General features: G+C 60.8%; 55 protein-coding genes (2 of these 55 running past the window's edge). 33 read left to right on the plus strand and 22 right to left on the minus strand.

All coding sequences use genetic code 11. The features are described 5' to 3' along the window. Together HTT03_RS15620 and zapE are read left to right on the plus strand one after the other, a co-directional pair. Positions 1–606, plus strand: partial view of a LysR family transcriptional regulator gene (locus tag HTT03_RS15620; RefSeq protein ID WP_174860711.1) — the 3' portion only. It extends 300 nt beyond the left edge of the window; 606 of the gene's 906 nt are visible here — the last part of the coding sequence; its start codon lies beyond the left edge, outside the window; it ends in the stop codon at positions 604–606. 450 nt (positions 607–1,056) lie between these two features. Further along, a complete protein-coding gene (zapE, locus tag HTT03_RS15625) occupies positions 1,057–2,115 on the plus strand; it encodes a cell division protein ZapE (protein ID WP_174860712.1) in 1,059 nt (352 codons plus the stop codon). A gap of 17 nt (positions 2,116–2,132) precedes the next feature. Here zapE and HTT03_RS15630 read toward each other — a convergent pair whose 3' ends face one another. The 4 genes from HTT03_RS15630 to HTT03_RS15645 form a co-directional block, all read right to left on the minus strand. Continuing rightward, complete coding sequence (locus HTT03_RS15630; protein WP_174860713.1) at positions 2,133–2,318, minus strand: hypothetical protein; 186 nt, start codon at positions 2,316–2,318, stop codon at positions 2,133–2,135. Between the two features lie 91 nt (positions 2,319–2,409). After that, positions 2,410–3,684 carry a bifunctional folylpolyglutamate synthase/dihydrofolate synthase gene (locus tag HTT03_RS15635; RefSeq protein ID WP_174860714.1) on the minus strand — a complete coding sequence of 425 codons (1,275 nt, stop codon included), beginning with the start codon at positions 3,682–3,684 and terminating at the stop codon, positions 2,410–2,412. Continuing rightward, on the minus strand, positions 3,681–4,640 hold the full coding sequence (accD, locus tag HTT03_RS15640) for an acetyl-CoA carboxylase, carboxyltransferase subunit beta (RefSeq protein ID WP_174860715.1): 960 nt from the start codon (positions 4,638–4,640) through the stop codon (positions 3,681–3,683). Before accD ends, HTT03_RS15635 begins: the two co-directional genes overlap by 4 nt. A gap of 56 nt (positions 4,641–4,696) precedes the next feature. Beyond that, positions 4,697–5,596 (minus strand): CPBP family intramembrane glutamic endopeptidase, encoded by a 900-nt coding sequence (locus tag HTT03_RS15645; protein ID WP_174860716.1) that lies wholly within the window; start codon positions 5,594–5,596, stop codon positions 4,697–4,699. A gap of 214 nt (positions 5,597–5,810) precedes the next feature. Between HTT03_RS15645 and ilvD the strand changes: the two genes are divergently transcribed. From ilvD to HTT03_RS15665, 4 genes are all read left to right on the plus strand, one after another. After that, positions 5,811–7,577: a dihydroxy-acid dehydratase gene (gene ilvD / locus HTT03_RS15650; RefSeq protein WP_174860717.1), complete on the plus strand. Its 1,767-nt coding sequence runs from the start codon at positions 5,811–5,813 to the stop codon at positions 7,575–7,577. Continuing rightward, entirely contained in the window at positions 7,558–8,151 is a 594-nt protein-coding gene (locus tag HTT03_RS15655; RefSeq protein WP_174860718.1) for a hypothetical protein, read from the plus strand. Before ilvD ends, HTT03_RS15655 begins: the two co-directional genes overlap by 20 nt. Before the next feature lie 86 nt (positions 8,152–8,237). Beyond that, a complete protein-coding gene (locus HTT03_RS15660; protein ID WP_174860719.1) occupies positions 8,238–9,011 on the plus strand; it encodes a DUF6478 family protein in 774 nt (257 codons plus the stop codon). 8 nt (positions 9,012–9,019) lie between these two features. Beyond that, the gene (locus tag HTT03_RS15665) at positions 9,020–9,397 is read left to right on the plus strand and encodes a hypothetical protein (protein ID WP_174860720.1); all 378 of its coding nucleotides are present in this window, start codon (positions 9,020–9,022) and stop codon (positions 9,395–9,397) included. A 34-nt stretch (positions 9,398–9,431) separates the two neighbouring features. Here the strand turns inward: HTT03_RS15665 and HTT03_RS15670 are convergent, their stop codons facing one another. The 4 genes from HTT03_RS15670 to gpmI all read right to left on the minus strand — a co-directional run bounded on the left by HTT03_RS15670 (position 9,432) and on the right by gpmI (position 14,054). Continuing rightward, entirely contained in the window at positions 9,432–9,860 is a 429-nt protein-coding gene (locus tag HTT03_RS15670) for a GNAT family N-acetyltransferase (protein WP_246253567.1), read from the minus strand. Between the two features lie 202 nt (positions 9,861–10,062). Next, the gene (locus HTT03_RS15675; protein ID WP_174860722.1) at positions 10,063–11,400 is read right to left on the minus strand and encodes a S41 family peptidase; all 1,338 of its coding nucleotides are present in this window, start codon (positions 11,398–11,400) and stop codon (positions 10,063–10,065) included. Between the two features lie 3 nt (positions 11,401–11,403). Further along, positions 11,404–12,540 (minus strand): murein hydrolase activator EnvC family protein, encoded by a 1,137-nt coding sequence (locus HTT03_RS15680; protein ID WP_174860723.1) that lies wholly within the window; start codon positions 12,538–12,540, stop codon positions 11,404–11,406. Further along, positions 12,537–14,054 (minus strand): 2,3-bisphosphoglycerate-independent phosphoglycerate mutase, encoded by a 1,518-nt coding sequence (gene gpmI, locus HTT03_RS15685; RefSeq protein WP_174860724.1) that lies wholly within the window; start codon positions 14,052–14,054, stop codon positions 12,537–12,539. Before gpmI ends, HTT03_RS15680 begins: the two co-directional genes overlap by 4 nt. 167 nt (positions 14,055–14,221) lie before the next feature. On the opposite strand from gpmI, the gene HTT03_RS15690 reads away from it, so the two are divergent. From HTT03_RS15690 to HTT03_RS15705, 4 genes are all read left to right on the plus strand, one after another. Beyond that, positions 14,222–14,401 (plus strand): zinc-finger domain-containing protein, encoded by a 180-nt coding sequence (locus tag HTT03_RS15690; RefSeq protein ID WP_174860725.1) that lies wholly within the window; start codon positions 14,222–14,224, stop codon positions 14,399–14,401. A 125-nt stretch (positions 14,402–14,526) separates the two neighbouring features. Continuing rightward, positions 14,527–17,325, plus strand: a complete 2,799-nt coding sequence (polA, locus tag HTT03_RS15695) for a DNA polymerase I (protein ID WP_174860726.1) — start codon at positions 14,527–14,529, stop codon at positions 17,323–17,325. Next, positions 17,325–17,531, plus strand: a complete 207-nt coding sequence (locus tag HTT03_RS15700) for a YdeI/OmpD-associated family protein (RefSeq protein WP_174860727.1) — start codon at positions 17,325–17,327, stop codon at positions 17,529–17,531. The genes polA and HTT03_RS15700 overlap by 1 nt, the downstream gene beginning before the upstream one ends. Before the next feature lie 209 nt (positions 17,532–17,740). Next, positions 17,741–18,358: a glutathione S-transferase gene (locus HTT03_RS15705; protein WP_174860728.1), complete on the plus strand. Its 618-nt coding sequence runs from the start codon at positions 17,741–17,743 to the stop codon at positions 18,356–18,358. A gap of 6 nt (positions 18,359–18,364) precedes the next feature. On the opposite strand, the gene HTT03_RS15710 is transcribed toward HTT03_RS15705, so the two are convergent. Beyond that, positions 18,365–18,949 carry a DUF1285 domain-containing protein gene (locus HTT03_RS15710; RefSeq protein ID WP_174860729.1) on the minus strand — a complete coding sequence of 195 codons (585 nt, stop codon included), beginning with the start codon at positions 18,947–18,949 and terminating at the stop codon, positions 18,365–18,367. A 70-nt stretch (positions 18,950–19,019) separates the two neighbouring features. Between HTT03_RS15710 and HTT03_RS15715 the strand changes: the two genes are divergently transcribed. Genes HTT03_RS15715 through HTT03_RS15730 form a run of 4 tightly spaced genes read left to right on the plus strand, consistent with a single transcriptional unit; the run spans position 19,020 to position 25,715 of the window. Further along, positions 19,020–20,027: an AAA family ATPase gene (locus HTT03_RS15715; RefSeq protein ID WP_174860730.1), complete on the plus strand. Its 1,008-nt coding sequence runs from the start codon at positions 19,020–19,022 to the stop codon at positions 20,025–20,027. Continuing rightward, entirely contained in the window at positions 20,024–20,911 is an 888-nt protein-coding gene (locus HTT03_RS15720) for a DUF58 domain-containing protein (protein WP_174860731.1), read from the plus strand. Before HTT03_RS15715 ends, HTT03_RS15720 begins: the two co-directional genes overlap by 4 nt. Further along, the gene (locus HTT03_RS15725) at positions 20,908–23,676 is read left to right on the plus strand and encodes a DUF4159 domain-containing protein (protein ID WP_174860732.1); all 2,769 of its coding nucleotides are present in this window, start codon (positions 20,908–20,910) and stop codon (positions 23,674–23,676) included. The genes HTT03_RS15720 and HTT03_RS15725 overlap by 4 nt, the downstream gene beginning before the upstream one ends. Then, complete coding sequence (locus HTT03_RS15730) at positions 23,673–25,715, plus strand: glutamine amidotransferase (protein WP_174860733.1); 2,043 nt, start codon at positions 23,673–23,675, stop codon at positions 25,713–25,715. Before HTT03_RS15725 ends, HTT03_RS15730 begins: the two co-directional genes overlap by 4 nt. Here the strand turns inward: HTT03_RS15730 and HTT03_RS15735 are convergent. Both HTT03_RS15735 and HTT03_RS15740 read right to left on the minus strand, forming a co-directional pair. Beyond that, positions 25,712–26,593, minus strand: coding sequence for a nickel/cobalt transporter (locus tag HTT03_RS15735; RefSeq protein WP_174860734.1), 882 nt, complete (start codon positions 26,591–26,593; stop codon positions 25,712–25,714). The two genes, HTT03_RS15730 and HTT03_RS15735, sit on opposite strands and share 4 nt — an antisense overlap. Next, the gene (locus tag HTT03_RS15740; protein WP_174860735.1) at positions 26,578–27,228 is read right to left on the minus strand and encodes a DUF1007 family protein; all 651 of its coding nucleotides are present in this window, start codon (positions 27,226–27,228) and stop codon (positions 26,578–26,580) included. Before HTT03_RS15740 ends, HTT03_RS15735 begins: the two co-directional genes overlap by 16 nt. Before the next feature lie 162 nt (positions 27,229–27,390). Here HTT03_RS15740 and HTT03_RS15745 point away from each other — a divergent pair, with 162 nt between their 5' ends. Next, complete coding sequence (locus tag HTT03_RS15745; protein WP_174860736.1) at positions 27,391–29,589, plus strand: response regulator; 2,199 nt, start codon at positions 27,391–27,393, stop codon at positions 29,587–29,589. Positions 29,590–29,600: 11 nt separating this feature from the next. Here HTT03_RS15745 and yaaA read toward each other — a convergent pair whose 3' ends face one another. The 3 genes from yaaA to HTT03_RS15760 form a co-directional block, all read right to left on the minus strand. Beyond that, positions 29,601–30,380, minus strand: a complete 780-nt coding sequence (gene yaaA, locus HTT03_RS15750; RefSeq protein ID WP_174860737.1) for a peroxide stress protein YaaA — start codon at positions 30,378–30,380, stop codon at positions 29,601–29,603. A gap of 30 nt (positions 30,381–30,410) precedes the next feature. After that, on the minus strand, positions 30,411–32,456 hold the full coding sequence (gene recQ / locus HTT03_RS15755; RefSeq protein ID WP_174860738.1) for a DNA helicase RecQ: 2,046 nt from the start codon (positions 32,454–32,456) through the stop codon (positions 30,411–30,413). Between the two features lie 98 nt (positions 32,457–32,554). Continuing rightward, positions 32,555–32,842: a YggT family protein gene (locus tag HTT03_RS15760; RefSeq protein ID WP_174860739.1), complete on the minus strand. Its 288-nt coding sequence runs from the start codon at positions 32,840–32,842 to the stop codon at positions 32,555–32,557. Positions 32,843–32,975: 133 nt separating this feature from the next. Here HTT03_RS15760 and HTT03_RS15765 point away from each other — a divergent pair, with 133 nt between their 5' ends. From HTT03_RS15765 to HTT03_RS15795, 7 genes are all read left to right on the plus strand, one after another. Continuing rightward, entirely contained in the window at positions 32,976–33,554 is a 579-nt protein-coding gene (locus tag HTT03_RS15765; protein ID WP_174860740.1) for an acyl-CoA thioesterase, read from the plus strand. 104 nt (positions 33,555–33,658) lie between these two features. Continuing rightward, positions 33,659–35,032 (plus strand): MFS transporter, encoded by a 1,374-nt coding sequence (locus tag HTT03_RS15770; protein WP_174860741.1) that lies wholly within the window; start codon positions 33,659–33,661, stop codon positions 35,030–35,032. Next, a complete protein-coding gene (gene mepA / locus HTT03_RS15775) occupies positions 35,029–35,967 on the plus strand; it encodes a penicillin-insensitive murein endopeptidase (RefSeq protein WP_174860742.1) in 939 nt (312 codons plus the stop codon). Before HTT03_RS15770 ends, mepA begins: the two co-directional genes overlap by 4 nt. 29 nt (positions 35,968–35,996) lie before the next feature. Then, positions 35,997–36,854 (plus strand): esterase-like activity of phytase family protein, encoded by an 858-nt coding sequence (locus tag HTT03_RS15780; RefSeq protein WP_246253569.1) that lies wholly within the window; start codon positions 35,997–35,999, stop codon positions 36,852–36,854. A 63-nt stretch (positions 36,855–36,917) separates the two neighbouring features. Further along, the gene (locus HTT03_RS15785; RefSeq protein WP_174860744.1) at positions 36,918–37,538 is read left to right on the plus strand and encodes a queuosine precursor transporter; all 621 of its coding nucleotides are present in this window, start codon (positions 36,918–36,920) and stop codon (positions 37,536–37,538) included. A gap of 382 nt (positions 37,539–37,920) precedes the next feature. After that, positions 37,921–38,343 carry an alternative ribosome rescue aminoacyl-tRNA hydrolase ArfB gene (gene arfB / locus HTT03_RS15790; protein WP_174860745.1) on the plus strand — a complete coding sequence of 141 codons (423 nt, stop codon included), beginning with the start codon at positions 37,921–37,923 and terminating at the stop codon, positions 38,341–38,343. A 131-nt stretch (positions 38,344–38,474) separates the two neighbouring features. Continuing rightward, entirely contained in the window at positions 38,475–39,485 is a 1,011-nt protein-coding gene (locus HTT03_RS15795; RefSeq protein WP_174860746.1) for a PAS domain-containing protein, read from the plus strand. Between the two features lie 3 nt (positions 39,486–39,488). Here the strand turns inward: HTT03_RS15795 and pncB are convergent, their stop codons facing one another. After that, complete coding sequence (gene pncB, locus HTT03_RS15800; RefSeq protein WP_174860747.1) at positions 39,489–40,781, minus strand: nicotinate phosphoribosyltransferase; 1,293 nt, start codon at positions 40,779–40,781, stop codon at positions 39,489–39,491. Positions 40,782–40,851: 70 nt separating this feature from the next. Further along, a complete protein-coding gene (pncA, locus tag HTT03_RS15805; RefSeq protein WP_174860748.1) occupies positions 40,852–41,448 on the minus strand; it encodes a bifunctional nicotinamidase/pyrazinamidase in 597 nt (198 codons plus the stop codon). Between the two features lie 99 nt (positions 41,449–41,547). On the opposite strand from pncA, the gene trhO reads away from it, so the two are divergent. Next, complete coding sequence (trhO, locus tag HTT03_RS15810) at positions 41,548–42,447, plus strand: oxygen-dependent tRNA uridine(34) hydroxylase TrhO (RefSeq protein WP_174860749.1); 900 nt, start codon at positions 41,548–41,550, stop codon at positions 42,445–42,447. Here the strand turns inward: trhO and HTT03_RS15815 are convergent. Next, positions 42,407–43,654, minus strand: a complete 1,248-nt coding sequence (locus HTT03_RS15815; protein ID WP_174860750.1) for an MFS transporter — start codon at positions 43,652–43,654, stop codon at positions 42,407–42,409. The genes trhO and HTT03_RS15815 overlap by 41 nt on opposite strands. A gap of 146 nt (positions 43,655–43,800) precedes the next feature. Between HTT03_RS15815 and HTT03_RS15820 the strand changes: the two genes are divergently transcribed. The 5 genes from HTT03_RS15820 to HTT03_RS15840 all read left to right on the plus strand — a co-directional run bounded on the left by HTT03_RS15820 (position 43,801) and on the right by HTT03_RS15840 (position 49,673). After that, entirely contained in the window at positions 43,801–44,634 is an 834-nt protein-coding gene (locus HTT03_RS15820; protein WP_174860751.1) for an OmpA/MotB family protein, read from the plus strand. A 136-nt stretch (positions 44,635–44,770) separates the two neighbouring features. After that, positions 44,771–46,069 (plus strand): flagellar hook protein FlgE, encoded by a 1,299-nt coding sequence (locus HTT03_RS15825; RefSeq protein WP_174860752.1) that lies wholly within the window; start codon positions 44,771–44,773, stop codon positions 46,067–46,069. A 36-nt stretch (positions 46,070–46,105) separates the two neighbouring features. After that, a complete protein-coding gene (gene flgK, locus HTT03_RS15830; RefSeq protein ID WP_174860753.1) occupies positions 46,106–47,560 on the plus strand; it encodes a flagellar hook-associated protein FlgK in 1,455 nt (484 codons plus the stop codon). Between the two features lie 2 nt (positions 47,561–47,562). Beyond that, the gene (locus tag HTT03_RS15835) at positions 47,563–48,573 is read left to right on the plus strand and encodes a flagellin (RefSeq protein WP_174860754.1); all 1,011 of its coding nucleotides are present in this window, start codon (positions 47,563–47,565) and stop codon (positions 48,571–48,573) included. Beyond that, positions 48,570–49,673, plus strand: coding sequence for a flagellar basal body P-ring protein FlgI (locus HTT03_RS15840; RefSeq protein WP_174860755.1), 1,104 nt, complete (start codon positions 48,570–48,572; stop codon positions 49,671–49,673). Before HTT03_RS15835 ends, HTT03_RS15840 begins: the two co-directional genes overlap by 4 nt. A gap of 16 nt (positions 49,674–49,689) precedes the next feature. Here the strand turns inward: HTT03_RS15840 and HTT03_RS15845 are convergent, their stop codons facing one another. The 5 genes from HTT03_RS15845 to fliF form a co-directional block, all read right to left on the minus strand. Next, a complete protein-coding gene (locus HTT03_RS15845; RefSeq protein ID WP_174860756.1) occupies positions 49,690–50,778 on the minus strand; it encodes a hypothetical protein in 1,089 nt (362 codons plus the stop codon). Between the two features lie 268 nt (positions 50,779–51,046). After that, a complete protein-coding gene (gene fliP / locus HTT03_RS15850) occupies positions 51,047–51,724 on the minus strand; it encodes a flagellar type III secretion system pore protein FliP (protein WP_174861243.1) in 678 nt (225 codons plus the stop codon). Positions 51,725–51,783: 59 nt separating this feature from the next. Continuing rightward, positions 51,784–52,107, minus strand: coding sequence for a FliM/FliN family flagellar motor switch protein (locus HTT03_RS15855; RefSeq protein WP_174860757.1), 324 nt, complete (start codon positions 52,105–52,107; stop codon positions 51,784–51,786). Further along, a complete protein-coding gene (locus HTT03_RS15860) occupies positions 52,055–52,651 on the minus strand; it encodes a FliH/SctL family protein (protein ID WP_174860758.1) in 597 nt (198 codons plus the stop codon). Before HTT03_RS15860 ends, HTT03_RS15855 begins: the two co-directional genes overlap by 53 nt. After that, positions 52,648–54,279: a flagellar basal-body MS-ring/collar protein FliF gene (fliF, locus tag HTT03_RS15865; protein WP_174860759.1), complete on the minus strand. Its 1,632-nt coding sequence runs from the start codon at positions 54,277–54,279 to the stop codon at positions 52,648–52,650. Before fliF ends, HTT03_RS15860 begins: the two co-directional genes overlap by 4 nt. Before the next feature lie 121 nt (positions 54,280–54,400). Between fliF and HTT03_RS15870 the strand changes: the two genes are divergently transcribed. The 5 genes from HTT03_RS15870 to HTT03_RS15890 form a co-directional block, all read left to right on the plus strand. Then, entirely contained in the window at positions 54,401–54,892 is a 492-nt protein-coding gene (locus HTT03_RS15870) for a flagellar basal body-associated FliL family protein (protein ID WP_174860760.1), read from the plus strand. A gap of 10 nt (positions 54,893–54,902) precedes the next feature. Next, positions 54,903–55,355: a hypothetical protein gene (locus HTT03_RS18760; protein WP_246253571.1), complete on the plus strand. Its 453-nt coding sequence runs from the start codon at positions 54,903–54,905 to the stop codon at positions 55,353–55,355. Positions 55,356–55,561: 206 nt separating this feature from the next. After that, positions 55,562–55,963, plus strand: coding sequence for a MotE family protein (locus tag HTT03_RS15880; RefSeq protein ID WP_343035866.1), 402 nt, complete (start codon positions 55,562–55,564; stop codon positions 55,961–55,963). Positions 55,964–56,028: 65 nt separating this feature from the next. Next, positions 56,029–56,898, plus strand: coding sequence for a flagellar motor stator protein MotA (motA, locus tag HTT03_RS15885; RefSeq protein WP_174860762.1), 870 nt, complete (start codon positions 56,029–56,031; stop codon positions 56,896–56,898). After that, positions 56,898–57,063: the start of an atrophin-1 family protein gene (locus HTT03_RS15890; protein ID WP_174860763.1), read on the plus strand. It continues 2,099 nt past the right edge of the window; only the first 166 of its 2,265 coding nucleotides appear in the window; its start codon is at positions 56,898–56,900; its stop codon lies off the right edge, out of view. Before motA ends, HTT03_RS15890 begins: the two co-directional genes overlap by 1 nt.

The raw sequence follows: 57,063 nt of genomic DNA on the forward strand, positions 1-57,063 counted from the left end.
GATTTTGGCGTGAATCATCTGTCGCCCGCGCTGTCGGAGTTCCTCTCAGACTTCCCCGACATCACCGTGAACATGGTGCTCAACAACCGCTACGTAGAACTGATTTCCGAAGGCTTCGACATGGCCGTGCGCATTGGGGAGCTGGAAGACAGCACCCTGCGCGCCCGCAAGCTGACCGAGACCACCAAACGCATGATCGCCAGCCCGAAGTATTTCGAGCAATACGGGCGGCCCGAAAAGATCGACGATCTGAACAACCACAAGCTCTTGCATTACTCGAACCAATCTTCAGGCAATGTCTGGAAACTGACCGCGCCTTCGGGCGAGAAACGACAGGTGCGCACGGCGGGCTGGCTTTCGGTCAATGACGGGCAAAGCCTATTGAATGCCGCGATTTCGGGGCTGGGCATCGCCTATCTGCCGAGCTTTCTTTATGCCGATGCGATGGAGAAGGGGTTGGTTGAGGACGCTATTCCCGACCTGCCGCTGGAGACGCAGGGCATCTACGCCGTCTATCCGCCGGGACGGTTCACACAGCCTAAGGTGCGGGCGTTCATCGACTTTCTGGTGCATGAGTTTGCCGAGAAGGGGCCGACGGACTGGTAAGGCGCGAAAGCGGCACTCGGCCCAGACTCGAACCGCAGGCCAGGGCCATCGTCTGCCCGCACTGGCCGACATAGCCACCCGGCCCGGAATCAAGCCGCACGCGCCGGGGGCCATCGTCTGCCGGTATCTAAGCAATCAGGGCGATGCTACTTCAACGCGGCAGACTGCCCCCGGTCGATTTTCTTACCCAGCCCGGAACCAAGCCGCAGGCGCCGGGCCATCGCCTGCCCGCCCGTCACGCCAGAGGCGTGCCAGAATATGCTGGGCGCACCTTTGGTGCGACCGGGTAGGCGATTTGGTGAGGCTTGGCACAACGTCGCGAAGGTGCGCCAAGGTTGAGCCATAAAGTGGCAAAAGGCACCCGTGGATCGCCGACCCGCGCGCAGGCGCTAGCCCTCCCCCTCACAGACCACCTTTCCTATCCCCCACCGGCACGCTATCTCTCCCGCCATGAGCAATATGCGCGAGACCTATGCCCAGCTAGTCGCTGAGGGCAAACTCAAAGCCGACCCGGCCCAAGAGACCGTGATGGCGGAGTTTGACCGCATCCGCGCCGCGCTGGCGAACCCGCCCAAGAAAAGCCTGTTCCGCAAAGCCCCGCCGCCGCCCAAAGGACTTTACCTTTGGGGTGGTGTTGGGCGCGGCAAGTCGATGCTGATGGATATGTTCGTGGCGCATCTGCCCGATATCCCGTCGCGTCGCGTGCATTTCCATGCCTTCATGCAAGAAATTCACAACGCCATGCATGAGGTCCGCAAAACCGGCGTGGACGATGCCATCGCTCCCGTCGCCCGTGACGTGGCCGGCAGCGTCCGCCTGCTCGCCTTTGACGAAATGCAGATCACCGACATCACCGACGCGATGATCGTAGGCCGCCTGTTCGAAGCGCTCTTTGCTGCCGGGGTGGTCGTGGTCACAACGTCAAACCGCCTGCCCGACGACCTTTATAAAAACGGCATCAACCGAGAAGTCTTTGTCCCCTTCATCGACCTGATCAAAGAGCGCATGGTCGTGCATGAGCTTGTCAGCCCGACCGACTACCGGCAAGACCGGCTGGCAGGCTCGCAGGTCTATTTCACCCCCGTCAACGCCGAAAGCCGCGCCGCGATGGATGCGGTCTGGGATGATCTGGCAGGGGCCAAGGGCGAGCCGCTCACTCTGCACGTCAAAGGTCGCGAAGTTGTCATCCCCGCCTTTCATAACGGCATGGCCCGCGCGGGCTTTCACGCGCTGTGCGGCCAGCCGTTAGGGGCCGCAGATTACCTCGCGCTGGCACAGGCCGTGCGGGTGCTGCTGCTGGATGATATTCCCAGCCTTGGCCGGTCGAACTTCAATGAGGCAAAGCGCTTCGTCACGCTGATCGACGCGCTCTATGAGGCGAAGGTGCGGCTGATCTGCTCCGCGGCAGCGCCGCCCGAAATGCTCTATCTCGAAGGCGAAGGCACCTTTGAATTCGAACGCACCGCCTCGCGCCTGCGTGAAATGCAGGGCGAGGACTGGGGTCGCTGACAAAGCGCTGCGGCGTTTCAGGAATCGCTGATCTGCTGCATATGCAGGTCATTGCCCTGCAAGACCGGATGGTAGGGGCGTTCCACTTCGTAAAGCCACCACAGGCCACCCGCGATAATTGCGATACCTATGGCCATGAAGATAAATTGATATTTCCGCGTTGCGTCCTGCGGTTGACGCGCCGGGTCGATGGAATTGGACATGAATGGCACCTCGGTCGAGATCGAGTTAAATTTCTAACGACCAAGGTACACCATATCTGCATCGCAAATCAGGTGGCGCACCCAAATATGGTTAATAGACGCTTTCGCGCAACACGCTCCCGGCAAGGTAGAGCGAGCCGCAGATCAACACACGCGCTTGGGGTTCTTTGGCCACAATCGCGGCAAGCGCGGCGCTGACATTTTCTGCTTCCGAAGTTTCAAACCCCACGTCTCGCGCAGTTTTGGCCGTGGCGTCGGCAGGCAAGGTCGCCGCCTCTCCGGGGATTGATACCGCCGTCAGACTGGCGGCCTGAGCCGCCAAGGGGCGCAGGTAGCCTGCAATGTCTTTGGTGTTCAACATACCGCAAATCAAATGGGTCGGGCGTTTTGGCAGGGCAGCCAACGCAGCGGCAAGCGCCTGCCCCGCGGCGGGGTTATGCCCGCCATCCAGCCAAAGCTCCGCCTTTGATGCCTGTTGCACAAGTGGGCCATGCGACAGGCGTTGCATCCGTGCAGGCCATTGCGCCTGCGTTACGGCGGCTTCGCAGGCCTGCGCATCAACACCCAGATGCCGAAGCGCCGCCAGTGCCGCGCCTGCGTTCATGATCTGGTGACCGCCCAGCAGATTGGGGCGCGGCAAATCCAAAAGCCCCCGGTCATCTTGATAGACCATTCGCCCAGCCTCTGGCCCGACATGCCACTGCTGACCATAGGCCAATAGCGGCGCGCCGAGTTTGGCGGCGCGGTCTTCGATCACCTCAAGCGCGGCGTCTTCTTGAGGGCCGACAACGCAGGGCACCAACCGCTTGATGATACCGGCCTTTTCGCCCGCAATCTCGGCCAAAGTCTCGCCCAGATACTGCTGGTGATCGACCGAAACCGGCGTGATGACCGTCAGCGCAGGGTTGACCACATTGGTCGCATCCAAACGGCCACCGAGACCCACTTCCAACAGGGTGTAGTCCGCCTTGACCCGCGAAAAGGCGAGGATCGCGGCGCAGGTCGTGATCTCGAAATAGGTGATCTCTTCGCCACCGTTTGCCGCATGACATTCGTCCAGCACAGCGGCAAGATCAGGCTCAGAGATCAACGCCCCCGCCACCCGGATACGCTCGTGAAAGCGCGCCAGATGCGGCGAAGTATAGGCGTGAACCGTCTTGCCCGCCGCTTCCAACCCCGCGCGGATCATCGCTTGGGTCGAGCCTTTGCCATTGGTCCCGGCGATATGGATCACCGGCGGCAGGTCGTTCTGCGGGTTGCCCAAGGCCTTTAGCAGCCGCCACATGCGGTCGAGCGTCAGGTCGATGATCTTTGGGTGCAACGCCATCATCCGCTCAAGGATGATGTCCGATGAGGGCGTGCTCATTTCTGGTCGGCGGTGTCAGCGGGCAGGTCGGCCGAGGCTTGAACCGCAGCGGCGGCTTCGGCCACTTCGGACTCTTTCGGCGCGGGCAGATCGCCGCGCACAGCAGGGGTCAGCCCCATCAGCATCCGCGTGATGGTGATCAATTCATCGCGCATCTCGGTGCGTTTGGTCACACGGTCGAGCATCCCGTGGTCGAGCAGATATTCCGCTCGCTGGAAGCCCTCTGGCAGCTTTTCCCGGATCGTTTGCTCAATAACACGCGGCCCGGCAAAGCAGATCAGGGCGTTCGGCTCGGCAATCTGGACATCGCCCAGCATTGCATAAGAGGCCGTTACGCCCCCGGTGGTCGGATGGGTCAGCACAACGATATAGGGCAGCCCGGCTTCTTTCAGCATCTGGATCGCCACTGTGGTGCGGGGCATCTGCATCAAGCTAAGGATACCTTCTTGCATCCGTGCGCCCCCGGCGGCGGAGAACAGCACCAGCGGCCGCTTCATCTTCACCGCTTCCTCGGCAGCGGCGATGATCGCATTGCCGACATACATGCCCATGGAGCCGCCCATGAAGGAGAAATCCTGTGCGCAGGCCACGATGGGCGTGCGCCCCATTTCGCCGGTCACGACAAGCATCGCCTCATGCTCTCCCGTCTGCTTTTGCGCAGCCTTCAGGCGGTCAGGATAGCGTTTTTGGTCTTTGAAATGCAATGGATCAGGCGTCGGCGCAGGCACCTTAATCTCAGTAAAGATACCGCCATCGAACAACGCCTTAAACCGCTCACGCGGGCTGATGTGCATGTGGTGGCCGCAGTTGGTGCAGACGTTGAGATTGTCCGCCAGCTCGCGGTGAAACAGCATGGTGCCGCATTCGTTACACTTGGTCCACAGGTTGTCCGGCGTCTCGCGGCGCGAGAAGATCGAGTTGATACGCGGACGGACGTAGTTGGTGATCCAGTTCATTGGCAGGCCCCTGCTGTAGTTCCGTTCCAGATAATCCCCGAGCCGGGAAATTGCAATCAGCGGCGTATCGCCAGTCTTGCCGCAAGCCAAGACACCAGCATCATCGCGAAATCCACCGGCAACCATGTGCGCATCGCCGCCGGGTCGTCCATCGAGAAGGGCGCGAGGTAAAGCGCGAGCCCCGAGAGATCATCCGGCAGAGAGATAATCAAAATCGCCGAGACATTGTTCCACAGATGCACTGCGATGGCTGGCCCCAGCGAGCCGGATCGCGCGGTCAGATCGGCCATCAAGATGCCAAAGATCCCGGCCCAAAGCGCGACCATCGCCGCATTCTCCCCCGCCTCGGCGGGCAGGTAGTGGCCAAGTGCGAAGAGCGCAGAGGGCAGCACCATCCAGATCAGCGGCGAATTGAACCGTGCTGCAAGCTGTTGCTGCACATAGCCGCGAAAGACGATTTCTTCGGCGCTGACCTGCACCAAGACCGCCAGCAGCGACAGCGGCAACAGGAGCAGCCAACGTCCTAAGGGCAGGTTCGGCGTAAGTTCACCGCCCATGTCCCAAGGCGGCAAGATCAGCAGCACCGCGCCAAGGGCCAGCATGGCGATCGAGACAGCGCGAAAACTCGGCCAGAGCCGCTCCGGCGCGCCCAACAGGCTGCGCGTATTGCGGCGGTGGACAACGCGAACCGTGACTCCCACCGCCATCGCCATGGTCGCAAAGCTAAAGAGCAGCAGATACATCGCCTGCGGCGTAGCACCTTGCAGCAAGGTGCCATGAAATGCGGTCGCAGCCGACCCCATCAGCGCATAGATCGACTGGAAATAGAATTCATTCAGCGCGACATAGGCGATCACCGCGACAAAGAGACCCAGCAAGAACCGCCAGAGCGCCGAAGAAGACCGTGCCGGCGCTACAAAGGCTGCATGAGCGCTATAATCAGGCCGCCAAGTCATTATTGGGCCAGACCGTAATGGCGGAACAGGGACTTGGATAGCATATGCCGAGCTTTCACGCGTGAGGGCAGGCCAGAATGACCGGGCTAGAAGGTCAGAACCTATGCCCTAACACGCTGCAATACAACAGTTCCCCCGTGCCAAATCACGCCAAAGCCTTGCAGCACCGCCCCTCCCCCTCTATTCCATCCAAGACGTTTCAAGGAGCTCACCGATGTCCACCACCCCACGCTTCGACAAATCCCGGCTGCCCAGCCGCCACGTGACCGAAGGCCCGGCCCGTGCGCCGCACCGGTCCTACTACTATGCCATGGGCATGACCGAAGAAGAGATTCACCAGCCGCTGGTGGGCGTCGCCACCTGTTGGAACGAAGCGGCCCCCTGTAACATCGCTCTGAACCGTCAGGCGCAGGCGGTGAAGATCGGGGTCCATTCCGAACAGGGCACCCCGCGCGAATTCACCACCATCACCGTTACCGATGGCATCGCGATGGGCCATGAGGGGATGCGTTCCTCGCTCGCGTCCCGCGAAGCGATTGCCGACACGGTTGAGCTGACCATGCGCGGCCACTGTTATGACGCGATTGTGGGTCTGGCGGGCTGCGACAAATCCCTGCCGGGCATGATGATGGCGATGCTGCGGCTGAACGTGCCGTCGGTCTTCCTTTACGGTGGGTCGATCCTGCCGGGCAAAGCGCCTGCCGGAGCCGACGTGCCAGAAGATTTCGCCACCCGCGATCTGACCGTGCAGGATATGTTCGAAGCCGTGGGCCGCTTCCAGAACGGTTCCATGTCGCAGGCCGCCCTCGACGTGCTCGAACGTGTCGCCTGCCCCTCGGCGGGCGCCTGCGGCGGCCAGTTCACCGCCAATACCATGGCCTGTGTGTCGGAAGCCATCGGCCTCGCGCTGCCTAACTCCTCGGGCATGCCGGCGCCCTATGAGAGCCGCGACGCCTATGCCGAAGCCTCCGGCGCGGCGGTGATGAACCTGATCGAAAAGAACATCCGCGCCCGCGACATCTGCACCCGCGAAGCCTTTGAGAACGCAGCGCGCATCGTGGCTTGCACCGGTGGCTCGACCAACGCCGGCTTGCACCTGCCCGCCATGGCCCATGAAGCTGGGATCGAGTTCTACCTCGAAGACGTTTGCGAAATTTTCCGCGACACGCCTTACTTCGTCGATATGAAGCCGGGCGGCGCTTATGTGGCGAAAGACCTCTACGACGCGGGCGGCGTCCCGGTTGTGATGAAGGAACTGCGCAAAGCGGGCCTGCTGCACACCGACTGCCTGACCGCCACAGGCCGCTCCATCGGCGAAGAATTGGACCGCATCGACCGCGAAGCAGACGGCAAGGTGATCCACTCGGTCGCCAACCCGATCAGCAAGACCGGCGGCGTTGTGGGGCTGAAGGGCAACTTGGCCCCCGAAGGCGCCATCGTGAAAATTGCAGGCATGTCCGAAGACGACATCGTCTTCACCGGCCCGGCGCTGGTGTTCGAATGCGAGCAGGACGCCTTTGAAGCCGTGCAAAACCGCGCCTACAAGGAAGGCGATGTGTTCGTCATCCGCAACGAAGGCCCCGCGGGCGGCCCCGGCATGCGCGAAATGCTGGCGACCACAGCGGCGCTTTCCGGTCAGGGCATGGGCAAGAAGGTGGCGCTGATCACCGATGGTCGTTTCTCGGGTGCCACCCGTGGCTTCTGCGTCGGTCACGTTGGCCCCGAAGCCGCACATGGCGGACCGATTGCGCTGCTGAAAAACGGCGACATGATTACGCTCGACGCGATCAAAGGCAGCATCACCGTTGATCTGTCGGACGAGGAACTGGCCGAGCGCCGCAAGGCTTGGACTGGCCCGCGTGCCACGAACTACGAAAGCGGCGCGTTGTGGAAATACGCGAAACTCGTTGGCCCAACCTACCTTGGCGCGGTGACACATCCGGGTGCCAAGGCGGAGACCCATGATTACATGGACCTCTAAAAGCCCCTTTGCGGCGCTTGCGTTGCTGACCCTGTCCGCCTGCGAAGGCGGTCAGGGTTTCTCTTTTGCCCGCAACACCGCAAGCACGAGCACGCCCCTCCTCAGCGCCAGCTTGGCGGGCGGAGCAGTGGATGTGGTGCCGCCGCAGGGCTATTGCATTGACCGTGAAAGTCTCAAACGCCATTTCGCTTTGATGGCCCGCTGCGATGCTCTCGGCCTGCCCGATCAAGCGAGCGGTGCGCCCAAGGGGATTTTGACCCTTTCGCTGATCGAAGCTACGCCTGACCAGCCGCTCCCCACCCCGCAGGACGTAGCCAGCGCGGCAGGGCTCACGCAGGTCAGAGAGACCGACAGTGGCGACGGCCTTACGCTTTTTATAGCAGAAGGACCGGCGCCCACCGACGGCATGTCGGGCCGCCATTGGCGCGGCATGGCACAGATCGGCGGTCATATCGCCAGCGTGACCCTTTATGGCGCACCGCAAAGCCCCGCGATCTCGGACGCGGGCCGCGCCTTGGTAACGGACCTGATCCGCCGAACCCGCGCTAAGACCGGCGACCAGCCCAGCGTCTGACCGCTCGCCCGCTGGACCTGCGGCGAGCCAATTTATTTGAATGAAACCTTCCTGTTGCATAGAATGCGGGAAACAAGGGGCGCTTGATGGTCAAATTCAATAGCGGCATTCTGGAGGGCAAGCTCTATGCCCGCGCCGTGCAACGCTGGGCGCGGGCGGCGCGGCGTGCTTCACTTGCTGATCTGGCAACCTTGCGCCGCCAGCGCACCCGCGCCCGACTGTTGCGCGCCCAATTGGATCAACTAATCCACACCGCCGACGAACGCCTCGCCCTGCCTGTTGTCGGGGCCACCGGATTCCCCAAACCTCATAACGCAGACTGGGCTTGGCGACCCGAACTTTGGCGCGGCCCCTTGGCCGGGCCGGGGATTGCAGCGGTTGAGACAAAATCCATGCTGGGCAATGAAGCGACCCTGTTCCACGATTGCAGCCGCTCGGAACTGAGCCTGCGTCAGTTGCGCAACACGCGGGAGTCTGACCTGGCTCCCTATGGCTTGCAGATGGATGTGTTCAAGTTCGACGGCTCGTTTCTGTCTTTGGTCATCGACCTGCCGCAAGAGGCCGCGGCGGGGTTGAAACGGCGGCATATCATTCGCATGGACAGCATCGTGCAGATGGAACACCCGCTCGATATTTTCGCCCGGCTCAATATTCGCCACGGCCCCAACACCGAACAAGTGGTGCGAGAACTGCCGACAGGGGCGGAACAGGCCAGTATCGAGTTTGATCTCGCCTATACCAAGCTCAATGAAAAGCGCATCGAACGCGCATGGATCGATCTGATCTTTGAAGGGCCGAACATGAACCAAGTCGTTTTGCGCGACCTCACCTTCTCGCGCCGCCCCCGCGCCCAGATTTAGGACCAGCCATGAGCCGATTTGACCTGACAAAGACCGTCATGCGCCAAGGGGTCTGGCAAGGCGTGCTGACCGCCCGCTCTGGGGAAGGGGACGCGCCGCAGATCGCGGTGACCCATCTTGGCAAAGCGGTTGAAGGGGTCAGTGTAACGGCGCAGGCCGGGCCGGGCCGTTGGGAACTGCGCGTGCCGATCCCGGTTGAGGCTGTGGCCGACGGGGTGCAGACCTTGATCATCACGGATCAAGCCAGCGGCGACCAATTGGGCAATGTCACCCTGATCGCAGGCGAGGCGCTAGGCGACGACATTCGCGCCGAGATGGACCTGCTTCGGGCGGAGTTGGACATGCTCAAACGCGCGTTTCGGCGCCATTGTCGCGAGACGGGGTGAGGCCACGAGCGGTGAGACCGCGAAAGTGGCTCATTCACTCAGCCTCAAGGCGCATCAGAATTTCATCATAGAAAACCCCATCTACGCATAGGGCCGCACGATCTATGGCCCATTCGGCAAATCCGGCCCGCTGGTACAACCGACGCGCGGCGCTATTCGTCGAGACAACAGACAAACGTATGGAACGGCAATCGCGAAACCCTTCGTTGATAGCGGCATTCAGTAGGTGCGACGAAAGCCCGGTGCCCCTCGCGTTTGGCCGCACAAACATGCCCCAGATCGTGGCGATATGGCGGACCTTTTCGGATTGACCCTTCAAGATGCCAATAACCCCTTCCAAAGCCTGACTGTCGTTGAAACCGCCAAACACTGCGGCAGACACTATGCGTTCTGATACGAGCGAAAGTGGCAAGTTGGCTTCATCCTTATAAGAAGCACCAAAGGCTTCGGGATGGCGTTGCAAGCCTTCGAGCCGAATGGCCTGAAACGCGGCGGCGTCTTCTCCGGTGAGTTTTCGAATATGCATGTGGGTCATTCTACATATGCGGCGACAAGCTCCAAGCAAAGTGGGCCCCTGCCCCTTACTGATTTAAAACCCGTCCCATAAATGCAAAAAGGCCCCGCTGCCGCCAGCGAGGCCTTCATAATTCACGCAATGGGCAAACTTACTCTTCGGATCCTAGCGCCGACAGCCCTTTCAGAATGTCGATGGCATAGGCCAATTGGTAATCCTCTTCACGCAGCTCTGCCGCCTTACGGGCCTTTTCGCGGTCCTCTTCGATCTGTTTGATCTGATCTTCGCTCAGGCTGTCGTTGTTCAGGCTGCCGCGCAAATCGGCCTCGGAGCGCAGCGGACGGGCGGGCAGGTTCTCGTCCTCTTCGCTCTCCGGCTTGCGCGGGGGCTGGGCCACCACGATGTCAGGCGAGACGCCAAGCGCTTGGATCGACCGGCCAGAAGGCGTGTAGTACCGCGCAGTGGTCAGGCGCATCGCGCCGTCACCGCGTAGGGGCATGACCGTCTGCACCGAGCCTTTGCCAAAGCTCTTGGTCCCGATCACGATGGCGCGGCGATGGTCTTGCAAGGCACCGGCGACAATCTCGGACGCAGAGGCCGAACCACCGTTGATCAGCACCACAATCGGCTTGCCCATCGACAGATCGCCCGGCGTCGCGTTCACGCGGTCGCCGTCTTCCAGATCACGGCCACGGGTGCTGACGATCTCGCCTTCTTCGAGGAAGGCATCCGACACAGCAATCGCCTGATTGAGCAGCCCGCCGGGGTTGTTGCGCATGTCGAGCACGATGCCATTGATATTCTCAATGCCGCCCGCGGCTTCGATCTGCTTTTCAAGACCCTCTTTCATCTTGGGATAGGTCTGCTCATTGAAAGTGGTCAAGCGCAGCACAGCGGTCTCACCCACGGTCCGTGCCTTGACGGCGGTCAACTGGATGGTGTCGCGCACGATGGAAACGTCGAAAGGCTCCGGCTCGCCTTCGCGCACCACGGTGATCATGATCTCTGACCCCACCGGCCCGCGCATCATCTCAACCGCGTCATCGAGTTGCAGGCCCAGCAGGCTTTCGCCATCGACATGGGTGATAAAATCACCCGCCTCAATCCCGGCCTCGGCAGCAGGGGTGCCATCGATGGGAGAGACGACTTTGACGAAACCCTCTTCCTGCGTGACCTCAATCCCCAGCCCGCCAAACTCACCGCGGGTCTGTTCGCGCATCTTGGCGGCATCTTTTGGCGACAGGTAGGATGAATGGGGATCAAGCGAGGTCAACATGCCGTTGATCGCCGCTTCGATCAGGTCACCGGGATCGGATTCTTCGACATATTGGGCGCGGATGCGTTCAAAGATATCGCCGAACAGGTCAAGCTGCTCATAGACATTGCTGGTTTTCTCGGCCTCTTGCGCCAGCAGTGGGCCTGCGACTTGTGTCGTCGCTACAACACCCGCCACCGTGCCTGCCACGGCTGCCATCACGAATTTCTTCATCTGCTATCCATCCTTGTCGGTGCGGAACCAATCTGCCGGGTCCTGCGGTATGTTCTCTTGTCTGACTTCTATATAGAGCGTTTCCGTTCGGTCAGCGCCAGTATCTTCACCATTTGGTGACATGGCCGAAGTTGTGCCGTTTTCCGGCCCGCCCATCAACCCGATGGGTGTGCCTCCGGCGATCACCTGCCCGGCTTGGCCGTAAACGACGTCTAACCCCGCCAGCACAAAGAGCGTGTTTACCTGCGGCTCAAGGATCACCACATTGCCCAGATCCAGCAGCGGCCCGACATAGCGGATCGTGGCGGCAGAGGGGCTGGTGACAATGGCGCGGGGGCGCGTGGCGAGGATCATGCCGGGGCGGGTGACACCGGCGGAATCGGTCTCGCCCGCCGCGCGCAGCACTAGGCCTTGGGCGGGCAGCGGCAGTTCCCCGACCCGCCCGTCAAGATTGACCGGCGCCGGCTCCACCGCGCCGGTGGCGATTTCCGACAGCCCGCTGGCAAAGCCTTCGAGCGTTTCGGTGGAGGCGATGAGGATCGCCGTGCGCACCGGGTCTTCGGTAAAGCGCATCGGCAGATCGGTGCGGTTGGCCATGGCTTGATTGAGCGCGGTTCGCGCGGCCTGCACCTCGGTCAGCCCCTCTTGCAGACGCTGTGCTGCATCGGTTTGCAGCGCCCGCAGGGTTTTAATGTCCTCGTAGTCTTGCCGCAGCGCATCGGCGCGGGCGTTGAGCGCGGGCGTCAGTTCCGCCAGCAACATCCCGGCGCGGGCGGTCCCCATCGGCCCGTCAGGGTGCAGCAGCACGACCGGCGACGGGTCGCCGCCGATGCTTTGCAAGACGCCCAGAAACTGCGCCACCTCGCCTTCGCGGGCCTGTAGCTTACGGCTAAGCTGCGCCTCATTGATCGCGGCCTGCCGCAGCCCGGCCCGCATGGCAGCGAGCCCGCTTTCAAACGCCTGAATGGTCTCGGTCAGCGCCTTGACCCGGTCCCGCGCCCCATCGGCTTGGTCAAGCTTGGTCGAGGCTGCCTCAAGCGCCGCCGAAGCCGCGCGCGCCTCTGCCGCGGCTTCCTCAGCCTGCGCTTGCGCCATCAGGGGGAGGCAGGCAAAAAGGACTGCCGCAGCGAAATGCTTCATGTCAGCAGGCTTTTTCCGGTCATTTCCTCGGGCTGCGGCAGGTCCATAAGGTCCAGCACCGTCGGCGCCAGATCGGCCAACCGCCCGTCGCGCAGGCTGGCCCCTTCGGGCGCCCCCACTGCCACCATCGGCACAGAGTTAAGCGTATGCGCGGTATGCGCACCACCGGTTTCAGGGTCGATCATCATCTCGCAATTGCCATGATCCGCCGTGACGATCATCGCGCCGCCGGCTTTCTCCAACGCGGTCAGCACGCGCCCCAGCCCTGCATCCACTGCTTCGCAGGCCGCAATGGCTGCGTTCAGATCGCCGGTATGGCCGACCATATCTGGGTTGGCGTAATTCACCACGATCAAATCATAGCCTGCCTCAATCGCCTGCACGAATTGATCCGTCACCTCGCCGCAGGACATTTCAGGCTGCATGTCATAGGTCGCCACATTAGGCGACTTGGGCATGTTGCGGTCCTCACCCTCGGCCGGGATTTCGACTCCGCCGTTAAGGAAAAAGGTGACATGGGGATATTTCTCGGTCTCGGCCAGCCGGAACTGCCGCAGCCCATGCTGGGCCACCCAATCGCCCAGCGTGTTCTTGATGTCCGGCTTGGGGTACATCGTGGTCATATAGGCGGCGTGGTCCTTGGAATATTCCGCCATGCCCATCAGTGCCGCCCAGTCAGGGCGCGGGCCGGTGTCATAGGCGTCAAACTCCGGATCGCCCAAGGCCGCCATGATCTCCCGCGCGCGGTCGGCGCGGAAGTTGAGGCAGAAAAGCCCGTCGCCCGTGGCCGCCCCTGTGTAGCCGTCAATCACCGTGGCGGCGAAAAACTCATCCGTTTCGCCACGGTCATAGGCCGCTTGCACCGCGCTACGGGCATCAGAGGCCGTGCCACCCTCGCCTCGCAGGATCGCGGCGGTGGCCTGTGCCACACGGTCCCAGCGGTTGTCGCGGTCCATCGCGAAATAGCGCCCGGTGACGGTGACGATTTTCACCCCCTCTGGCAGCGCCTTTTCCAAGCTCTCGAAATAGCCAAGCGCCGAAGACGGCGCCACATCGCGCCCATCGGTCACCGCATGGATCACCACCGGCACCCCCGCCGCAACCAGCGCGCGGGCGGCGGCGATCATATGGCTCAGATGCCCATGCACCCCACCGTCCGAGACGACGCCCATCAGATGCGCCGTGCCACCGGTTTCCTTAAGCTTGGCGATGAACGCCCGCAGCCGCTCATTCTCGGCAAAGCTGCCTTCTTCAATCGCGAGATCAATCTGACCCAGATCCATCGCCACCACCCGACCTGCACCGATATTGGTATGGCCGACCTCGGAATTGCCCATCTGACCACGCGGCAGGCCAACGTCAGGGCCGTGGGTGATCAACTGCGCGTTGGGACACTCCTGCATGATCCGGTCGAAATTCGGCGTCTTGGCCAGCAAGGGCGCATTGCCGTCGCGGGTCTCGCTTAGCCCCCAGCCGTCAAGAATGCACAATACCACGGGTTTGGGGGCGCTCATTAGGATGTCTCTTCCGGCTGCTTTACTTTGCGGGTCTTTTACCCCTTGTGGGCTGGCACTTGAACCACTTTTCGCAGCCCCGCCCCATTCCCGCGCAGAGCCCTTGCCCCGCGCGGCGGCTTTGGTCATAACGAGGGGCAACTTTTGCCTGATCCGAGGACCCGCCCATGACCCTGCCAGCGCCCGAAACCCGCATCGTGAACACTTGGCGTGTGGCCTGTGACGGCAGCGAAGGCCCGCTTGGTCACCCCCGCGTCTGGCTGCAAATCCCCCGCGATCTGGGCTATGTGGAATGCGGCTATTGCGACTGCAAATTCGTCCATGCGGAGTTTGAAGGCAAAGTCTGAGCCTTCCCGACCGACAGTAGCGACAACCGAACCGACGGCACGAAGCTGCCCGCGCGGCGCATTGGCGTCTGGCCGTGGCGTGTGCTTCGTGGCAAAAGGAACGCCAACCGAAGCGGAGCATCCCCATGACATTTGGCAAAGGCCACCACCTGCATCTGATCGACGGCTCGGCCTTCATCTTTCGCGCCTATCACGCCCTGCCGCCGTTGACGCGCAAGTCTGACGGCATGCCGATCGGCGCGGTCGCCGGCTTCTGCAACATGCTGCACCGCTATGTGGAGGGCAATACCGGCCCCAATGCGCCGACCCATGTGGCGGTGATTTTCGACAAGGGCAGCCACACCTTTCGTAACGACATGTACGACCAGTACAAGGCCAACCGCGATGCCATGCCCGAAGACCTGCGTCCGCAAATCCCCCTGACCCGCACCGCAACGGCGGCGTTTAACATCGCTTGCAAGGAACTTGAGGGCTATGAGGCCGATGACATTATCGCCACCCTCGCCGTGCAGGCCCGCGCCGCCGGGGGCCGCTGCACCATCATTAGCTCCGATAAGGACTTGATGCAGTTGGTTGGCGACGGGGTCGAAATGCTGGACGCGATGAAGAACAAGACCATCGACCGCGATGGGGTGTTCGAGAAGTTCGGCGTCTACCCGGACCGCGTGGTCGATGTGCAGGCGCTGGCGGGCGATTCGGTCGACAACATCCCCGGTGCACCGGGCATCGGGATCAAGACAGCAGCCTTGTTGATCAATGAGTTCGGCGATCTGGACGCCCTCTTGGAGCGTGCGGAGGAGATCAAGCAACCCAAGCGCCGCCAGACGCTGATTGACCACGCCGAGCAAATCCGCCTGAGCCGCAGCCTTGTCCTGCTGGACGAAAACACGCCGATCGACTTCACCATCGACGATCTCGAAGTGCGCGACCCCGATCCTGACCAATTGCTCGGCTTCCTGTCGGAAATGGAGTTCCGCACCCTGTCGAAACGCGTGGCCGAGGTGCTGGGCCGCGAAGCCCCCGCTATTCCCGAAGCGCCCGCCCCCGCTGTCGCCGATCCGCCGCAGGTCGCGGATGTGTCCTTTGACCACAGCACATACGAGCAGGTCAGCGACGCCGAAGCGCTGCGCGTCTGGCTCGACCGGATTTATGAGCGTGGTTATGTGGCGGTAGATACTGAAACGACCGGCCTTGATGAGTTGACGGCGGAATTGGTCGGCGTTTCGCTCGCTGTGGAGGCCGGGCAGGCCAGCTACATTCCGCTGACCCATAAGGCCAGCCGCAGCGAAGACCTTTTCGGCTCGGATGACCTCGCCCCCGGCCAGATGCCTGTCGAAGAAGCGTTGCAACTGCTGACCCCGATGCTGGAGGACCCTGCGATCCTCAAGGTCGGGCAGAACATGAAATACGACAGCAAGATTTTTGCGCAGCTTGGCATCACCGTCGCCCCCATCGACGATACCATGCTGATGTCCTACGCGATGCACGCGGGTCTGCATGGTCATGGCATGGACACGCTGTCTGAGCGTTATCTCGGCCATACACCGATGCCCATAAAACCGCTTCTGGGCAGCGGCAAATCCGCCGTGACCTTTGACAAAGTGCCGATGGAAGAGGCCGTGGCCTATGCCGCCGAAGATGCGGATATCACCCTGCGGCTGTGGCAACTCTTTAAGCCGCAGTTGCACCGCGCTGAGGTGACGAAGGTTTACGAGACCTTGGAACGCCCGCTGGTGCCAGTGCTCGCACAGATGGAACGCGCGGGTATTCAGGTCGACCGCGACACGCTCAGCCGCATGTCCAACGCCTTTGCCCAGAAGATGGCGGGGCTGGAAGCGGACATTCACGCGCTGGCAGGTGAGAGCTTCAACGTGGGCTCGCCGGCGCAGCTTGGCGAAATCCTCTTTGGCAAAATGGGACTGCCGGGCGGCAAGAAGGGCAAGACCGGCAAATACTCCACCGGCGCGGATGTGCTAGAGGATCTGGCGACTGAGCACGACCTCGCCCGCCGGGTGCTAGACTGGCGGCAGCTGTCCAAGTTGAAATCGACCTATACCGACGCTTTGCAGGACCATGTGAACGCCGACACAGGCCGGGTGCACACGTGCTATTCCATCGCCGGGGCGGCGACGGGGCGGCTGGCCTCAACCGATCCAAACCTGCAGAATATCCCGATCCGCTCCGAAGAAGGCCGCCGTATCAGGGAAGCCTTTGTCGCGCCCGAAGGCAAGGTGCTGGTGGCACTGGACTACAGCCAGATTGAGCTGCGGATACTGGCGCATATCGCTCAGATCGACGCGTTGAAAGAAGCGTTCCAACGGGGCGACGACATCCACGCCATGACCGCGTCCGAGATGTTCGACGTGCCGATGGACCAGATGACCCCCGAAATCCGCCGCAATGCCAAGGCGATCAACTTCGGCGTGATCTATGGCATTTCCGGCTTCGGCCTTGCCCGCAACCTGCGCATTCCGAGAGCCGAGGCGCAGGGCTTCATCGACCGTTATTTCGAGCGTTTCCCCGGAATCCGCAGCTATATGGATGACACTAAGGCTTTCGCCAAAGAGCATGGCTATGTGCAGACGCTCTTTGGCCGCAAGATCAATACGCCCAATATCGGCGCCAAGGGGCCGCAGGCCGGTTTCGCCGCCCGCGCCGCGATCAACGCGCCGATCCAAGGCACCGCCGCCGATGTGATCCGTCGCGCGATGATCCGTATGCCCGACGCCATTGCCGACCTGCCCGCGACGATGCTGTTGCAGGTGCATGACGAACTGTTGTTCGAGGTCGAAAAAGGGGCCGAAAATGCGCTGATCGCTGCGGCCCGTGAAGTGATGGAGAACGCCAATGATCCGGTGGTGAAGCTGGATGTAAAACTGATCGTCGACGCCGGTGTGGGCGCTAATTGGGCGGAGGCGCATTGATGGCGGGCGCGGAGCTTCCCGAAGACCTTGCCCAAGCGCTGGAAGAGACCGGCGCGCAGGCGGGCTGGGACGGTTATAGTGCCGAATTGCGTGCCGATGCGCTGGCGTGGATCGACGCGGCGCGGACTACGACGGCGCGGTCAAAGCGCGTGGATGACGTGGCACGCTTTGCCGGCAAGGGGCTCCCGCCGACGCCGTTTCAGTGAGGTCTCCCCCCAGCCCGGAATCAAGCCGCAGGCGCCGGGCCATCGCCTGCCCGTCCCGGCGGGCTGGCGATTTGGTGAGGCTGGGCGCAAATCGGATGGGTCACGCCAAGGTTGATCCATAAAGTGGCACGAAGCGACCATTCGGTCGCTATCCCACGGGCAGGCACTGGCCCTTTGTACTTCGATCACTTTCTACCTAGATATGCTCCATGACCCCAATCCTCTACTCCTTCCGCCGCTGCCCCTACGCCATGCGGGCGCGCCTTGCTCTCGCCGTCGCGCAAACACCCGTCCAACTGCGCGAGATCGTGCTGCGGGACAAACCTCAAGATTTCCTCGACGCTTCCCCCACCGGTACGGTCCCCTGCCTCGTCACGCAAACCGGCCCCATTGACGAAAGCCTCGACATCATGAAATGGGCGCTGGCGCAAAACGACCCCGATGGCTGGCTTGACATGCCCCCCGAAGGCCACGACTGGATCGCCCGCGCCGACGGCCCGTTCAAAGATGCGCTGGACCGGACCAAATACGCCACACGCTACCCCGACGAAGACCCTGCCGAGCAACGCAGCAAAGCAGCCGACTTTCTGCACGACTTGGACGCGCAACTAAACGACTGGATTTTCGACCGTCCCACGCTGGCAGATTACGCGATCCTGCCCTTCGTGCGGCAATTCGCCTTTATCGACCGTGCATGGTTCGACGCGCAGGATTGGCCCAGCCTGCAGGCATGGCTCGACCGCTTTCTTGCGTCCCCACGGTTTGAAGCGATTATGACGAAATACGCCCAGTGGCAGCCCGAGGATGCGCCTGTGCGCTTTCCCTGACGGCTGTCAGCCGTCTTGCGGCAGGTCCTCTGACGGGATGATGCCAAAGAACTCCCCGCCCGACCAGACGCCAAACCAGCCATCACGATGTGCGCCCAGATCCACCAAGCGGTAGAAGCTCTTGCGGTCAATCAACGCCTCAAGGTTACGCCGCACCAGCACATAGGGCGAGGGCTCGCCCGTCTCCTCATCGCGCACCACGCGGATCGGATGCTCTGGCCCTGCCTCAGCCACATCGCCCAGATTGGTGAGAAACCGCAACGTCTGCGACTCGCCGATCCCTTCGACCTCAAAGTCAACGGCTACGAAAGGCGCGTCTTCGACCGTAATACCGACCTTCTCCACCGGAGACTTGAGAAAATAGTCATCCCCCTCGCGCCAGAGAATCGATGCGAACAATTTGACCAGTTCGATCCGCCCGATGGGTGTGCCTTGGTAAAACCACGTCCCGTCACGCTTGATCTGCATGTCCAGATCGCCGCAAAATTCGGGGTTCCACTTCTCCAGCGGCGGGGTTCCGCGCGTTTTTGCAGCCTTGGCGGCTTCGATCAGACCCTCTGTGGTGGGTGTCACGGTATTTTGTCCGCTCATTGGTTTTGCCATTCCCTTTGGTCGCGATACACTTACACCTAGAAGATATAACTCCGGGGAAAGAAATGTCATGGCCGAAGCGGATGATCTGATCGCGCATATCGAAGCGCTGACCGAAAAGCTGGCTGAAGCCAAGCAGTCGATCACCGGGCGGTTTGTCGGGCAGGCGCAGGTTGTTGACCTTGCGCTGACCGCGTTGCTCTGCGGTGGTCATGGGTTGCTGATCGGCCTGCCGGGTCTGGGCAAGACGCGGCTGGTGGAAACGCTCGGCACCGTCATGGGCCTGCACGGCAACCGTGTGCAATTTACGCCCGACCTGATGCCCGCCGACATCCTCGGTTCCGAAGTGCTCGACACCGCGCCCGACGGCAGCCGCGCCTTTCGCTTTGTCGAAGGGCCAATTTTCTGCCAGCTTTTGATGGCAGATGAGATCAACCGCGCCAGCCCACGCACACAGTCGGCGCTTTTGCAGGCGATGCAGGAAAAGACAGTGACAGTGGCCGGCCAAGACCGCGCCCTGGGTCAGCCCTTCCATGTGCTCGCAACCCAAAACCCAATTGAGCAAGAAGGCACCTACCCGCTGCCCGAAGCGCAGCTTGACCGATTCCTCGTACAGATTGACGTGGCCTATCCTGACCGCGCCACGGAACGTGATATTCTCATCGCCACCACTGGTGTGGAGGAAGGCGCGGTTCGTCCTGTCTTTACTGCCCAAAACCTGCTCGCCGCGCAGAGCTTGCTGCGGCGGATGCCAGTGGGCGACAGTGTCGTGGAACTGATCCTTGATCTGGTCCGCGCCTTCCGCCCGGATGAGCCCGAAGCCGCCCCCGCCGTGCGCGAAAGTGTCGCTTGGGGGCCGGGGCCGCGTGCGGCGCAGGCGTTGATGCTGACGGTGCGCGCACGGGCGTTGCTGGACGGACGGCTCGCCCCCTCAGCCGAAGACGTGTTGGCCATGGCCCGCCCCGTATTGAGCCACCGTATGGCGCTGAACTTTGCAGCCCGCGCGCGGGGCGAGAGCTTGCAGGCGCTGATTGACGACACCGCCACCCGACTGATCGGCCAACAGGCCGCCGCGTGACCCATTCCCCCCTGTCCCTCAGGGCCGACGCCGAAGGCGAAGCGGCCCGGTTGCCCGCGCTCTTGGCCCGCGCCGAGCATCTGGCGGGCGCCGTGCTGCCGGGTGCGCATGGGCGCCGTCGTGCGGGGTCGGGGGATGATTTCTGGCAATACCGCCCGGCGCAGATTGGAGACAGCCGCCGCATGGTCGACCACCGCCGCTCGGCGCGAGGCGATCAGGAGTTCGTGCGCGAACGCGAATGGCAGATCGCCCAGTCGGTGATGCTTTGGGTCGATCAGGGAGCGTCAATGCGCTTTGCCTCTGACAAAGGCCTGCCGGACAAGGCCGACCGCGCCCGCCTTCTCGGCCTCGCGTTGGCGATCCTTCTGCTGCGCGGGGGTGAGCGTGTGGGTCTTACAGGCACCGCCCTGCCGCCCCGGCGCGGCAATCCACAGATTTTGCGGCTGGCCGAGATGCTCTGCCGCGAAGACACCCGCGAGTATGCCCCGCCTGAACACCGTGGCATGATCCCCCATGCGCGGGCGATTTTCATCTCAGACTTCATGGGCGACCTCGCCCCGGTGCAGACCGCGCTGACCAAAGCCGCCGACCGCGGCGTGCGCGGTGTGCTTTATCATCTGCTCGACCCGGCAGAAGAAGCTTTCCCCTTCACAGGTCGCACTATTTTCGAAAGCGTCGGCGGCACCCTGCGCCATGAGACGTTAAAAGCGAACGACCTGCGCGACCGTTATCTTGACCGGCTGGCCGCGCGTAAAGACGAGCTGCAACAACTCTGCGCCCGCACTGGCTGGCGCTATGGGTTGCACCATACGGATGCTTCGGCGCAATCCGCGCTGCTCTGGCTCTATGGCGCACTGGATGCGCGGCAGGGGAGCACGGCATGAGCGTTTTCGGCGGCATCGGCTTCACCGCGCCCTGGCTGCTGCTGGCCTTGCTGGCGCTGCCAATCCTCTGGCTGATCTTGCGGGCCGTGCCGCCTGCGCCCATCCGCCGCCGCTTTCCTGGTGTCGCGCTGCTCTTGGGGCTTACGGACGACGAAAGTACGACGGACCGCACGCCGTGGTGGCTGCTTTTGCTGCGGATGTTGGCCGTGGCTGCGATTATCGTGGGCCTCGCCGGGCCGGTGCTGAACCCGCAGGCCGAGCCGGAACAAGGCAACGGACCTCTCTTGATGGTGCTTGATAGCTCTTGGGCCGGAGCCAGCGGTTGGGATCGACAATTGGCCGCCGTCGAGGCGCAACTCACCCGCGCGGGGCGGGCCGAGCGGACCGTGGGCATCCTGACGCTGACCGACCCGCAGGTGCCGACCTTTCAATCCGCTGACGCTTGGCGCAGCCGCCTTGCCGGGCTCACGCCCGCGCCGTGGCAACCATCCCCGGCAGAGATCGCCCGTGCGGCTGAAATCATGGCAGACTTGCCGACCTTCGACACGATGTGGTTCAGCGATGGTCTGGACTATGCAGGCCGCAACGACCTGCTTGAAACACTGCAAGCCAAAGGCGCGGTTGAGGTGCATCAGTCTGCCAGCAACGTCATCGGCATCGCTCCTGCGGTCTATCAAGATGGCGCGATCGACCTGACCCTGCGCCGCGCCACCCCCGGCCCTGAGCGTAAGGCCGTGGTGCAGGCCCAAGGCCGCGACCCGGCAGGCAATGCCCGCGTGCTCGCCACCGCCACTGCCACCTTCGAAGCGGGGGCGACAGAGGCTACAACGTCCCTGTCACTACCCGCCGAATTGCGCGCCCGTTTGACCTCCTTCGACATCGCGGGGCAACGTTCCGCCGGGGCGCGTACCTTGGTCGATGACGGGCTGCGCCGCCGGGAGGTCGCGCTGATCGGCGGACGCGGGGCGCAGGAGGGGCTGCAACTGCTCTCGCCGCTGCATTACATCGAACAGGCGCTCGCCCCGAACGCGGACCTGATCGACGGCACGCTGACCGATGTGCTGCCCGCCAACCCTGATGTGATCGTGCTTGCTGATGTCGCCACCCTCGCCCCCGCTGAGGCAGAGCCGCTGCAAGAATGGATCGGCGCCGGCGGTATGCTCATTCGCTTCGCCGGACCGCGCATCGCGGCGAGCGACGTGAGCCGTATGGACGAAGACCCGCTGATGCCCGTGCGCCTGCGTGCCGGGGGCCGCAGCGTCGGCGGCGCGATGTCTTGGGGAGAGCCGAAAGCCTTGGCTCCGTTCCGCAACGGCTCGCCCTTCTTTGGCCTGCCGGTGCCGGATGATGTGACCGTCTCGGCGCAAGTCGTGGCCCAACCCGACCCAACCTTGGCCGACCGTGTGATCGCATCGCTCAGCGACGGCACGCCATTGGTCACACGCAAGGCGGTCGGTCAGGGGCAGATCGTGCTTTTCCATGTCACCGCCACGGCGGAATGGTCCACCTTGCCGCTGTCGGGGCTTTTCGTGCAGATGATGGAACGGCTGGCCGTGTCGTCGGGGGCCAGCACGCCTGAGGCAGACAGCCTTGATGGCACCACATGGACACCGCTGCGGGTGATGGATGGCTATGGTACCTTGGCGGACGCGGGCAATCTGCCCGGTGTCGCGGGGCCAGACCTGATCTCGGCCCCCGCAGGCCCGGCCCTGCCAACCGGCATCTATGGGTCAGAGGATCGGCGGCTTGCGCGCAATGTGCTGACGCAAGAGACCGCTCTCACGCCGGCAAGCTGGCCCGCTGACGTGCCGCTGCGTGGCCTTGCTCTGCCCGCGGAACAGCCGCTGGCCGGGGCGTTGCTGTCTCTCGCGATCATTCTGCTGGTGGCTGACGTGTTGGCATCGCTTGCACTGTCGGGTTTGCTCTTGCGGCGGTCGAGCGGCACCTTAGCTTTGCTCATCGTCATCGGCCTCGCACCGCAGGGGGCCAAGGCGCAGGACAGCGACCGCGAAAGCTTTGCCGTACGCGCCGCGTCCGAAGTCACGCTTGCTCATGTCCTGACCGGCAACCGAGAGGTCGACGAGATCGCCCGCGCCGGACTGACCGGCCTGTCCGATACGCTCTACTTCCGCACGTCAGTTGAACCCGCATTGCCCACCGGGGTCGATCTTGAGCAGGACGAACTGGCGTTCTTTCCGATCCTTTATTGGCCGATCACTCCGGACCAACCGCAACCCTCGACAGAGGCTTACGGCAAGCTGAATGACTATTTGCGCTCTGGCGGGTTGATCCTGTTCGACACCCGCGACGCTGATATCGCGTCCTACGGTGCCTCCAGCCCCAACGGGCGCAAGCTGCAGGAACTGGCTGCCCCGCTCGACATCCCGCCGCTGGAGCCACTGCCGGGCGACCATGTGCTGACCCGGACGTTCTACCTGCTGCAAGACTATCCTGGCCGTTACAGCAGCCGCGATGTCTGGGTCGAAGCCGCGCCGCCGGATGCCGAGAAGATCGAAGGCATGCCGTTTCGTAACCTCAATGATGGTGTGACGCCTGTGGTGATTGGCGGCAACGACTGGGCTGCTGCTTGGGCCGTGCGCCGCGATGGGGGGCCGCTCTTGCCGATTGGGCGCGGGTTTGCCGGTGAGCGACAGCGCGAGTTGGCATACCGCTTTGGCGTGAACCTCGTGATGCATGTGCTGACGGGCAATTATAAATCCGATCAGGTCCATGTGCCTGCACTGCTCGATAGGTTGGGACAATGACCGCATCTGTGATCTTTGACCCGCTAATCCCGCTGCCGCTGCTGCTGGGGCTGGCCGTGTTGGCATTGCTTGGTGTTGCTTTGGCCGTGTGGCGGGGGCTGACGGGCTGGGCCTTGCGCGGCCTTGCCGCTACGGTGGTGCTGGCCGCGCTCGCCGGACCGTCTTATCAGACTGAAGACCGCGCACCGCTGAGCGATATTGTCCTGCTGGTCGAAGATCAAAGCGCCAGCCAGCGGCTCAGCGACCGCGAGGCGCAATCAGCGGAAGCGGCCGAGGCCATGGCAGCCCGCATCACCGCCCGCCCCAACACCGAGCTTCGCCGCATCACTGTGCCGGATGGGGCCGAAGATGCAGGCACGCGCCTTATGACCACGCTGGCCGATGCGCTGGCCGAAGAACCCCGCGCCCGCATCGCAGGCATTTTGGCGATCAGCGATGGCCGCGTGCATGACGCCGATCTGCCGCTTGACCTGCCCGCCCCGCTGCATCTGCTGCAAACAGGGAAAGAAAGCGACTGGGACCGCCGCCTGACCGTGCGCAATGCCCCCGCCTTTGCCATTATTGGCGAGCCGGTCACCCTGACCCTGCGCATTGACGATCTCGGCGCCGCACCCGAAGGGAACGGACTGACGCGGCTTGATATCTCGGTCGATGGCGAGGAACCGCAAAGTTTCAATGTGCCGGTTGGCCGAGACATCGACTTGCCCGTTACCCTGCCCCATGGCGGACGCAATGTGATCCGTTTCTCCCTGCCCGAAGCCGAGGGCGAATTGACGGATCGCAACAATGCCGCGCTGATCCAGATGAACGGCGTGCGCGATCGGCTCAGTGTGCTGCTGGTCTCGGGCGAGCCGCACGCGGGCGGGCGCACATGGCGCAATCTGCTGAAGTCTGACAGCTCTGTCGATCTGGTGCATTTCACCATCCTGCGCCCGCCTGACAAACAAGACGGCGTCCCGGTCAATGAACTGTCGCTTATCGCCTTTCCGACGCGTGAGTTGTTCATGGACAAGATCGACGACTTCGATCTGATCATCTTTGACCGCTACCAGCGGCGCGGTATCTTGCCTGCGCTCTACCTCGATAACGTTGCGCAATATGTGCGCAATGGTGGCGCGGTGCTTGTGGCTGCGGGGCCGGATTTTGCCAGCGCTGACAGTCTTTACCGCTCCCCGCTTGGCACCGTACTGCCAGCGACCCCCACGGCGCGGGTGCTTGAAGAGCCCTACGCGCCTCTGGTTACGGATATTGGCGAACGCCACCCGGTCACATCGGACCTGCCCGGCAAAGGCGATTGGGGCCGTTGGCTGCGCCAGATCGACGTGACCGCTGACAATGGCAATGTGGTGATGCATGGCATAGACGACCGACCACTGCTGGTGCTGGACCGCGTTGGTGAGGGCCGTGTCGCGCTGCTGGCGTCGGACCACGCTTGGCTTTGGAACAGAGGCTATGAGGGTGGTGGCCCGCAGTTGGAACTGCTGCGCCGTTTGGCCCATTGGATGATGAAAGAGCCCGAGCTTGAAGAAGAAGCGCTGACTGCTGACGCCCAAGGACGAACCATGCGGATCACCCGCCGCACGCTGGATGACAGCGTTCCGCCTTTGACCATCACCGCCCCCGATGGCAGCACCACCGAGTTGACCCTAGCCCCCGCTGGTCCGGGGCGTTTTGAGGCGGAATACACCGGCGAGGAGATCGGCCTCTACCGTCTTGAAAACGGCGAAGAGGTCACCGTGATCGGCCTTGGACCCGCAGCGCCGCGTGAGTTTGTCGAAACCATTGCGAGCGATACGGCTCTGCGCCCGGTGATTGATGGCCTGCGCGGCGGCGTGGCGCGGCTGGAGGACGGTCTGCCCCGCCTGCGCAACGTGGGTCTGGGACGGCCCGCTGCCGGACGCGGTTGGCTTGGGCTCACGCCACGCGGTGCCTATGAGACCCGCGACCTGCGCCAAACGCCGCTGTTGCCAAGCTGGCTTGTCCTGCTGCTTTCCGCGCTGTTCATCACGGCCGCTTGGCTCCGCGAAGGGCGGCGTTAAAGGGCCCGCAGTAATAGGCCGCTTGCCAGTACCAGAACGGTCATGCCTGCAGTCAGTTCAGCCAATGCCGCCGCCTGCGCCAGCCGAGGTGAGCCGGAAAGCCCGCCGAGCAGTCCGGCCCGCAATCCCGATGCTGCAAGTCCCGTTGCGATGGTGACCAAACCAGTGCCAATGGCCATGGCAAAAGCCCCCAGCACACCGACAGCGCCAATCCCCATATGCCATGTGATCACCAGCACAAAAAGCGCTCCGGTACAGGGTCTTACGGCGATCCCGGCGATTAAAAGCAGCGCGTCGCGCAGGTTTCCGGCTTGTTGTACCGCTTCTATGCTCGGCCCGTGGGCATGGCCGCAGTGACTGCAATGCGCGTCAGGAGCAGCAGGGCCGGTCCGCCGGGCATGGCGCAGCCCGCGCCAGATCAGCCAAAGACCAATCAGCGCAATCGCCCCATAGCTGACCGGCGCCATAATGCTCTCCGTCACGCCGACCAACGTCTCGCGCCCCAGCCCCAGCAGCAGAATCCCGGCATAGACCAGCGCCACGGCCGTCACCGCCTGCCCCAAGGAAGCCGCCAGCGCGATCAGCGACAGGCGCAGCATCGGCACTTGCCGCGCCAGCCCGTAGCCGCCGATGACGATCTTGCCGTGGCCTGGCCCTGCGGCATGAACAACGCCATAAGCAAAAGACGCCAGCAGCACTGTCCAGAACGCCGCCGTGTCGCCGCCGCGCGTGGCCCGCAGACCGCCAGCGATGCTGTTCTGGAACCCGCGCTGTTGGCCTGCCGCCCATTGGGATAGAGCCGCAAAGCCGCCTGTCCACCAGAGCGCGGCGAGGGTTAAAAGGGTGACGAGCACCGCAAGTGCTATGAGCTTTCGCATGTGACGACCACCTCATTTGCAAGCGCCTCGCCCAGATTGGGCAGGCCCACATCCTTTGGATCAGTCTGCATATCCAATTCGCTTAGATCCGCCTGAAGCGCCCGCAGATCGGCTGTGATATTTGGCATTTTCACCCGCGCCCGGCAGGCGTCATTCCCGGTGACAGTCACACGGCCTTTGATCTCATAAGCGGTGTAATAGGTGGGGTCATAGGGTTTGATGACCGCCCCGCTGGCCTTGGGCGGTGTGCCTTCGACAGCGCGCAGATGGGTTGTGACGATGCGGCCTTCGGCAAACGTTGTCTCAATCTCTTGCGGGGCTGAAAGGGCAAGTTCTGCGCCTTCTTTTTGCAGCACGGTATCGCCGTTGAAACCTTCGATCCATTGCATGTCGAACCCGTTGAGCGATGCGATTTCCGCCTCAGTCAGCACGCCGTCATAGTCCGGATCAAGACCACGATCTTCGGTTACCAGCAAGGAATAGAATTCGTCATAGGCCCATGTGATCCTAAGATGCGTCAAACGCCCCTGTGCATCAATGATCACCTCCAATCCGGTATCGACAAAGATATGCGGATGGGCGCCGAGCGGCGGGGTGAAGGCAAGGCAGAACACTGTGGCAAGCGCGTATTTCATACCCAATGCTCTAGCCGCCTTCGCTGCGTTCGGCAATTGTCACGCGCCCCGCTGAGCGGCGGGAATATGCCCGCAAGGCTGCGGAAAACCTGCCCTCGTTCAAGAGTTGTTTACCAAGCCCGGCGAGATTGCAGCGCAAAGACCTGCCACGTCGGAGCCGCCATGAGCCTTGCCCAAATGCTGACCGAAGAGCGCCGCAGCCGATTGGCGGCGGAGCGGATGCTGGAGTTGAAACAGGCCGAACTTTTCGCAGCCAACCGCAAGCTCGGAGAACACGCGCAACAACTGACTGAGGAAATTGTTGAGACCCGCGCGGAGGTTGAAACGATCCGCGGTGAAAATCAACGCGTGAAATCGGACCTGTCGGCAGCCAACCAGCGCATCGCGCTGACCGAACGGCGGCTGTGGCAATCTATCGACGCGATCAAGGATGGGTTTGCATTGTTCAACGCGGACAACAACCTGATCATGGCGAACCGAAGCTACCTGCATATCTTTGACGGGCTGGAAATGGTGAAGCCCGGGATCAGCATCGTCTCTATCATTCAGATTTTGACCGACGAAGGCATCGTCGATACCGCCGATCTATCCCCGCATGAGTGGCGGCAACAACTCATCGAACGGCTGCATCAGACCAACCCTGAGCCCACTGTGATCCGCCTTTGGAACGGTAAGTATATCAAATTGGTCAACCAAAGAGGCGCGGGGGGGGATCTGGTGTCGCTTTGTCTCGATATCACCGCGACGGTGGAATACGAGCAGCAGCTTAAGGAAGCCCGCAGCGTGGCAGAGAGCGCGAACCGGGCGAAATCTTCGTTCCTTGCCAATATGAGCCATGAAATCCGCACCCCCATGAACGGCGTAGTCGGCATGGCAGATGTACTGACAGACACCGGATTGACCCCCGAACAAGCGCTTTACGTGGATACGATTAAGAACTCCGGCGAAGCGCTGTTGGTGATCATTAATGACGTGCTCGACTACTCGAAAATCGAAGCGCGCAAACTAGAGCTACACCCCGAACCCTTTGATCTGGAACGGATGATTCAGGAAATCCTCATGCTGCTTCAGCCTTCGGCGCGCAGCAAAGGGCTCGATCTGCTGCTTGATTACGATCTGTTCCTGCCCACGCAACTGATTGGCGATCCGGGGCGTCTGCGGCAGGTGCTCACGAACCTCATTGGCAATGCGGTTAAGTTCACCGCGCAGGGCTATGTGCTGGTACGGGTGACGGGTGTGCCGGGCGATGCGCAGGGGCCGACAGATGTGCATGTTAGCATCGAAGACACCGGAATCGGCATCCCAGCCGATATGGTCGACCATATTTTTGAAGAGTTTAATCAGGTCGAAAACGAACGAAACCGCCAGTTTGACGGCACCGGACTGGGCTTGGCGATCTCTCAACGGTTAATTGACCTGATGGGCGGCACCATCTGGGTCACCTCCGAAGAGGGCGTGGGGTCGAACTTTGGCTTTCAGGTTGCGCTTAGCCCCAGCGGCGCGGCCCCGCTGCCCCGCCCGATCCTGCCCGAAGGGTTGAAACATGTGATGGTGGTGGACGACATTGAGGCAAACCGCACCATTCTTGACCGCCAAATCCGGCATCTCGGGGTGAAAGTGACCTGCTGCGAGAGCGGCGCGCAGGCGTTAGGGCGGCTTGATCCGTCGGTCGATCTGATCCTCACGGACCACCATATGCCCGGCATGGACGGGTTGGAAATGACCGCCCAACTACGAGCGCGCGGCGACGCCACCCCGGTTATTATGCTCAGCTCCAATCTCAGCACGGTAGAAGGGAACCCGGCGCGGCAGCATTTGCTCGGTTTGATGCAAAAACCTGTGCCGCGACAAACTCTTATGGCCCGGCTCGGAGCGCTGACGATGGAGCCTGTTACGCCGACTGCCAGTGATGCGGCAGCCCCATCGCCCCCCGCCCCTCGGCAGCGGGCGATGCGTATTTTGGCGGCAGAGGATAACAAAACCAATCAGTTGGTGTTTCGCAAAATGATTAAGGATTTGGACGTGGACCTGACATTCGCCAACAACGGTGAGGAGGCCATTGCCCGGTTCCGCACGGTAAATCCCGATTTGATATTCATGGATATTTCGATGCCCCGGATGGATGGCAAACAGGCCACCACGGCGATCCGAGCGCTTGAAGCCAAATCAGGGCGGCATGTGCCGATCGTGGCCTTAACCGCTCATGCGATGGACGGCGATGACAAGAGCATTCTTGCGGCGGGTCTGGATCACTATCTGACCAAACCTCTGCGCAAACCTCAGATCATTGAACGCATCCTTGCCGCGCAACCAGCCGACACCCGCCCGCCCTTGCCGCCAGAGCCGGAGGCCACTGAATAGCAAGCCGCCGATCAGTTAGATGGATAGGGGCGCACAAAAACAGGACGCTCTGGGGTTGAGGCGTCGGGCTGATAGGCATAGCCGCCGCTGTCAAAGTCCTTTAACCCGTCGGCATTGGTCAGCCTGTGCTGGACGATATATCGCGCCATGGCCCCGCGTGCCTTCTTGGCAAAAAAGCTGACGATTTTTGGCCCTTTGCCGTCGCCCTTGTCTTCCATGAACTGCGGTGTAATTACCTGCAGTTTCAGAGCCTTGAGGTCAACCGCGCCAAAGTATTCCTGACTTGCGCAGTTCACCAGAACGTCGCTGCCCGTCACCTCGGCCTGCGCATTGAGCGCTTTCGACAGCCCATCGCGCCAATAATCATAGAGGTTGCCGCCGCGTCTTGTTTTCAGCTTGCTCCCCATCTCTAGCCGGTAGGGTTGGATCGCGTCCAACGGGCGCAACAGGCCGTAAAGACCCGACAGGATGCGCAGATGGTCTTGGGCGTAGGTCAATTCGTCCGTATCAAGGCTCGCCGCCTCTAGCCCTTGATAGGTATCCCCCGCAAAGGCGAGCGCTGCGGGGCGGGTGGTGCCCGCAGTGGGCTCGGCCTCGAACGCCTGAAATCGGTCGCGGTTAAGCCGCGCCAGATCGTCGCTGAGCCCCATGAGTTTTTTCAGATCGCCCAACGTCAGCCCGCGCGCGGCTTTCGCCAGCCGCAGGGCGTCCTCCTGAAAATCCGGCTGTGTCACCGCAACGTCGCGTTCGGCCCAATCGAGCCGTTTGGCGGGGGAAATAACGACGAGCATGGCAGTCTCCTTGGCGCGTGTCGGATTGGTCTAGCCCGCGTCGCGCAGAACGTCCAGAAAGGCGGGGCCAAAGCGTTCGGCGCGTTTGTCGCCCAACAGCCGTTCAATGGCAGAACTGTCTGCGCTGCGCAGTTGCGCGACCTTGGCGAGCGTCGCGGCAGAGCAGCTTAACGGTTTTTCCGTGCCGGCCTCACCACGCGCCAAATCGGCCTGCACCTGCAACAACTGGTCATAGACATTGCCCGCCTCGCGCCCAGCCAGCTTGCGCCGCACTTTGTGCATTGGCTGCGCTTCGCCGTTGATCACCTCAAGGAACGCCGCGCCGTAATTTTCCAACTTCTTCGCGCCGACGCCCCCGATACGCGCCATGGCGTCAAGGTCTTGCGGGCGGGCCTCGGCCATTTCGATCAGGGTGCGGTCGGTAAAGATGATATAGGCTGGCACCCGCGCCGCTTCGGCCAATGCACGACGCTTGGCTTTTAGCGCCGAAAGCAACGGCGCGTCTTCGTCGCTGACCATCGCCTTTACCGCGGGCCGCCGTGTTGCTCCCGCCGCTTTAATACTGTCGCGCCGTAGGTTAATCGACGCCTCCCCCCGCAGGATCGGCAGCGCCGCATCCGTCATGCGCAGCGCACCATGACGTTCGGCATCAGGGCGCACGAGGTCATGGCCCATCATCTGCCGGAACACCGCCTGCCATTCATTGCGGCTGTATTCGCCGCCCACGCCGTAGGTCGGTAAGGACTGGTGGCCGCGCTGGCGGACCTTTTCGGTCTCGTTGCCCAGCAGAATATCGATTAGATGGCCCGCGCCGAACCATTCATCGGTGCGCAGCATGGCCGAAAGCGCTTTGCGGACCGCCGTGGTGCCGTCGAAGACTTCCGCCGGATTGTCGCAGAGGTCGCAGCGGCCGCAGGTGATCTCGGTCTCGTCGAAGTATCCCAGCAGCGTCTTGCGGCGACACTCCAGCGCCTCGGCCAGTCCGAGCAGCGCGTTCAGCCGCCCGTGATCCGCAGCGCGCCGTTCGGGTGGGGCAAGTCCCTCGTCAATCTGGGATCGGCGCAGGCGAATGTCATCAGGGCCGAACAGTGTTAGCGTTTCCGCCGGTGCGCCGTCACGCCCGGCCCGGCCAATTTCTTGGTAGTAGGCCTCGATCGATTTGGGCAGGTCCGCATGAGCGACCCAGCGGATGTCGGGCTTGTCGACGCCCAAGCCAAAGGCCACTGTAGCGCAGACGATTAACCCATCTTCTTGCTGAAACCGTCGCTCAGCGATGCGGCGGTCTTCGGCCTCCATCCCGCCGTGGTAGTGCAGCGCGGTCTGGCCCTGATCGCGCAGGGCTTTCGCCAATCCTTCGGTCTTGGCCCGCGTGCCACAATAGACGATGCCAGACTGGCCCTTCCGGGCGGCGGCGAAGTTCAAGATCTGGTCGCGGGGCTTGTTCTTGGCCGCAAAGGCGAGGTGGATGTTGGGCCGATCAAACCCGCGCAAGAAGGCGCGCGGCGGGGTGCCGTCAAAGAGCTTCTCGACAATCTCGACCTGCGTTTCGGCATCTGCCGTAGCGGTGAAGGCGGCCAGCGGCACATTGAGCGTGCGGCGCAATTCACCGATGCGCAGATAATCGGGGCGAAAGTCATGGCCCCATTGGCTGACGCAATGCGCCTCGTCCACGGCGATGAGATTGACGCCGACACGGCGCAACATCCCCATGGCCGAGCCCGCGGCGAGCCGTTCAGGCGCCATATAGAGCAGTTTAAGTGTGCCAGCCTCCAGCGCCTCCCAAACCGCGTCAGTCTCCTCTGGCGTGTTGCCAGAGGTCAGCGCACCCGCCGCGACGCCCGCTTCTTGCAGACTGCGGACCTGATCGCGCATCAGAGCGATGAGCGGGCTGATGACCACGGTCACCCCCTCCCGCATCAGGGCAGGCAGTTGGAAGCACAAGGATTTGCCACCGCCAGTGGGCATAATGGCAAGCACATTCTCGCCTTGGGTGACCGCCTCGACGATCTCTTGTTGGCCGGGGCGGAACCCGTCAAAACCAAATACATCACGAAGAAGCGTGGCAGCGCCTGTCATGGGGAACCTGTAAAATTGTCTGCTCTTTTCATGCAGACTCACACACTAACAAATCGTGAACAAGGCCCGATACAGGCGACATAGGCGCGCAGGCGGGATCAGTAAAATGCCGCTGCGTTGTTGGTCAGCACGATCCGCGCGATAGCGACCGCGATCAGCACGATCAAGGGTGCCAAGTCCAGCCCGCCCATCGGGGGGATAACACTGCGCACACGGCTATAGACCGGCTCTAGGATACGGTTCAGCCCGTCCCAAATCTGCGCGACCAAGGGCTGACGCAGGTTCAGCACCTGAAAGTTAATCAGCCAAGACATGATGACATGGGCGATGACGATGAACCAAACGATGTTCAAAAGCAGCATCAGGATTTGGAACAGTGACGTCATGGAATACCCCCTTGGTGTGACGCAAGACAGTTAAGCGCCCTGCCCTCAAAGGGCAAGAGTGCCGCGACGTATATGCTTGACCCCGCAGCTATTCCCCCGCAAATCCCCCGCTGGTCTTAGAAAGGAAAGCCTCATGTTCCCGATCGTCCGCATGGCCAAAGATCTCGTCGTCGCTGCGCGACAGGCACCACTGGAAAACCTGACAGACACCCATGTCAGCCATCATATCTGCTGGCCGCATGATCTCGACATCTGGATGGAGTTGAACAACGGGCGGGCCTTGTCGCTCTATGATCTGGGCCGCACGGCGATGGCGCAGCGGGCCGGGTTGATCGCCCTGCTGCGGCAGAACAAATGGGCGATCACCATTGCAGGCTCCAGCACGCGCTTTCGTCGCCGTATCCGTATGTTCGAGAAGTTCGAGATGCGCAGCCGGACGCTGTGCTGGGATGACAAGTTCATCTACCTTGAGCAATCCATGTGGAAGACGAACGGTGAATGCGCAAGCCATGTGCTTTACCGCTCTGCCGTGACGGATAAAAACGGGCTGATCCCGCCAGAAAAGGTGTTGAGCGCGATGGGGCGGCAACAACCGTCGCCCGCGATACCTGATTGGGTCGCTCAGTGGATCAGCGCGGACAGCCACCGCCCCTGGCCGCCCATGCAAGACAACGTATCAACCACCGCTGCGACCCAGAACTCTGCGGCCTGACCAAGCCCCAATGATATACCTGTAGTTGCGTGTCTACAGGCGCTTGCGCGTTGCCGCGCGCCCTGCTCTAACCTGAACGGAGGCAGGCGACAAAGGGGCGCGACATGACACAGATCACGCAGCGCAAGCGCATCTGGGGGTGGTATTTTTTCGATTGGGCAAGCCAGCCTTATAATACCCTGCTGCTGACGTTTATCTTTGGTCCCTATTTCGCTCAGACCGCAACCAATGCGCTGGTCGAGGGAGGGATGGACCTGAGCGCTGCCAAGGCTCAGGCGCAGGCGTATTGGGGCTACGGGCTGGCGCTTGCTGGCATTGCAATTGCGATACTGGCTCCGATCCTCGGGGCGGTGGCGGACAGCTCTGGGCGGCGGATGCCGTGGATCTGGTTGTTTTCGGCCATGTATGTGACCGGCGCAGGGGCGCTATGGTGGACCGCCCCGGCAGACTTCTCCATGCTCTGGGCGCTGTTCTTCTTTGGCATTGGGTTGATCGGGATGGAATTTGCCACGATCTTTACCAATGCCTATCTACCCGAACTGCACCCGGACGCGGACGAGCGCGGACGCATTTCGGGCGATGGCTGGGCCTTTGGCTATGCGGGCGGCGTGCTGGCGCTGATCGCAATGATTGCGCTGTTTCAAAGCGGTCCGAACGGGCGCACGATGGCCGGGCTAGCGCCGCTTTTCGGGCTTGATCCGGCAACCAAGGCTGACACCCGTATCGTTGGCCCTTTGGTGGCCATTTGGTTCGTGGTCTTTATGGTTCCGTTCTTTCTTTACATGCGTGATACGCCCAAGCCGGGGGCGGTGCGCTACCAGGTCGGCGCGGGGCTGTCGGACCTTATGCGCACGCTGCGCAACCTGCCGAACCACCCCTCGCTGCTGGCTTACCTCGGCTCGTCAATGTTTTACCGCGACGCGCTGAATGGCATGTACACTTTCGGTGGAGTCTATGCGCTCGGCGTGTTGGACTGGTCGATCCAAGAGATTGGTATCTTTGGGATTTTGGCTGCCATTTCGGGCGCTGTGTTCTGCGTTTTAGGCGGGCGTATTGACCGGCGCTATGGGCCGATGCCGGTGATCGTTGCCTGCTGTCTCATCCTTGTGGCAACAGCCTGCCTGATCATCTCGTTGGGGCCGAATTCCGTCATGGGCGTTTCTTTGCCGGAGGGGTCGGCGCTACCTGATATCCTGTTCTATGTAGCCGGCGCATCGATCGGCGCGGCGGGGGGTGCTTTGCAGGCATCCTCGCGTAACATGCTGACGCGGCAAGGAAACCCAGAGCGGATGACCGAGGCTTTCGGGCTCTACGCGCTGTCGGGCAAAGCCACCTCTTTTCTCGCCCCTGCGCTGATCGGCATCACGAGCGACCTCACTGGCAGCCAGAGGCTTGGCATTACCCCTGTCGTGGGGCTGTTCATCATCGGGTTGATCCTGTTAGCATGGGTGAAACCCAAGGGAGATTTTGCCTCATGATGCTGCACCGTGTCTTCGCTTCGGCAGCTCTGATCCTCGCTCTCGCCTCTTGCGGCGACGGCAAGACAGAGACCGATATCAGCGGCGAAAAAGTGACCCTACCCACGATCGGGTCCTCCGGCGGGGCGCTGAACAATATGGAGGCCAAGCGGCTTTTCGGTGCCAAGAGCTTTGCCTCCAGTCAAACGCCCGCCGCCTTTGGCAGCTATTCGAAAGGCTGTCTCGCTGGTGGCGTGCAATTGCCGGAAACCGGGCCGACATGGCAGGCCATGCGACTGTCGCGCAACCGCAATTGGGCGCATCCTGAAACCATCGACATGGTAAAGAAACTCAGCCGCAAGGCCGCGCAGCAACCGGGCTGGGCTGGCATCTATGTGGGCGACATGAGCCAAGCGCGGGGTGGGCCGATGCTCACCGGTCACCGCAGCCATCAGATCGGTCTGGATGCCGACATCTGGATGCTGCCGCCCAAGTCGCTAAACCTGACGCGCGCAGAACGTGAGAACATCTCTTCGATCTCCATGCGCCGGGCCAAAGGGGCTTACGTCAACAAATCGTGGACCCGTGCGCATCATGAGGTCATCAAAGCAGCCGCCCAAGACCCGCGTACCGCGCGTATCTTTGTCTTCCCCGGTGCCAAGGTGCAGATGTGCACGGATGAGAAAGGCGACCGCAGTTGGCTGCGCAAAGTACGGCCTTGGTACGGGCATCACTACCATTTCCATGTGCGCCTGAAATGCCCCAGCGGCGCACGCGGCTGTGTTGATCAGGCACCGCCACCTCCGGGGGACGGCTGTGCGGATGCGCGGCAATGGCAGAGCAATATCCTGAACCCCCCGCCGCCAGACCCCAACGCGCCCAAACCCAAACCGCGGCGCGAACTGCTGCTTGCTGATCTTCCGGCCCAATGCAACGCCGTATTAAACGCAAACTAACGCGCGCCCTACTGCCGCTATGTATCTTGATGTCTTGCGCCGCTCCGGCTGCGCAGACTGAACCCGTGGTGCAGTCCCAGTCCCGCATAACATGGCACCATCCAGCGCCATGGTTCGGGGGTTTTTCGGGGGTGGAAATCTCTGCGGATGGCAATCATCTAATTACCGTTTCGGATCGGGGCCGCCTTGTCCATGCGCGGCTGACGCGAGAAGACGGCCAGTTGGTCGGTTTAGCGGTTGAAAAACAGGTGCCGCTGAAAGGTCCAGACGGCGCTCCGCTGCGCAAGGTGGACAATGATCCGGAGTCGTTGGCACGGGATAAAACGGGTGCGCTCTATATCTCATTTGAACACAACCACCGCGTTGCCCGGCTGGACCCCGAAAGTGGCATCACCACCCCACTGCCCAAACACGCGGACTTTGCCCGGCTAGAGGCCAATGCAGGGATCGAAGCCTTGGCGGCCCATCCTGACGGACGCCTCTTTGCGCTGCCCGAAAAGCCTGTGTCCGCGGGGCGCGATTTCCCGCTTTATACCTTCGACGGCAAGACATGGAGCACCGCCGGGTCCATCCCCCGACGCGGGCCATTCTTGCCCGTTGGTGCAGATTTTGCCGCCGATGGCACGTTCTACCTGTTGGAGCGGACCGTGACACCATTGGGCTTTCGCAGCCGCATTCGCAGCTTTGACCTCTCTGCACCAGACTTGGATGAGACCATCCTTTTGACCAGCGGTCCCGGCGAATACGACAATCTCGAAGCGCTTGGCACATGGCAGGACGCCGCCGGGCACACCCGGCTGATCCTGCTGTCTGATGACAATTTCTTTTTGATGCAGCGCAACGAGGTTGTTGAGCTGACCCTTGCCAAGCCGGACCTGCGCAACTAAAGCCCGCCTGTCTGCGATCCCCGCAGGCCAAGTCGCCGCACCCTTGCACAAAACGGTTTACATATGACACGCACCTATCTCCCCGGCATTCTTGCCATGGCCGCCATTGTTGTGGCCTCGAATATCCTCGTCCAGTTTCTGTTCGGCCAATGGCTAACTTGGGGCGCTTTTACCTATCCGCTGGCCTTTCTTGTGACCGATGTGATGAACCGCCTCTACGGCGCCTCTGCCGCGCGGCGGGTGGTACTGGTGGGTTTCGTTGTCGGGTTGATTTGTTCGCTGATCGGGACGCAGATTATGGGCGAGTTCGGCCCCTTGGTCACCCTGCGGATCGCCCTCGCCTCAGGCACGGCCTTTTTGGTCGCGCAATTGTTCGACGTCACGATCTTTAACCGCTTTCGCAGCGGCCCGTGGTGGCGCGCACCGCTGGTCAGCACTTTGATCAGCAGCGCCATCGACACGGCGCTTTTCTTCTCGATCGCCTTTTCCGCTACGCTGTCCTTCCTCCACCCAGCCACGGATGTCGCTTGGGCGGGGGAAACCCTGCCGCTTCTGGGGGCCGGACCCCTCGCCCCGCTCTGGGTTTCACTAGCGGTGGCGGATTGGTCGGTGAAACTGGCCATCGCCCTGATCGCGCTGATCCCCTTCCGCCTGATCACCGCGCGATTGACTGCGCGCGGCTGACGTTCCGATAGCCGCAAGCCATTTGCGTGGGTGGCCGTGGGGGAAGGTCGCCCCCGCGCGCGACCAGCGCATTCTTGCCGCAACGTCAACTTGAAAAAAATGCTTTGTGAAACGCATAACCTGTGCCACGCTCAGGGTGAGTTCAACAAATGTAAAGGAGGTGATCCAGTGTCAAGAACGGTATTGGAGCGAGGTGTCGGAACAGTCAGAGAGGTTTCGCGCTAGGGCAGCCCCTGGCAGTCGCAACCACCTGGTGGATAACGGTCTAACCGATCCCCCTCCTGAAACCATTCGATTGGGCCGCTCCGCAAGGGGCGGCCCATTTCGCATTGCCTCTTCACCCTTTTGCGTGCCGCTGCCATGATATGCACAAGGAGACCCCATGCTGTATATCAACGATGACATCGCCATTCAGGATTGGGAGCTGACCGAAAGCTTCATGCGCGCCTCCGGGCCCGGCGGGCAGAATGTGAACAAAGTCTCCTCCGCCGTTGAACTGCGATTTGAAGCGGCGACCTCGCCCTCCCTGCCCCAGCCTGTTAAGAACCGCCTGCGCAGGCTCGCCGGACGTCGCTGGACGACTGAGGGTGCTTTGGTTTTGCAATGCGACGAGACCCGCAGTCAGGCCCGTAACCGTGAGATTGTGCGCGAACGGTTGGCCGAATTGATCCGCCAAGCGCTGACCCCGCCAAAGCGGCGGATCGCCACCCGACCCACGCTCGGATCAAAGAAGCGTAGGCTGAAGGCGAAGAAGGTCCGTGGCGAGGTTAAAGCGATGCGCGGTAAAGTAGACCCTGACACCTAGATTCCCGCGCAGGTATTAACAAATGTTCAATATCCGCAGTTCGCCTTGCGCAAGCTACGGCCCCCCTTGACCTCGCTTCCACCGATAAGGCACATAGAACGCACTTTTCTTGATGGGGCGAAGAACAGCGGATGAGCGATACAACTGCGGCCCCGGTCCGGCCCATCCCCCACGAAGATATTCTTGGCAAGGCCGTCCGCCATGCGCGGCTGCCCCTGTGTATCACCGACCCCAAACTGCCTGATAACCCCATCGTTTATGCCAATGCCGCCTTTACCGAACTGACAGGCTATGCGTTGGACGAAATCGTTGGCAAGAATTGCCGTTTCCTGCAGGGTCCGGAAACCACGCGGGACAGCATCAATGCGGTTCGAAAGATCTTGCTAGAGCGGCGCGTGGATACCGTTGAAATTTTGAACTACCGCAAGGACGGCAGCTCATTTCTCAATGCCTTGCAACTTGGCCCGATCAACGACGAGGACGGCAATCTGGCCTTTTTCTTTGGCTCGCAGATGGATGTCTCTGCACGGCGACGGGCGGAGCGTGAACATCGCGAGTTGGCAGATAATGAACTGCTGCACCGGCTGCGCAATATCGTCAATGTAATGACCGCCATGGTCCGCATGACCGCGCGCGAGGAATCCGACCCGGATGAATTTGCCGAAAAGGTGATGAACCGACTGTCGGCCCTTGGTGCTGCGCATTTTGAGACCATTGGTCGTAGCGATCAATCGGCCATTGATTTTGCGACCCTGATGAAGCCCATTTCGCAGGCCTATACCTCGGGAGCCGCCGACCAAATCCGTCTGAGCGGCAAGAACCCGGTGATCTCCCATCAACTGATCTCGCCCTTGACGCTCGCCCTACACGAACTGGCGACGAATGCCGTCAAACACGGTGCATTGAGCACGCCGCGGGGCATTGTTGATCTTGATGTATCCCTGCTGAAATCGCCCGCGCGGATGCGCTTTACTTGGCAGGAAACGGGCGGTCCTGAGGTTGCCAAACCCAGCCGCAACAGCGGGTCCAAGATCATCCAATCCCTGACCCGTGCAGCTGGTGGCACGCTCACCTATGAGTGGCGCCGCGAAGGGCTGAAGGCGACGGCCGAATTTCCGCTGAGCGCCTTTCAGCAGGGTTAAGGCTTAGACGATCACCTGCTGGGCGATCTGATCCCCTACCCCGAACACACGCTTATACCGCGCGACCTCCTCTGCCGGCCCCATCGCCTTATTCGGATTGTCCGACAGTTTCACCGTGGGTCGCCCGTTTGCGCTGACCGCTTTGCAGACCAAACTAAAGGGCGCCAGCGCATCATCTGGCACCAAGCCGCGAAAGTCGTTGGTCAGCAATGTGCCCCAGCCGAAGGAGATCTTGGCCTTGCCCGCGAACTGCGCGTGTAGCTCTTTGATCTTTCCGACGTCTAGACCATCGCTAAAGATCACCCGTTTGCGTGTCGGGTCTTCGCCGCGCTCGCGCCACCAGTCGATGGCCGTTTGCGCGGCAGTCGCTGGATCGCCGCTGTCGACGCGAATGCCGGTCCAGCCTGCCAGCCAATCGGGCGCGTTGTCTAAGAAGCCTTTGGTGCCATAGGTGTCGGGCAGAATGATCCGCAGGTTGCCTTCGTGTTCGTCGTGCCAGTCTTGCAAGACGTCATAGGGGGCTTGGGCCAGCGCCGCGTCATCCTCAGCCAAGGCAGCATAGATCATCGGCAGTTCATGGGCGTTGGTGCCGATCGCTTCGACCTCACGGCCCATGGCGATCTTGCAATTGGAGGTGCCGGTAAAGGCATCGCCCAGCCCTTCGCGCATCGCCTGCACGCACCAGTCCTGCCAGAGATAGGAATGCCGCCGCCTTGTGCCGAAATCGGCAATGGAGAGCCCGTCAATCTCGCGCAATTCCTCGATCTTTTCCCAGACGCGCGTCATGGCGCGGGCATAGAGGATTTGCAGTTCAAACCGGTCCATCCGGTTGAGCACCGCGCGGCTGCGCAGCTCCATCAAGACCGCCAGCGCAGGCACTTCCCATAGCATGACCTCTGGCCAACTGCCCTCAAAGGTCAGCTCATATTGGTCACCCTTACGCTCCAGATGGTAGGGCGGCAGGCGCAGGTTTTCGAACCATTCCATAAAGTCTGAACGGAACATCTGCCGTTTGCCGTAAAAGGTATTGCCGCGCAGCCAAGTGCTTTCCCCGCGTCCAAGGCTGAGTGAGCGGATGTGGTCCAGTTGCTCGCGCAGCTCGCCTTCGTCGATCAGATCGGCCAATGGAATGTGGGTGGAGCGGTTGATCAGGCTAAAGGTGACCTGCGTGTCCGGCTTGTTGCGAAACACCGACTGGCACATCAACAGCTTGTAGAAATCCGTGTCGATCAGGGACCGCACGATGGGGTCGATCTTCCACTTGTGGTTATAGACGCGGGTGGCGATGTCGACCATGGGAGGTTCCTTGTTGCTTGCACCCTTCATGCCAAGGGCGCAGGGCGGGGGGCAAGCCGAAAGCGGCGGATTAGGTGAGGGTGACCCCCGCAGTCCGCATCCCTTCGCGGGCTTTGGCAAGCGATCCATCCAGATCAATCGCGCGGCAAAGGTCTTCGCGCACGTCCACCTCAAACCCCAGTTTGGCCGCATCCACGGCGGAGAAGTTGACGCAGAAGTCCAGCGCCAGCCCCACCATGGTCAGCCGCTCGATGCCCCGCGTGCGCAGATAGCCTTCGAGCCCAGTTGGGGTGCTGTGGTCATTCTCGAAAAAGGCGGAGTAGCTATCGATGTCGGGGTTAAAGCCCTTGCGGATGATCAGATCAGCGCGGTCGGTTTGCAGATCAGGGTGGAACTGCGCGCCGATGCTGCCTTGGATGCAATGGTCAGGCCAGAGCACCTGCGGACCGTAGGGCATGGAGATCAACTCATAGGGGGTTTTATCTTCATGCGAGGAGGCGAAAGACGAATGCCCCGCCGGGTGCCAGTCCTGCGTCAGCACCACCGCATCGAAATCCGGCATCAGGGCGTTGATCCCTTTCAAAACCGCATCCCCCTGTGGCACGCCGAGCGCACCTCCGGGGAGGAAATCGTTTTGGACGTCGATCACGATCAGGGCATGGGTCATGGGCGTTCTCCTTCCGTCAAAGGGGTAGGGCTGTGGGTGGGATAGGTCAATGGCACGCCCCGGATTGAGCTTTGCGCCCGAAGCGCTTATTTGACGCTTATGTACACTATTGCTGCGCTATACCACTTCACCCGTTTCGACGACCCCACCGCCCTCAAACCTGCGCTGCTGGCGCTTTGCGAGGCGCAATCGGTCAAAGGAACGCTGCTGTTGGCCCCCGAAGGGGTGAACGGCACCATCGCCGGGCCACGTGCCGGGATCGACGCGGTGATCGCCCATCTGCGCGCCCTGCCCGGCTGCGCTGATCTGGAGTGGAAGGAAGCGACGAGCGACAAGCCACCTTTTGGCAAGATGAAGGTGCGCATCAAGCGTGAGATCGTGACGATGGGCCAGCCCAACGTCGATCCGCGTGCGGCGGTGGGGCATTACGTTGATCCGAAGGATTGGAACGACTTGATCCGTTCACCCGATGTGGCGGTGATCGACACGCGCAACAGCTACGAAGTGGCGATTGGCACCTTTGAAGGCGCGGTTGATCCGCAGACCGAAAGCTTTGGTGAATTCCCTGAATGGTGGGAGGCCAACAAGGACCGCTTTCACAACAAGAAGATCGCGATGTTCTGCACCGGTGGCATCCGCTGCGAGAAGTCGACGAACTACCTGTTGGGCCAGGGCGTGAACGATGTGTTCCACCTCAAGGGCGGTATCCTCAAGTATCTTGAAGAGGTACCAGAGCAGGAAAGCACGTGGGAAGGCGACTGCTTTGTCTTCGACAACCGCGTCAGCGTGGGCCACGGGCTGCGCGAGGGGCCGCATATGCTCTGCCACGGCTGCCGCCGGCCGATCTTGCCAGAGGACACGAAACATCCCGCCTATGAGGCTGGCGTCTCGTGCCATCAGTGCATTGATGAAACGACGGACGCCGACAAAGAGCGCTTCCGCGAACGCCAGCGCCAGATCACATTGGCGCGGGAACGGGCGGCCCAAGATCAGGGCTAGGCTTGCGCGGGGGCCGCGGCGTGCTGCGCCACAGCAGCCATAGCATAATCGCGATGTTCAGCCCGTTCCAAATGATGCCATTGATAAAGGCCAGCGCATAAGAACCGCTGAGGTCATAAATCTGCCCCGACAGCCAGCCACCCAATGCCATGCCAAGGATCGTCGCCATCATCACGAAACCGACCCGCGCCCCAGCTTCGCGGGCGGGCATGTATTCGCGCACGATCAACGCGTAGCTGGGCACGATGCCCCCTTGGCTCAGGCCAAAGATCAAGCTCACGATATAAAGCGAGGTCAGCCCCCCGCTGGGTAAGTAAAGGAACAGCGCGAGACATTGCAGCGCCGAGCCGATCAGCAGCGTGCGCACGCCGCCCAAACGGTCCGCCAGTAGCCCCGACAGGATGCGCGAGCCAACACCGCCCAAGAGCATCAGCGACAGCATCTCGGCCCCCACGGCCGGGCCAAAGCCGAGATCGACGCAATAAGACACGATATGCACCTGCGGCATCGACATCGCGACGCAGCAGCCAATCCCCGCCAGCCCCAGTAGATATTGCAGGCTGCGCGGGCTCAGCCCGGCAGAACGTGCAAAGCGGGTGGAGGCTTGCTCTGCCGCATCACGGGTGCTGTCACTCACCTTGCGGCGCAGGGCAAAGGCCAAGGGGATCACCCCCACCAGCGTCACCCCGGCCAGAGCAAGATAGACGGATCGCCAGCCGCTCTCGGCCAAGACACCCGCCAAGAGCATCGGCCAGATCGCGCCGGAGAGGTAATTCCCACTCGCCGCAATCGCCACAGCGATGCCCCGCCGCCGGACGAACCAATGGGAAATATCAGCAATCAGCGGCCCGAAACCCACGGCAGAAGCAAAACCGACCAGAAGCTGGGCGAGCGACAGCATGGCGATGCTTTGCGAAAGGGTCGCGAGCCCATAGCCGGCAGCGGTCGCCAAAGCGGCGGCGATCAGCGCGCGGGTGATGCCAAAACGGTCCACTGCATGGCCGATGAGGTAATTGCCAAGCCCAAAGCCAACCATCGTCAGCGTATAAGGCAAGGCCGCGCCAGCGCGGCTGCTGCCAAATTCAGCTTCAACAGCGGGCATGATGACGATGATCGCCCACATCCCCGCATTGACCGTCAGCGCAATCAGCAAGGTCAGAGCCAGCCGCCCCCAAGCATAACCGCCGTCTGTCTCCTCCACCGCCATCTGACCGTCTCCCTTAATGCGTGTATCTGGCGCCAGTGCTGCACAAAGTGCAAGAGCCACCGGAATTTAGCGACAGTTGAAGATGTTAAGCCTCCGGTAAACCCGCCGCGCTAGACCTGACCTTGGGTGAAAAATGGGTGAGTGATATGGGTGCACAGGCAAATGTGGCACCAGTCATCATCAAACGTAAGAAGGTCGTCGGCGGCGGCGGGCATCATGGTGGTGCCTGGAAAGTTGCCTATGCGGATTTTGTAACCGCGATGATGGCCTTCTTCATGTTGATGTGGCTGCTGAATGCAACAACCGAACAACAACGCAAAGGGATCGCGGATTACTTTTCTCCGACGATTCCGATCAACCGGATCTCCGGCGGCGGCAATGGCTCTTTTGGCGGCGACAGCATCTTTTCGGAACAAACGTTGCCACGCAATGGCACCGGCGCCACGTCTCCGGGTGAGCCACGTGAGGCAAAGTCCAACAGCGGCGATGGCGAGGGGGATGATGGCGCGCAGGATGAGGTCTTTAAAGAAGTCGACGCCATGTTGATGGGCCGTGGCGGTGAGACCATGGTGATGGAAAACGAACTGCGCCATATCGTAACGCGGATCACCGACGAAGGGCTGGTTATTGAACTGTTCGATCTCGACGGTATTCCATTGTTTGAGGAAAACAGCGATACGCCGACGCAACTGCTGCGGGATCTGGCAACCATTATCGCGCAGACCACCAAGGCGGTGACCAATGGCATTGCGATCGGTGGCCATGTGCGGGCCAATCCGGTGGTGCTGAATCACAGCCCGGTGTGGGAGCTTTCTGCCGCTCGCGCCACCAAAATGCGGCTTCTGCTCGGCGATGTCGGGGTTGCGCCACGCCGGGTGCAGCGCGTTACCGGCCATGCGGATCGTGAGCCGGTGACTGCCGACCGGATGGACCGACGCAACAACAGGCTTGAAATCGTGCTGCTGCGCGAGGGCCGTTAATCGGCGCGCCCGGGCGCAGAGCTCGGGCGCGGCACCGCGCGGCAGCGAATGTCGCGCATTTTATCTGTTAGCGCGACGTTAAGCACGCACCGTCTATTGCTGCTGCATCAGATTGATACAGCAGAAAGGCGTGTCCATGACAATTTCTTCTTCGCTCAACGCGGGTGTGGCGGGGCTGCGCAGCAATGCGACACGGCTCGCTTCGATCTCCGACAACATCGCGAATGCCTCTACCTTTGGCTACAAACGCGTGGTGACGGATTTCAATTCGCTGGTGCTTTCCTCTGGCTCGCGCACTTATACGGCGGGCGGGGTCGGCGCCTCGACCCAGCGGCTCATCAGCGAAGGCGGCTCTCTGGTTAGCACCTCCAACTCGACCGACCTCGCGGTGCGCGGGCGCGGCATGTTGCCAGTGGCGAGCCGGGCGGAGTTCTTGTCAGGCAGCGGACAGCCGCAGATGATGCTGGCCACGACCGGTTCGTTCCGTATTGACGCCGACGGGCTTTTGGCGAATGAATCTGGGCAGCTGCTGATGGGCTGGCCCGCCGCGCAGGATGGCACCGTCCCCTCCTACCCGCGCGACACCAGCGATGGGCTAGAGCCTATCCAGTTTGCGCTGAACCTCAGCGGCGACCCGACCACGTCTATCGACATGAGCCTCAACCTTCCCGCCACTGCGACCATCGCAGGCGCGCCCGGCGATGCGCAGGATTTGTCGATTGAATATTACGACAACCTCGGCACCTCTCAAAGCATCTCTATGTCCTTCACGCCAACGGTTCCGGCCAGCGGCTCTTCGAATGAATGGACGATCGTCCTGCGCGATTCTGCGTCTAATGACGCGGTGATCGGTGAATATGTGGTCACTTTCGACGATGGCCGCGCCTCTGGCGGAACAATCGCTTCGGTCTCGACGGTTTCGGGCGGCGGCTATGATCCCGTGACAGGAGAAATGGTTGTTGATGTCGCCAGCGGTCCGATCGCGTTCAACATCGGCTCTATCGGCGATAACTATGGGATTTCACAGCTTTCCGACAGTTTCGCGCCGATCTCTATCGACAAGGATGGCTCTCCCATTGGGAACATGATCTCTGTCGAAATCGACGAAAACGGCTTTGTGCAATCGGTCTATGATTCAGGCGTAACCCGCACCATTTATCAGGTGCCGCTGGTCGATATGTCCAATCCCGAAGGGTTGATCCCGATGGACGGGCAAACCTATCGCAGTTCGCCAGACAGCGGGGCGTTCTTCCTTTGGGATGCCGGTGACGGGCCGACGGGCGACATCAAATCATACGCTCGCGAGGAATCGGCAACAGATGTTGCCACCGAACTCACCTCAATGATCCAGACGCAACGGGCCTATTCGACCAACGCCAAGGTGATCCAGACGGTGGATGAGATGTTGCAAGAAACGACCAACATCAAACGCTAAACCGTCAAAATTTCCTGTCAGTAAAGCGAGTATCAGATGACCATATCCGGGGCATTGTCCAATGCGATGACCGGTCTGCGCGCCGCCGGGCGCGGGGCCGAGATCGTTTCTTCGAATATCTCCAACGCATTGACTCCCGGCTATGGGCGCCGGGTGCTGGAACTCTCCGCCGCTTCCGTTGGGGGCACCGGGGGCGTGCGGATCGACGGCGTGAACCGCGCTGTCAATGAGGGCATTGCTTCGGACAAACGCCTGGCTGATGCCGAGCAAAGCCATGCGCAGACGACCGCCGCCTTTTATTCGAAACTGGAAACGCTGATGGGGACCCCGGATGACCCAAATTCAGTCTCCGCGCGCGTTGCCCAGTTTGAAACCGCGCTCATCACCGCCGCCAGTCGCCCCGAAGCGCCCGAACGGCTGAGCCAAGCCGTCACCGATGCCCGCGGCCTTGCCAGCAGCATCTCTACTGTATCAAGTGGTTTGCAAGAGGCGCGAAGCCTTGCAGATCGCACCATCGGAGAGCAGGTCGCGAGCCTAAACACTGCGCTAAAACAGGTTGAGGCCCTGAACGCACAAATCACCGCCGCGCAGGTCCAAAGTCAGGACGCGACCGCTTTGCAAGACCACCGTCAGCGGTTGGTCGATGACATCAGCGCGCTAGTCCCGGTTCGCTCCGTCCCTCGCAACCATGGTCAGATCGCGCTTTATTCCACGGGCGGCGCGATCCTGCTTGACGGCAGCGCAAGCGAGATAGGGTTTGAGCGAGTTAACCTCGTCACGCCCTATATGTCGGTTGAAGCGGGCACGCTGTCCGGGTTGACCTTAAATGGCAACCCGCTGCGCACAGGAAGTGAAAGCGGCGCCCTGCGGGGCGGGGCGATTGGTGCGCAGTTTGCGATCCGTGATGAATTGGCGGTCACTGCACAAGGCGAGCTTGACGCTTTGGCACGAGATCTAATTACCCGGTTCCAAGACCCGGCTGTCGACCCGACGCTATCGGTTGGTGATGCCGGTCTTTTCACCGATGAAGGCAATGCATTCGCCCCCGCAGATGAGTTGGGGCTGGCCTTGCGACTCGCGGTGCATAGCGCGGTCGATCCCGCACAGGGCGGTGAGACCTGGCGCATGCGGGACGGGATCGGTGCGACCGTTCCAGGAAATACCGGAGATGGCAGCCTGCTGCAAAGCCTGGCCGCCGCACTGAACCAAGGGCAAACGCCCGCCAGCGGCAGCTTTGGCGGTGGCAGCTATGCCCTGATCGAACTGGTTTCCACCCTCTCCGCCGACATTGGCGCGGATCGTGGCAACGCAGATCAAATGCTGAGCTTTGCGACCACCCGGCTGAACGAGCTGACCCAGCAACAGCTCGCCGATGGGGTCGACAGTGATGACGAGATTCAGCGGCTGATGATCATCGAACAAACCTATGCCGCCAATGCTCGGGTGATCGAAGCGGTGGACGAAATGATGCAAACGATCATGAGGCTTTGACCATGAGCAGTACCTCCATCGGTGACCTTGCCCAGTCCTTTATGCTGCGCAATCGCAATACAGCCCTAAAACAAGAGATGACGCGGCTGACGACCGAACTGTCGACGGGACAGGTGGCCGACACCCGCGCAGTTCTGGGCGGCAACTATAGTTACCTGACCGAGATTGAGCGCAAACTCGAAACCCTCACCGGCTATGATGTCGCCACCACCGAAGCCAACCATATGGCCGGTGCCATGCAATCCGCGTTGGAACGGATCGAGAGTCTTGGCACGGATCTGTCTTTAAGCCTGATCGCCGCCGGCACCAGTGCCGTCGGCACCTCCAAATCCGTGGTGGCAGCAGATGCGCGAAATGCGATGGCGGCCCTTGTTGGTACGATGAATTCCAACATCGCCGGGCGCAGCATGTTCAGCGGCACGGCAACAGACCGCGCGCCCTTGCCCGATGACACCGCGCTGCTCGACGCGCTGAAAACTGCGATCACCAGCGCCGGGGCCACATCCCCAACAGACATCATGGCAGCCGCAACAAATTGGTTCAACGATCCCGCAGGCTTCGCCGCCACGGCCTATCAAGGCTCTGACAACGCGTTGGCCCCGATGACTCTATCGGAAACGGAAAGCGTCCGGCTCGATATTCGCGCTACGGATCCGGATTTGAAAACCATGCTACGCCTCAGCGCTGTTGCCGCCTTGGCCGAAGACCCGGCCCTTGCCCTGACCGAGCCTGAGCAGACCGAGCTTTTTGAGATGACCGGCCAGCAGATGCTCGCCGGACGCGACGGGATCACGTCGCTACGCGCCAAGGTGGGCTTTGCCGAAGCGCGGATCGAGCAGGTCAGCAGCCGCAACGCAGCCGAGAAAACCAGTCTCGATTACGCCAAGGCCAACTTGCTCGCCTCGGACCCGTACGATGCCGCCACCAAGCTGGAGGAAGTCCAATTTCAATTGCAAAGCCTGTATTCCGTCACAGTGCGCATGTCGCAGCTGTCTTTGGTCAATTTCCTATGATCCGTTTTCTCGCGATGCTGGCCGCATGCCTGACTATGGTCCTGCCCGCAGCCGCCGGGCCGGTTCGGATCAAGGATTTGGTAAATTTTGATGGGGTTCGGGGGAATGATCTTGTCGGCTACGGCTTGGTCGTTGGGCTGGACGGCAGCGGTGATGGTCTGCGCAACGCCCCCTTCACCGAAGACATCATGACCAACATTCTCGAACGGCTCGGCGTTAACGTTACTGGAGAGCAGTTTCGCCCCAAAAACGTTGCCGCCGTATTGGTCACTGCGACATTGCCACCCTTCGCACGCGCCGGTGGGCAAATTGATGTTACCGTCTCGGCTATTGGCGATGCGAAAAGCCTGATGGGCGGCACGCTGATTATGACCCCGATGAATGCAGCAGACGGGCAAATCTATGCCGTGGCCCAAGGGACGATCATCGCTGGCGGGGCCAAGGCCGAGGGGGATGCAGGTAGTGTGACGCAGGGGGTGCCAACATCGGGCACGATCCCTTCAGGCGCGCGGGTGGAACGCGAACTTAAGTTTGAGCTGTCTGCGCTAGAGGAACTGCGCCTTGCGCTGCGGGAGGCCGACTTCACGACAGCAGGGCGGATCGAACAGGCGATTAACCGCGATTTCGGTCGACGAGTCGCGGTCATGCTCGATAGCGGAACCGTCCAATTGGATGTGCCGGCCACGCGCATGGCCTCTGTCGCCCACGCGTTGGGCCGGATCGAAAACATCAAGGTCGAGCCTGAACGTAAAGCTAGGGTGGTGGTCGATCAGCGCTCAGGCACCATCGTGATGGGCGAAGATGTGCGTATTTCGCGCGTTGCCGTTTCACAGGGGAACCTGACGCTGCGCATTCAAGAAACACCTTTGGTTTCTCAACCCAACCCTTTTTCCGAAGGAGAGACGATCGTCGTTCCGCGCACCAACGCCGCGATTCAAGAAGAACCGGGCATCGGTCTTGCCGAAGTTCCAAATGGGACCTCCCTGTCCGAGGTGATCGCGGGGCTCAATGCCCTTGGCGTATCCCCGCGCGATATGATCGATATTCTAAAAAGCATTAAAGCAGCGGGGGCGCTCCATGCTGAGTTTGTTGTAAGGTAACTGTCCTTCTGATCGGTCACAGCAAACGAATACGGCGGAACATCAGCGCTGTCAGACCGGGCCAAACCCCGCGTTTTTGTCCGATCACAGCGGCCGCACTTCCGAATGCGGCCAGTTGTACCGCCGCGTAGATTTGTGCGAGTTCCGCAGGGGTGTTGATCCGCAAACCGTATGCCACACCGGCCATTAAAAAAGCGCACAACAGGCTGATAAGCGCCCACTCTCGGCGATGGCCGGTGATCGCCAGAAACATGGGGCCCGCTCCAAATAAGGCGGGTGCTGCTGCCCCGAACATCAGCCAGAGCAGCGCCGCTCTTTCTGTTTCAAACGAAGGCACGACGAGTGGTGACAGCACCGGAAAGAGCACCAAAACGCCCACACAGGTTCCGCCGCCGATAAGCAGCAGACCAAGATTGAGACGCGCGGCATTGGCGACAAAGGTTGAGGATTGGCCGTGCGCGTTAGCTGCCTGAAGCCGACTTTGTGCTGCGATTTGTACGACTTGCATCACCGTGACAGCTGCAAATCCACCCGCGCGCAGGATCAGATACCCTGCGGCTGTGCTGGACGAGAAAACCAAATACGCAATGAATACATCCATTGTCACGAACAATGCAGGGCCGAATGATAGCAACGTCTCACGCAGGTGATTTCGCCGCGACTTCCCACGCTCGTCGAATGGGGAGGGTAGGCCCTGCAACTGGATGATCGTCCATAGGAGCCAAAGCAATAGCAATGCCGCTAACAGCAACTCGGGCGTGGTTTCGGCGATTTGATCCAAGCTCCAGACAAGCCCAGCGGCAGGGAACATAGGCAGGAATTGGCATAGGATACTAGACCACCGTATCGCGCCGGGGAACTTAGCTGCAAAATGCCGCAATGCCAAAAGCAGACTGGCACCTGACAGGAACAGCGCGATCACCGGTCGGCCCTCCAGGAGAGGCATCGCACCGCCAGTTGCAAGCCCCCCTAAGACAGCCACTAAGAAGACCCATCGCGTGAGGATCGCGCCTAGCGCCTCTGACCAACGAAAGTTCTGGCTGCCATCCTCGCTCTCAAACTGCGTCAGCCCAATGATTAAAAAACGCGCAAGAATTTCAGCCAAGACCAAAGCGCCCAGAACTTCTGCAAAACCATCCGCCGACAAGACACCGCCTGCCATCCCGGCGAATAAAAGCCACCCGCTTCCCACCAGCAAACCGCGCCAAATTATTCCGGACAAACCCTGCCCGTTTCTCTGTGATAGCCTCACCAAACGTCTCCCCACATTCACGCTGCGTTAGCGCAACGCGAACATGTCGGGCCGGTCTTTCACCTAGATTAACAGGCAGCGTCCTTTACAAACGCTTTGTCTTAAGATGAGGGGATTGCGTCTAAAAATAACTGCGCACGAGACTGCCTGCAATTAAGCTCCACCCATCAGCGACAACGAAAAAGGCGAGCTTGAAAGGAAGTGAAACCACCGCGGGCGGCACCATCATCATCCCCATCGACATGAGGATCGCGGCAACGACGAGGTCAATGATCAGGAACGGCAGGTAAATCAGAAAGCCAATTTGGAACGCGCGCGCGATCTCAGACAGGAGGAACGAGGGGATTAGCACCGATAGGGGGGCATCAGCCGTTGGCTCTGCTGAAAGGGTCCCGGGGCGCAACTCAGCCATGGCGAAAAACGTATCGGGATCCAGCCGTGCCGCCATAAAACTGCGAAAGGGGGCCAAGGTGCGCGCGAATGCTGTCTCTATATCGATTTGCTCGTTGGTAAGTGGCTCGATACCATTCTCCCAAGCCGCTGTAAAAACAGGTTCCATGATAAAATAGGAAAGGAAGAGCGCGAGGCTGACAATGAGCATATTCGGCGGGGACTGTTGCAGGCCGATCGCTTGTCGCAAAATAGACAGAACCGTGACAATAAACGGAAAACAGGTCACCATAATGGCCAGCCCGGGCGCAAGGCTGAGCACTGTGATCAATGCGAACAGCTGGATCGTTCGCGCACTAATAGATCCATCATTCCCCAGAGATAGCGAAAACTCCTGCGCGGTCGCCATGGCAGGAAGAGCAAGGAACGTGACGACAAAAAGCGTGCGGATATGAAGGCGCGGACCGGTCACGGACTTTTCTGAAGGTCCACGATTTCAGTCAGTCTCACCACAAGCTGCCCGGAGGGATCACCTTCTTGCTCTTCCAATAGGCCGCGGGCGATAAGACGGTCCCCTACGTAAAGTTCAACCGGATCATCCATACGGCTGTCCAGCGTCAGCACTGCGTTTTCGCCCAACATGACCAAATCACGGATCAGGGGCCGGGCTTTGCCCACGCAAACATTCACCTCAATCGGGACAGAAGTGAAAGGGTTTGAGATGTCAGCGGCGGGGGTACTATCCACGGGGAGTCTCCTGTCGGGATTGAAGGAAGAAAGCGTCAAGGGCATCGGCCAGGCCGGCGAGAACGGTATCGAGATTAACCTCCCGCTCTTCCGTATTTGCGCGCAGGTAGACCTGTCCGGGGCTTAATGTTGGCTCAGCGGTTAGCACGAAAGGGAGTTTAATTTTCTGGCTCAGCGTTTCTTGCATCGCATCTATCTGCTGCGGGGCCACGGCAATCTCGATGCCACCTTCCGCATTGTCCGCGAGGGTTTTCTCCAGTAGCTCGACCATCTGTTCGGCCAGCGTGGCATGGGCGGCAACGGGCAGGACCTTGGTTACGATGCTGCGTAGCAGCGGGCGCATGGCAGCAAAGAGCTTCGTATTTGCTTCGTGAAAGGTGAAGGACATATCCTGAAGGCTTTGCGCGGTTTCAGACGCGATGCGATCACGCTCTGTCGTATGCGCTTTTACGGCATCGTCCCATCCTGCCTGATAGCCTGCTTCAAAAGACTGTAGCTTTTCGTCTTGCACGGCTTCAGCCATAGCGCCATCGGCGTCCCCGGCAACGCCGGTTCCGAAGTCATGGTAGCGGTGGGATAAAGAGGTCATGCGCTTTCCTCTTTATCTTCAAGCCAACTGCGCAGTATTTCGACGGTCTCTTCCTTGCGATCACCGATCATAGCGCGCAATCGGTCGACAGGTTCATCGCCGCCCCCCAGAGAAGGCAGGCCCGCCAGCGCCGGTAGCTCTGCATCAGCGGTCCCTAATTCGCTAAGGTCAGGCAGATCGAAACTATTTGACGCGATATCTCCGGAAAGACCGCTTGTATTTGCTGTCTCATCGGTCGGATCTATCATCGAAGGTGGCAAGGCGGGGACATCGCCTGCTTGCTTGTCCGGCGCGCGCGACAGCACAGGACGCACGACGAAAAGTCCGAGAATAAGAGTAACAATCGCCAGCACGGCCATTTGAATGGCAGCCATTAAGTCGAGATCAAGACGATCCAGAAGCGAAGTCCCCGCAGCGGTGCCACTGGGTGCAATATTTTGCAAGGGCATCGATTTGATCGTGATGATGTCCCCGCGCGCTTCGTCATAACCCACCGCAGAGGAGACGAGTTCACGCAGGGCTGAAAGTTCCGCTTCATCGCGGGGCTGCGCCACCATTTCCCCGGCTTCATTCGTTACCATGGGTTCGTTTACCAGCACGGCGACTGTTACACGTTTGATGGCACCGGGCGCGCGGATGATTTCACGCTCGGTTTCTGACACTTCGTAGTTAATGCGTTCGCGCGTTTCGTTGTTTTGCGATGAAGACCCCTCCCCGCCGCCGCCTTCTTGATCGGGTAAGTTGCTGGCCACTGTGACATCACCACCGCCCGCATCGCTCGACGTGTTGGTGCGCTCTTCTGTATCAGTGCTGATCGCCACCCGGCTTTCCGGATCAAAGCGAGTCTCACGGATGGCTTCACTCTCGGTGACGGTGTCAACGCTCACTTCAACAACTGCATTCCCGAAGCCCACTCGAGCCTCAAGCAAACGCTGCACCCGATCCCGCAGGACCTGCGCCTTGTCGTCACCACCGATCGCCGGAACAGCATCTTCCGTTTGCCCGATCAAGGCGCCGTTGGAGTCAATCACCGCCACATCTTCAGGCGACAACCCGGCGACCGCCGAGGCCACCAGATAGCGTATCGCCTTGGCCTGAGCGGCCGTGGCAGCGCCGCCGGTCGGTGTGATCGAAACCGAGGCTTTGGGCGTGACGCCGCGCTGAAAGGGATTTGAGCCGGTGCTGGCAATATGCACGCGAGCCATCGCGATATGCGGGTTGGCGACAATCGTGCGCGCCAACTCCCCCTCTTTCGCGCGCCAATAGGCGGCATCAAACATTTGCGAGGTTGTGCCAAAACCAGTTAGACTATCGAGCAGCTCATAGCCGCGATTGCCGTTCGCGGGCAGTCCCTCACTCGCGAGGGTCAAGCGAAGTTGGTCCCGCTCCTGCGCATCGACAAAGATCGAGCCGCCACGCACTTCGAACGTGATGCCGCGTTGCTCTAACGACCGCACCACGTCGCCTGCGGCACCGTTTTCTAGCCCCGCGTAGAGCAGTGTCATTGTTGGCGCTGTTGCCATTCTAGACATCGCGAGAATCGCTGCGAACATCGCAACCGTCGCAAGGATGACAGTGATCTGGCGGCGTAAATCAAGGCCGAACCAGACGTTAAGTAATTGCTGCACAATCGCCTCCGTCTCGCCAGACTTTCTGCCGGGCGCTGACCGAGAGATGAACGATCAGCCTTAACATTCGGTTAGTGCAAAAGCGGCTATACCCCGTGGGAAGCAAAAAAATGGACACGCCATGGCCGAAGAAGAAACACCGTCCGAAGAACCAGAAAAAAAGAAGTCTAAGATGCCTTTGATACTTGGCGCTGTGCTTGGTCTTGCCGGTGCCGGGGGCGGCTTTTTCGCCGTATCTTCGGGGATGATTCTGGCGCCCGAAACTGAAGAACAGGCCGAAGCCGAAGCAGCAATTGACGCATCGATGATGCCGGATGTGGCCTTTGTTCCTGTCGAGCCGCTGGTGATCTCGCTGCGCGCCCCGTCGCAATCTCAGCACCTGCGCTTTCGGGCTGAATTAGAAGTGCCAACCGCGTTTCAGGCGGAAGTCGAGAAACTACTGCCGCGGGTCGTAGATGTTCTTAACAGCTACCTGCGCGCACTCGATCCGGGTGATTTAGAAGACGCAACAGCCCTGACGCGACTGCGTGCACAAATGCTCAGACGCGTCCAAACCGTCGCTGGGCAAGACCGTGTTAACGACTTGCTTGTTATGGAGTTCGTACTGAACTGAAGGGGCGAACATGGAATTGATTGCAGATATCTTGATGGCCGCGGGCGCCATGGGCGCCGGGTTTTACTGCTTTGTCTTGGGTCGTCGACTGAATCGTTTTAACGACCTCGAAAAAGGCGTGGGCGGAGCGGTTGCCGTTTTGTCGGCGCAAGTGGACGATTTGTCAAAAACACTGACAGCAGCCCAGACCACGGCTGCGACATCGGCCGAAACGCTTACGAGTTTGACCCGTCGCGCTGAGGAAACTTCGCGCAGGCTTGAGTTGCAGATGGCTGCGTTGCGTGACCTGGAAAGCAACGGAGCGTCGGACGCAGTGTCGACCAAGGCCGTAGAAGGCGCAGATCAGCAAAATGATGTGCAACGCCCCGCCCAGCAGATCGGCGGCAAAGCCACGCCTGCTGCACCAGCGGCCCCCGGCGAACCAATGTTCACCCGCCATCGCTTAAGTGGAGATGCAGCATGAAGCTTTTTCGTAAACCCCGCATTCGTCGCCGGGCCCGCCGCGGTTCAATCTTGTTGATCGCCAGCCTTCTGTTCGCCTCCGCTTTGCTTCGACTTGCGGCAGGGGTTGATATTGCGGTGGCTGGAAACACGAGCGCAGAAAAAGAAAATTCAATTCAAGCCCAAGCCCCTCAACCGCCGGAGAGCGATAGCAAGGACCGGGCGGAAATGGGACGGCTTTTGTTGGCACTCCAAGAGCGTGAGTCGCGCCTGAAAGAACGCGAGAAGCGGATTGATGCCCGTGCCAAAGCGCTTTCTGTCGCGGGAGAAGAGATAGAACAGCGGCTCAAAGCTCTTGAGGCCGTAGAAGCGAGATTGCGTGACACTTTGGCACTGGCCGATGGCGCCGCCGAGGATGATCTTGCAAAGCTTACAACCGTTTACGAAAGCATGAAGCCCAAGGAGGCTGCCGCGCTTTTCCAGACGATGGAGCCCGATTTCGCCGCTGGTTTTCTTGGCCGAATGCGTCCGGAATCCGCCGCGTCAATCATGGCCGGTCTCCCACCTGACGTGGCCTATTTGATCAGCGCCATCCTTGCGGGCCGCAATGCGAATGCACCCAAAAGCTAAGCTGCTGAAGGTTTCTTAATCCAAATCTGAGAGGCTGCCGCCTTAGGTCTTAGTTGGGGAATATCATGATCGGAATCATCGGAATCATCACCATTTTTGTTATGGTGTTTGGCGGTTATCTCGCCGCTGGTGGCAAGATGGGTATCATCTTAAAATCGCTGCCATTCGAAATGACAATGATCGGCGGTGCCGCCCTAGGCGCATTTCTTATTAGTAACGACGGTCCCGCAATCAAACATACGATTAAGGACGTAGGCAAAGTCTTTAAAGGGCCGAAATGGAAGCATAGCGATTATCGCGACCTGCTATGCCTGCTGTTTGAACTGATCCGTCTGGCTCGCCAAAATCCGGTGGCCATCGAAGAGCATATAGAAGCGCCGGAAGACTCTTCTATCTTCTCTAAGTACCCCAAGATCTTGAGCGATAAGGAAGCGATTGCGTTGATCTGCGACACGATGCGCTCGGCGTCAATGAATTACGACGACCCGCATCAGGTTGAAGAAGTGCTCGAAAAGCGCATGGAGGCGAATATGCATCATGCGATGCATTCCAGCCATGCCCTACAGGTGGTCGCGGATGGCCTGCCTGCGCTTGGGATTGTTGCGGCGGTTTTGGGCGTGATCAAGACCATGGCTTCAATCGATCAACCGCCGGAAATCTTGGGTAAGTTGATCGGTGGCGCGCTTGTAGGGACGTTTCTCGGGGTATTCTTGGCCTATGGCCTCGTCGGTCCTTTTGCTTCCAAGGTAAAGGATGTCACCGAAGACGAAGCACATTTTTACCAGCTCATTCGTGAAGTTCTGGTCGCAAATCTGCACAACCACGCGACCAATATCTGCATCGAAGTAGGTCGGCAGAACACGCCCTCACACTGCCGTCCCAGCTATGCCGACCTTGAAGAGGCGCTTAAGTCGGTCAAACAGGACGCTGCCTAATGCGCAGTCCGCTTCTCATCTTGGGGCTGATCCTTCCATTGATCGCCAGTGCCGACCCTTTTCCGGTGCAATCGGGAGAACATGACGGCTTCACGAGAATCGTTACCCAGGTGCCGAACAGCGATGCTTGGGACGTGAAACAAACGGGCCGCAAGGTAACGATTT

Origin of the sequence: Sulfitobacter maritimus (genome assembly GCF_013346665.1) — a bacterium.
GTDB classification, from domain to species: Bacteria; Pseudomonadota; Alphaproteobacteria; order Rhodobacterales; family Rhodobacteraceae; genus Sulfitobacter; species Sulfitobacter maritimus.

Coding starts and splice junctions, on each gene's coding strand:
- HTT03_RS18760 (WP_246253571.1), top strand. CDS start 54,903: ATGGAATTGATTGCAGATATCTTGATGGCCGCGGGCGCCATGGGCGCC.
- HTT03_RS15880 (WP_343035866.1), top strand. CDS start 55,562: ATGGGACGGCTTTTGTTGGCACTCCAAGAGCGTGAGTCGCGCCTGAAA.
- pncA (WP_174860748.1), bottom strand. CDS start 41,448: ATGACCCATGCCCTGATCGTGATCGACGTCCAAAACGATTTCCTCCCC.
- HTT03_RS15735 (WP_174860734.1), bottom strand. CDS start 26,593: ATGCGAAAGCTCATAGCACTTGCGGTGCTCGTCACCCTTTTAACCCTC.
- HTT03_RS15745 (WP_174860736.1), top strand. CDS start 27,391: ATGAGCCTTGCCCAAATGCTGACCGAAGAGCGCCGCAGCCGATTGGCG.
- HTT03_RS15785 (WP_174860744.1), top strand. CDS start 36,918: ATGACACGCACCTATCTCCCCGGCATTCTTGCCATGGCCGCCATTGTT.
- HTT03_RS15645 (WP_174860716.1), bottom strand. CDS start 5,596: ATGACTTGGCGGCCTGATTATAGCGCTCATGCAGCCTTTGTAGCGCCG.
- mepA (WP_174860742.1), top strand. CDS start 35,029: ATGATGCTGCACCGTGTCTTCGCTTCGGCAGCTCTGATCCTCGCTCTC.
- HTT03_RS15740 (WP_174860735.1), bottom strand. CDS start 27,228: ATGAAATACGCGCTTGCCACAGTGTTCTGCCTTGCCTTCACCCCGCCG.
- HTT03_RS15730 (WP_174860733.1), top strand. CDS start 23,673: ATGACCGCATCTGTGATCTTTGACCCGCTAATCCCGCTGCCGCTGCTG.
- HTT03_RS15835 (WP_174860754.1), top strand. CDS start 47,563: ATGAGCAGTACCTCCATCGGTGACCTTGCCCAGTCCTTTATGCTGCGC.
- HTT03_RS15815 (WP_174860750.1), bottom strand. CDS start 43,654: ATGGCGGTGGAGGAGACAGACGGCGGTTATGCTTGGGGGCGGCTGGCT.
- HTT03_RS15855 (WP_174860757.1), bottom strand. CDS start 52,107: ATGCCCTTGACGCTTTCTTCCTTCAATCCCGACAGGAGACTCCCCGTG.
- HTT03_RS15770 (WP_174860741.1), top strand. CDS start 33,659: ATGACACAGATCACGCAGCGCAAGCGCATCTGGGGGTGGTATTTTTTC.
- HTT03_RS15675 (WP_174860722.1), bottom strand. CDS start 11,400: ATGAAGAAATTCGTGATGGCAGCCGTGGCAGGCACGGTGGCGGGTGTT.
- accD (WP_174860715.1), bottom strand. CDS start 4,640: ATGAACTGGATCACCAACTACGTCCGTCCGCGTATCAACTCGATCTTC.
- zapE (WP_174860712.1), top strand. CDS start 1,057: ATGAGCAATATGCGCGAGACCTATGCCCAGCTAGTCGCTGAGGGCAAA.
- HTT03_RS15870 (WP_174860760.1), top strand. CDS start 54,401: ATGGCCGAAGAAGAAACACCGTCCGAAGAACCAGAAAAAAAGAAGTCT.
- yaaA (WP_174860737.1), bottom strand. CDS start 30,380: ATGCTCGTCGTTATTTCCCCCGCCAAACGGCTCGATTGGGCCGAACGC.
- pncB (WP_174860747.1), bottom strand. CDS start 40,781: ATGGTCGACATCGCCACCCGCGTCTATAACCACAAGTGGAAGATCGAC.
- HTT03_RS15700 (WP_174860727.1), top strand. CDS start 17,325: ATGGCGGGCGCGGAGCTTCCCGAAGACCTTGCCCAAGCGCTGGAAGAG.
- flgK (WP_174860753.1), top strand. CDS start 46,106: ATGACCATATCCGGGGCATTGTCCAATGCGATGACCGGTCTGCGCGCC.
- HTT03_RS15725 (WP_174860732.1), top strand. CDS start 20,908: ATGAGCGTTTTCGGCGGCATCGGCTTCACCGCGCCCTGGCTGCTGCTG.
- HTT03_RS15860 (WP_174860758.1), bottom strand. CDS start 52,651: ATGACCTCTTTATCCCACCGCTACCATGACTTCGGAACCGGCGTTGCC.
- HTT03_RS15705 (WP_174860728.1), top strand. CDS start 17,741: ATGACCCCAATCCTCTACTCCTTCCGCCGCTGCCCCTACGCCATGCGG.
- HTT03_RS15825 (WP_174860752.1), top strand. CDS start 44,771: ATGACAATTTCTTCTTCGCTCAACGCGGGTGTGGCGGGGCTGCGCAGC.
- HTT03_RS15760 (WP_174860739.1), bottom strand. CDS start 32,842: ATGACGTCACTGTTCCAAATCCTGATGCTGCTTTTGAACATCGTTTGG.
- HTT03_RS15630 (WP_174860713.1), bottom strand. CDS start 2,318: ATGTCCAATTCCATCGACCCGGCGCGTCAACCGCAGGACGCAACGCGG.
- HTT03_RS15665 (WP_174860720.1), top strand. CDS start 9,020: ATGAGCCGATTTGACCTGACAAAGACCGTCATGCGCCAAGGGGTCTGG.
- HTT03_RS15690 (WP_174860725.1), top strand. CDS start 14,222: ATGACCCTGCCAGCGCCCGAAACCCGCATCGTGAACACTTGGCGTGTG.
- HTT03_RS15635 (WP_174860714.1), bottom strand. CDS start 3,684: ATGAGCACGCCCTCATCGGACATCATCCTTGAGCGGATGATGGCGTTG.
- HTT03_RS15840 (WP_174860755.1), top strand. CDS start 48,570: ATGATCCGTTTTCTCGCGATGCTGGCCGCATGCCTGACTATGGTCCTG.
- HTT03_RS15710 (WP_174860729.1), bottom strand. CDS start 18,949: ATGAGCGGACAAAATACCGTGACACCCACCACAGAGGGTCTGATCGAA.
- HTT03_RS15780 (WP_246253569.1), top strand. CDS start 35,997: ATGTCTTGCGCCGCTCCGGCTGCGCAGACTGAACCCGTGGTGCAGTCC.
- HTT03_RS15765 (WP_174860740.1), top strand. CDS start 32,976: ATGTTCCCGATCGTCCGCATGGCCAAAGATCTCGTCGTCGCTGCGCGA.
- recQ (WP_174860738.1), bottom strand. CDS start 32,456: ATGACAGGCGCTGCCACGCTTCTTCGTGATGTATTTGGTTTTGACGGG.
- trhO (WP_174860749.1), top strand. CDS start 41,548: ATGTACACTATTGCTGCGCTATACCACTTCACCCGTTTCGACGACCCC.
- HTT03_RS15680 (WP_174860723.1), bottom strand. CDS start 12,540: ATGAAGCATTTCGCTGCGGCAGTCCTTTTTGCCTGCCTCCCCCTGATG.
- motA (WP_174860762.1), top strand. CDS start 56,029: ATGATCGGAATCATCGGAATCATCACCATTTTTGTTATGGTGTTTGGC.
- HTT03_RS15795 (WP_174860746.1), top strand. CDS start 38,475: ATGAGCGATACAACTGCGGCCCCGGTCCGGCCCATCCCCCACGAAGAT.
- HTT03_RS15820 (WP_174860751.1), top strand. CDS start 43,801: ATGGGTGCACAGGCAAATGTGGCACCAGTCATCATCAAACGTAAGAAG.
- ilvD (WP_174860717.1), top strand. CDS start 5,811: ATGTCCACCACCCCACGCTTCGACAAATCCCGGCTGCCCAGCCGCCAC.
- HTT03_RS15715 (WP_174860730.1), top strand. CDS start 19,020: ATGGCCGAAGCGGATGATCTGATCGCGCATATCGAAGCGCTGACCGAA.
- HTT03_RS15655 (WP_174860718.1), top strand. CDS start 7,558: ATGATTACATGGACCTCTAAAAGCCCCTTTGCGGCGCTTGCGTTGCTG.
- polA (WP_174860726.1), top strand. CDS start 14,527: ATGACATTTGGCAAAGGCCACCACCTGCATCTGATCGACGGCTCGGCC.
- arfB (WP_174860745.1), top strand. CDS start 37,921: ATGCTGTATATCAACGATGACATCGCCATTCAGGATTGGGAGCTGACC.
- fliP (WP_174861243.1), bottom strand. CDS start 51,724: ATGGCGACCGCGCAGGAGTTTTCGCTATCTCTGGGGAATGATGGATCT.
- gpmI (WP_174860724.1), bottom strand. CDS start 14,054: ATGAGCGCCCCCAAACCCGTGGTATTGTGCATTCTTGACGGCTGGGGG.
- HTT03_RS15660 (WP_174860719.1), top strand. CDS start 8,238: ATGGTCAAATTCAATAGCGGCATTCTGGAGGGCAAGCTCTATGCCCGC.